At 41.0% G+C, this 52,500-nt stretch carries 52 protein-coding genes, 2 tRNA genes, 2 rRNA genes and 1 pseudogene (2 of these 57 running past the window's edge); 2 read left to right on the top strand and 55 right to left on the bottom strand.

All coding sequences use genetic code 11. From position 1 onward, the window contains the following. From lysS to metG, 45 genes and pseudogenes are all read right to left on the bottom strand, one after another. Window positions 1–122, bottom strand: partial view of a lysine--tRNA ligase gene (gene lysS, locus NSS60_RS00450; RefSeq protein ID WP_004888614.1) — the 5' portion only. 1,363 nt of this gene lie to the left of the window's left edge; only the first 122 of its 1,485 coding nucleotides appear in the window; the start codon lies at window positions 120–122; its stop codon lies off the left edge, out of view. 66 nt (window positions 123–188) lie between these two features. Next, window positions 189–1,190, bottom strand: a complete 1,002-nt coding sequence (gene dusB / locus NSS60_RS00445; RefSeq protein WP_004888612.1) for a tRNA dihydrouridine synthase DusB — start codon at window positions 1,188–1,190, stop codon at window positions 189–191. Beyond that, entirely contained in the window at window positions 1,190–1,720 is a 531-nt protein-coding gene (folK, locus tag NSS60_RS00440; RefSeq protein ID WP_064214529.1) for a 2-amino-4-hydroxy-6-hydroxymethyldihydropteridine diphosphokinase, read from the bottom strand. Before folK ends, dusB begins: the two co-directional genes overlap by 1 nt. Before the next feature lie 2 nt (window positions 1,721–1,722). Continuing rightward, complete coding sequence (gene folB, locus NSS60_RS00435) at window positions 1,723–2,085, bottom strand: dihydroneopterin aldolase (protein ID WP_004888607.1); 363 nt, start codon at window positions 2,083–2,085, stop codon at window positions 1,723–1,725. Next, window positions 2,075–2,908, bottom strand: coding sequence for a dihydropteroate synthase (folP, locus tag NSS60_RS00430; protein WP_064214528.1), 834 nt, complete (start codon window positions 2,906–2,908; stop codon window positions 2,075–2,077). The genes folB and folP overlap by 11 nt, the downstream gene beginning before the upstream one ends. Continuing rightward, window positions 2,908–3,777 carry an aminodeoxychorismate lyase gene (gene pabC / locus NSS60_RS00425; RefSeq protein ID WP_004888601.1) on the bottom strand — a complete coding sequence of 290 codons (870 nt, stop codon included), beginning with the start codon at window positions 3,775–3,777 and terminating at the stop codon, window positions 2,908–2,910. The genes folP and pabC overlap by 1 nt, the downstream gene beginning before the upstream one ends. A gap of 6 nt (window positions 3,778–3,783) precedes the next feature. Then, entirely contained in the window at window positions 3,784–4,359 is a 576-nt protein-coding gene (gene pabA / locus NSS60_RS00420; RefSeq protein WP_064214527.1) for an aminodeoxychorismate/anthranilate synthase component II, read from the bottom strand. Window positions 4,360–4,364: 5 nt separating this feature from the next. After that, complete coding sequence (trpE, locus tag NSS60_RS00415) at window positions 4,365–5,765, bottom strand: anthranilate synthase component I (protein WP_339174200.1); 1,401 nt, start codon at window positions 5,763–5,765, stop codon at window positions 4,365–4,367. A gap of 120 nt (window positions 5,766–5,885) precedes the next feature. Then, on the bottom strand, window positions 5,886–6,812 hold the full coding sequence (gene cysK / locus NSS60_RS00410) for a cysteine synthase A (RefSeq protein ID WP_339172207.1): 927 nt from the start codon (window positions 6,810–6,812) through the stop codon (window positions 5,886–5,888). Between the two features lie 69 nt (window positions 6,813–6,881). After that, entirely contained in the window at window positions 6,882–7,772 is an 891-nt protein-coding gene (gene hslO, locus NSS60_RS00405; protein ID WP_004888596.1) for an Hsp33 family molecular chaperone HslO, read from the bottom strand. A gap of 60 nt (window positions 7,773–7,832) precedes the next feature. After that, window positions 7,833–9,113, bottom strand: a complete 1,281-nt coding sequence (gene iscB, locus NSS60_RS00400) for an RNA-guided endonuclease IscB (RefSeq protein WP_088223581.1) — start codon at window positions 9,111–9,113, stop codon at window positions 7,833–7,835. A gap of 221 nt (window positions 9,114–9,334) precedes the next feature. Further along, the gene (locus NSS60_RS00395; protein ID WP_064213883.1) at window positions 9,335–10,120 is read right to left on the bottom strand and encodes a type III pantothenate kinase; all 786 of its coding nucleotides are present in this window, start codon (window positions 10,118–10,120) and stop codon (window positions 9,335–9,337) included. 99 nt (window positions 10,121–10,219) lie between these two features. After that, window positions 10,220–12,103, bottom strand: a complete 1,884-nt coding sequence (gene ftsH, locus NSS60_RS00390) for an ATP-dependent zinc metalloprotease FtsH (protein WP_064213884.1) — start codon at window positions 12,101–12,103, stop codon at window positions 10,220–10,222. A gap of 86 nt (window positions 12,104–12,189) precedes the next feature. Further along, window positions 12,190–12,735, bottom strand: a complete 546-nt coding sequence (gene hpt / locus NSS60_RS00385) for a hypoxanthine phosphoribosyltransferase (RefSeq protein WP_064213885.1) — start codon at window positions 12,733–12,735, stop codon at window positions 12,190–12,192. Window positions 12,736–12,756: 21 nt separating this feature from the next. Continuing rightward, window positions 12,757–14,139, bottom strand: coding sequence for a tRNA lysidine(34) synthetase TilS (gene tilS / locus NSS60_RS00380; RefSeq protein WP_340720587.1), 1,383 nt, complete (start codon window positions 14,137–14,139; stop codon window positions 12,757–12,759). Between the two features lie 81 nt (window positions 14,140–14,220). Then, on the bottom strand, window positions 14,221–15,174 hold the full coding sequence (locus tag NSS60_RS00375; RefSeq protein WP_064220683.1) for a serine/threonine protein kinase: 954 nt from the start codon (window positions 15,172–15,174) through the stop codon (window positions 14,221–14,223). Next, window positions 15,137–15,892: pseudogene (locus NSS60_RS00370) on the bottom strand (VWA domain-containing protein); the annotation flags it as partial. The gene NSS60_RS00375 and the pseudogene NSS60_RS00370, both read right to left, overlap by 38 nt. A gap of 54 nt (window positions 15,893–15,946) precedes the next feature. Next, window positions 15,947–18,412 (bottom strand): stage II sporulation protein E, encoded by a 2,466-nt coding sequence (spoIIE, locus tag NSS60_RS00365; protein ID WP_004888574.1) that lies wholly within the window; start codon window positions 18,410–18,412, stop codon window positions 15,947–15,949. A 179-nt stretch (window positions 18,413–18,591) separates the two neighbouring features. Next, window positions 18,592–18,663 (bottom strand) — tRNA-Glu (locus NSS60_RS00360). Between the two features lie 11 nt (window positions 18,664–18,674). Continuing rightward, a tRNA-Met gene (locus NSS60_RS00355) sits at window positions 18,675–18,751 on the bottom strand. Window positions 18,752–18,885: 134 nt separating this feature from the next. Further along, complete coding sequence (locus tag NSS60_RS00350) at window positions 18,886–19,278, bottom strand: S1 domain-containing RNA-binding protein (RefSeq protein WP_004888572.1); 393 nt, start codon at window positions 19,276–19,278, stop codon at window positions 18,886–18,888. 94 nt (window positions 19,279–19,372) lie between these two features. Then, on the bottom strand, window positions 19,373–19,744 hold the full coding sequence (locus NSS60_RS00345) for an FtsB family cell division protein (RefSeq protein WP_004888569.1): 372 nt from the start codon (window positions 19,742–19,744) through the stop codon (window positions 19,373–19,375). Window positions 19,745–19,766: 22 nt separating this feature from the next. Then, window positions 19,767–20,375, bottom strand: coding sequence for a spore cortex biosynthesis protein YabQ (gene yabQ / locus NSS60_RS00340; RefSeq protein ID WP_064213886.1), 609 nt, complete (start codon window positions 20,373–20,375; stop codon window positions 19,767–19,769). Next, window positions 20,372–20,665, bottom strand: a complete 294-nt coding sequence (gene yabP / locus NSS60_RS00335; RefSeq protein ID WP_004888559.1) for a sporulation protein YabP — start codon at window positions 20,663–20,665, stop codon at window positions 20,372–20,374. The genes yabQ and yabP overlap by 4 nt, the downstream gene beginning before the upstream one ends. A gap of 65 nt (window positions 20,666–20,730) precedes the next feature. Next, window positions 20,731–20,988, bottom strand: a complete 258-nt coding sequence (locus NSS60_RS00330; RefSeq protein ID WP_004888556.1) for an RNA-binding S4 domain-containing protein — start codon at window positions 20,986–20,988, stop codon at window positions 20,731–20,733. 1 nt (window position 20,989) lies between these two features. Next, complete coding sequence (gene mazG, locus NSS60_RS00325; RefSeq protein ID WP_004888553.1) at window positions 20,990–22,441, bottom strand: nucleoside triphosphate pyrophosphohydrolase; 1,452 nt, start codon at window positions 22,439–22,441, stop codon at window positions 20,990–20,992. 2 nt (window positions 22,442–22,443) lie between these two features. Then, on the bottom strand, window positions 22,444–24,000 hold the full coding sequence (locus NSS60_RS00320) for a putative polysaccharide biosynthesis protein (RefSeq protein WP_004888551.1): 1,557 nt from the start codon (window positions 23,998–24,000) through the stop codon (window positions 22,444–22,446). Between the two features lie 56 nt (window positions 24,001–24,056). After that, a complete protein-coding gene (gene spoVT, locus NSS60_RS00315; RefSeq protein WP_004888548.1) occupies window positions 24,057–24,593 on the bottom strand; it encodes a stage V sporulation protein T in 537 nt (178 codons plus the stop codon). A gap of 194 nt (window positions 24,594–24,787) precedes the next feature. Beyond that, window positions 24,788–28,300, bottom strand: a complete 3,513-nt coding sequence (gene mfd, locus NSS60_RS00310) for a transcription-repair coupling factor (RefSeq protein WP_004888546.1) — start codon at window positions 28,298–28,300, stop codon at window positions 24,788–24,790. A 57-nt stretch (window positions 28,301–28,357) separates the two neighbouring features. Next, on the bottom strand, window positions 28,358–28,588 hold the full coding sequence (locus NSS60_RS00305) for an anti-sigma-F factor Fin family protein (protein WP_004888543.1): 231 nt from the start codon (window positions 28,586–28,588) through the stop codon (window positions 28,358–28,360). Window positions 28,589–28,654: 66 nt separating this feature from the next. Next, complete coding sequence (gene pth, locus NSS60_RS00300) at window positions 28,655–29,218, bottom strand: aminoacyl-tRNA hydrolase (protein WP_004888541.1); 564 nt, start codon at window positions 29,216–29,218, stop codon at window positions 28,655–28,657. Window positions 29,219–29,265: 47 nt separating this feature from the next. Beyond that, on the bottom strand, window positions 29,266–29,901 hold the full coding sequence (locus NSS60_RS00295) for a 50S ribosomal protein L25/general stress protein Ctc (protein WP_004888537.1): 636 nt from the start codon (window positions 29,899–29,901) through the stop codon (window positions 29,266–29,268). 56 nt (window positions 29,902–29,957) lie between these two features. After that, a complete protein-coding gene (locus NSS60_RS00290) occupies window positions 29,958–30,908 on the bottom strand; it encodes a ribose-phosphate diphosphokinase (RefSeq protein WP_004888535.1) in 951 nt (316 codons plus the stop codon). A gap of 17 nt (window positions 30,909–30,925) precedes the next feature. Continuing rightward, on the bottom strand, window positions 30,926–32,302 hold the full coding sequence (gene glmU / locus NSS60_RS00285; RefSeq protein ID WP_004888534.1) for a bifunctional UDP-N-acetylglucosamine diphosphorylase/glucosamine-1-phosphate N-acetyltransferase GlmU: 1,377 nt from the start codon (window positions 32,300–32,302) through the stop codon (window positions 30,926–30,928). 187 nt (window positions 32,303–32,489) lie between these two features. Continuing rightward, window positions 32,490–32,780, bottom strand: coding sequence for a septation regulator SpoVG (gene spoVG / locus NSS60_RS00280; RefSeq protein WP_003398210.1), 291 nt, complete (start codon window positions 32,778–32,780; stop codon window positions 32,490–32,492). Window positions 32,781–32,869: 89 nt separating this feature from the next. After that, complete coding sequence (locus tag NSS60_RS00275; RefSeq protein ID WP_004888532.1) at window positions 32,870–33,250, bottom strand: RidA family protein; 381 nt, start codon at window positions 33,248–33,250, stop codon at window positions 32,870–32,872. Between the two features lie 33 nt (window positions 33,251–33,283). Then, window positions 33,284–34,108: a pur operon repressor gene (gene purR / locus NSS60_RS00270; RefSeq protein ID WP_004888529.1), complete on the bottom strand. Its 825-nt coding sequence runs from the start codon at window positions 34,106–34,108 to the stop codon at window positions 33,284–33,286. Window positions 34,109–34,123: 15 nt separating this feature from the next. Then, complete coding sequence (ispE, locus tag NSS60_RS00265; protein ID WP_004888528.1) at window positions 34,124–34,990, bottom strand: 4-(cytidine 5'-diphospho)-2-C-methyl-D-erythritol kinase; 867 nt, start codon at window positions 34,988–34,990, stop codon at window positions 34,124–34,126. A 127-nt stretch (window positions 34,991–35,117) separates the two neighbouring features. Continuing rightward, window positions 35,118–35,387 carry a biofilm formation stimulator Veg gene (gene veg / locus NSS60_RS00260; protein WP_004888526.1) on the bottom strand — a complete coding sequence of 90 codons (270 nt, stop codon included), beginning with the start codon at window positions 35,385–35,387 and terminating at the stop codon, window positions 35,118–35,120. A gap of 199 nt (window positions 35,388–35,586) precedes the next feature. Continuing rightward, a complete protein-coding gene (yabG, locus tag NSS60_RS00255; RefSeq protein ID WP_051035123.1) occupies window positions 35,587–36,501 on the bottom strand; it encodes a sporulation peptidase YabG in 915 nt (304 codons plus the stop codon). Between the two features lie 38 nt (window positions 36,502–36,539). Further along, window positions 36,540–37,427, bottom strand: a complete 888-nt coding sequence (gene rsmA / locus NSS60_RS00250) for a 16S rRNA (adenine(1518)-N(6)/adenine(1519)-N(6))-dimethyltransferase RsmA (RefSeq protein ID WP_004888522.1) — start codon at window positions 37,425–37,427, stop codon at window positions 36,540–36,542. Then, window positions 37,420–37,992 carry a ribonuclease M5 gene (gene rnmV / locus NSS60_RS00245; RefSeq protein ID WP_004888520.1) on the bottom strand — a complete coding sequence of 191 codons (573 nt, stop codon included), beginning with the start codon at window positions 37,990–37,992 and terminating at the stop codon, window positions 37,420–37,422. The genes rsmA and rnmV overlap by 8 nt, the downstream gene beginning before the upstream one ends. A 60-nt stretch (window positions 37,993–38,052) precedes the next feature. Further along, the gene (locus tag NSS60_RS00240; RefSeq protein ID WP_004888519.1) at window positions 38,053–39,246 is read right to left on the bottom strand and encodes a G5 and 3D domain-containing protein; all 1,194 of its coding nucleotides are present in this window, start codon (window positions 39,244–39,246) and stop codon (window positions 38,053–38,055) included. Window positions 39,247–39,450: 204 nt separating this feature from the next. Beyond that, on the bottom strand, window positions 39,451–40,218 hold the full coding sequence (locus NSS60_RS00235; protein WP_004888517.1) for a TatD family hydrolase: 768 nt from the start codon (window positions 40,216–40,218) through the stop codon (window positions 39,451–39,453). A gap of 116 nt (window positions 40,219–40,334) precedes the next feature. Beyond that, window positions 40,335–42,284 (bottom strand): methionine--tRNA ligase, encoded by a 1,950-nt coding sequence (gene metG, locus NSS60_RS00230; protein ID WP_004888515.1) that lies wholly within the window; start codon window positions 42,282–42,284, stop codon window positions 40,335–40,337. Between the two features lie 495 nt (window positions 42,285–42,779). On the opposite strand from metG, the gene NSS60_RS00225 reads away from it, so the two are divergent. Continuing rightward, window positions 42,780–43,064 carry an AbrB/MazE/SpoVT family DNA-binding domain-containing protein gene (locus NSS60_RS00225; protein WP_004888514.1) on the top strand — a complete coding sequence of 95 codons (285 nt, stop codon included), beginning with the start codon at window positions 42,780–42,782 and terminating at the stop codon, window positions 43,062–43,064. 36 nt (window positions 43,065–43,100) lie between these two features. On the opposite strand, the gene rsmI is transcribed toward NSS60_RS00225, so the two are convergent. The 7 genes from rsmI to NSS60_RS00190 are packed head-to-tail and all read right to left on the bottom strand — an operon-like array spanning window position 43,101 to window position 49,010. Then, on the bottom strand, window positions 43,101–43,967 hold the full coding sequence (gene rsmI, locus NSS60_RS00220) for a 16S rRNA (cytidine(1402)-2'-O)-methyltransferase (RefSeq protein ID WP_004888513.1): 867 nt from the start codon (window positions 43,965–43,967) through the stop codon (window positions 43,101–43,103). Window positions 43,968–43,973: 6 nt separating this feature from the next. Beyond that, the gene (locus NSS60_RS00215; protein ID WP_340720586.1) at window positions 43,974–44,708 is read right to left on the bottom strand and encodes a tRNA1(Val) (adenine(37)-N6)-methyltransferase; all 735 of its coding nucleotides are present in this window, start codon (window positions 44,706–44,708) and stop codon (window positions 43,974–43,976) included. A 54-nt stretch (window positions 44,709–44,762) separates the two neighbouring features. Then, the gene (gene yabA / locus NSS60_RS00210) at window positions 44,763–45,110 is read right to left on the bottom strand and encodes a DNA replication initiation control protein YabA (RefSeq protein ID WP_064220570.1); all 348 of its coding nucleotides are present in this window, start codon (window positions 45,108–45,110) and stop codon (window positions 44,763–44,765) included. Between the two features lie 15 nt (window positions 45,111–45,125). Beyond that, the gene (locus NSS60_RS00205; RefSeq protein ID WP_064220571.1) at window positions 45,126–45,953 is read right to left on the bottom strand and encodes a PSP1 domain-containing protein; all 828 of its coding nucleotides are present in this window, start codon (window positions 45,951–45,953) and stop codon (window positions 45,126–45,128) included. Further along, window positions 45,946–46,944 (bottom strand): DNA polymerase III subunit delta', encoded by a 999-nt coding sequence (gene holB, locus NSS60_RS00200; RefSeq protein ID WP_064220572.1) that lies wholly within the window; start codon window positions 46,942–46,944, stop codon window positions 45,946–45,948. Before holB ends, NSS60_RS00205 begins: the two co-directional genes overlap by 8 nt. Window positions 46,945–46,954: 10 nt before the next feature. Continuing rightward, window positions 46,955–47,584: a dTMP kinase gene (gene tmk, locus NSS60_RS00195; protein WP_004888504.1), complete on the bottom strand. Its 630-nt coding sequence runs from the start codon at window positions 47,582–47,584 to the stop codon at window positions 46,955–46,957. 1 nt (window position 47,585) lies between these two features. After that, the gene (locus tag NSS60_RS00190; protein WP_064220573.1) at window positions 47,586–49,010 is read right to left on the bottom strand and encodes an aminotransferase class I/II-fold pyridoxal phosphate-dependent enzyme; all 1,425 of its coding nucleotides are present in this window, start codon (window positions 49,008–49,010) and stop codon (window positions 47,586–47,588) included. 141 nt (window positions 49,011–49,151) lie between these two features. Between NSS60_RS00190 and NSS60_RS00185 the strand changes: the two genes are divergently transcribed. Then, window positions 49,152–50,030 carry an IS982 family transposase gene (locus NSS60_RS00185; protein ID WP_088223411.1) on the top strand — a complete coding sequence of 293 codons (879 nt, stop codon included), beginning with the start codon at window positions 49,152–49,154 and terminating at the stop codon, window positions 50,028–50,030. A gap of 72 nt (window positions 50,031–50,102) precedes the next feature. Here the strand turns inward: NSS60_RS00185 and NSS60_RS00180 are convergent, their stop codons facing one another. The 3 genes from NSS60_RS00180 to NSS60_RS00170 all read right to left on the bottom strand — a co-directional run. Then, on the bottom strand, window positions 50,103–50,285 hold the full coding sequence (locus tag NSS60_RS00180; protein ID WP_004888500.1) for a sigma factor G inhibitor Gin: 183 nt from the start codon (window positions 50,283–50,285) through the stop codon (window positions 50,103–50,105). A gap of 117 nt (window positions 50,286–50,402) precedes the next feature. Then, a 5S ribosomal RNA gene (gene rrf, locus NSS60_RS00175) occupies window positions 50,403–50,519 on the bottom strand. Window positions 50,520–50,722: 203 nt separating this feature from the next. Further along, window positions 50,723–52,500: ribosomal RNA gene (locus NSS60_RS00170) — 23S ribosomal RNA — on the bottom strand (it continues 1,149 nt past the right edge of the window).

The following is a 52,500-nucleotide window of genomic DNA, read 5'->3' as shown; positions in this document are numbered from 1 at the left end:
AGTTCTTCTGCTTTATGTGTGCGTTCGAACCGTTTTCCAAATGGATCGATCCCTTTTTCACGCAACTTATGTAACTTTTCACGACGAACTAATAGCTGATCATTTAATTCCTCATGCGACATAACGAATTCACTCCAATAACCGTTTATTTTTTAAGAAATACTGCCAGCATGAGCTGACAGTATGTTTTACGATTCTATGACAACATGTTGTTCTTTTGCTTCAACTTCCTCCACAAAACTCATAAGCAACGTCACGAGTTCATCACGCGTCTGACATTCATTTATCGCATTGCGAACTTTGGCATTTCCACGAATACCTTTTAAATACCAAGCGGCATGTTTACGCATCTCTTTTACAGCGATATATTCATTTTTCAAAGCGATTAAACGATCCAAATGTAAAATACACACTTCGATTTTTTCACGTACAGACGGTTCCGGGATAAGTTCACCCGTTTCTAAATAACGAACGGTACGATAAATCATCCATGGATTACCGAGAGCAGCACGCCCAATCATGACGCCATCGACGCCTGTTTGTTCTAACATTCGTTTAGCATCTTGAGGGGTCTGGACATCACCGTTACCGATAACGGGGATACGAACCGCTTCTTTCACTTGCTTAATGACGTTCCAATCCGCTTTTCCTTCATACATTTGTACGCGCGTTCGGCCATGAACAGCAACCGCTTGTCCACCTGCCCGTTCTACCGCCTGAGCGTTTTCGACAGCATAAATATGATTTTCATCCCAACCGATTCGCATTTTTACTGTGACAGGCTTCTCCACCGCATCGACGACGGCGGCTACCATGTCGTAAATTTTATTTGGATCTAACAACCACTTTGCTCCCGCGTCACACTTCGTAATTTTCGGAACAGGGCATCCCATGTTAATATCGATAATATCGGCGTTCGTATGTTGATCTACATATTTAGCGGCTTGTACAAGCGTCTCTTTTTCCCCACCAAAAATTTGCAAACTCAATGGTTTTTCACGCTCGTCAATATAAAGCATGCCCATTGTTTTTGGGTTATTAAATAAAATCGCTTTATCGCTAACCATCTCTGCACAAACAAGTCCTGCACCAAACTCCTTTACAGTTAGACGAAATGCTGAATTACATACCCCTGCCATCGGTGCAAGTACAACAGGGTTATTAATTTGTACATTTCCGATTTTAAACATCAAATCCCCTCCTTTCCCAATAATTGTTCTTCCACTTCTTCGCGGCTTTTCCATATACGAACACCCTTGTCCGATAACTGCTCCACATACGAACGTAAAGGACGTTGAACAGATGGAATAATTAAAGATTCATCTATTTCAAACAACGGGATTAATACAAACGCCCGTTCAAACATACGCGGATGCGGAATAATAAGTTGTTCTGTCTCAATATTTTCATGATTATATAGCAAAATGTCAAGGTCTAACGTCCTTGGCCCCCAACGAACTTCTCGTTTGCGGCCAAACTGTTTTTCAATATCCATCGTTACTGCTAGTAAAGCAAACGGAGATAATGATGTAGCCACTTTGATAACCATATTTAAAAAACAATCTTGATCGACATATCCAACGGGATCTGTTTCATAAACGGAAGATGTCGCTAAAACAGAAATACATTCATGGTCATGTAACGCTTTCACTGCTTGAAGCAAATATGCAAAGCGATCCCCTATGTTTGATCCTAACGCAATATAAGAAATATGTTCCATTTCTAACGTCCTCTCGTAATTTCAACCGCCACATAAGCATAATGACCTTTAATTGGTGGATTAGGCTTTGTCACCTTCACTGTACACGATGACGCTGTTTCATACGCGGATAAAATTTGCTCAGCAATCTGCTCTGCTACCGCTTCAATAAGTCTAAAAGGCTTGCCTTCAACGATGCTTTGACATATGTCGTATATATGCGCGTAATTAATCGTTTCGCTCAAATCATCAGTAATGCCAGCTCTTTGTAAGTTCGTTTCGATTGTGACGTCAACATAAAAACGTTGGCCGAGTTTATTCTCCTCCGGAAACACCCCATGATAACCGTAAAATTCCATTTGACTAATGTAAATTTTATCCCGCATTTTCTTCACCTTTTCCAAGCATCGCATCCATCATTTTAGCCATTCGAGCAATCGGTAAAACATCGTGCACACGAACAATGTGCACTCCTTTTGCAATGCCGAGGCAAACTGTTGCTCCTGTCCCTTCTACTCGTTCATGAACGGGTAAATCAAGCACATGTCCGATAAATGATTTTCGCGATGTTCCTAACAAGATCGGATACCCGAGAACCGAAAATTCATCCAACCGACGCATCACTTCCAAGTTATGCTCTACTGTTTTAGCAAACCCGATCCCTGGATCGATAATAATTTGTTCGTCTTTCACACCAGCTTGTTTGACTATATCAATACTTTCTTTTAAATCGTTCATCATGTCCAAAATGAGATCTTTATAATGGCGATCGTAACGATTATGCATTAATACAATAGGTACACCATAGTAAGCGGCTACTTGAGCCATATTGGAATCTGCCTTTGCTCCCCAAACGTCGTTAATCACTGTCGCGCCCGCTTCAATGGCTTGTTTAGCTACTTCTGCTTTATACGTATCAATCGAAATGGGTACATTCACCGCTTTAGCAACCGCTTCTACAATCGGGATGACGCGACGCAATTCTTCTTCAAGTGATACTTTTTCGGCTCCAGGGCGAGTGGATTCTCCCCCAATATCAATGATATGTGCTCCTTCAGCGACAAGTTGCTTCGCACGCTCAACAGCCTGCTCTACATGATTATATTTTCCGCCATCAGAAAAGGAGTCAGGAGTGGCATTTAAAATGCCCATAATAATCGTATTCTTTCGCAAGTCTAACTTATATGTTCCACAATATATAACATCCATCAATGAACGTACCCGTCCTTTCTTTCATACCTTGTCCATAAATGTGTAGTAAAAAAGGCGTACGCACGTTGGAGACGGCTCGTCATTTCCCCACATTTCCCGGGATATATATCACCATCCAATCGACAAACCGGCACGATTTCTTGAATGGAGTTTGTTAAAAATATTTCATCTGCTTCTTTCAGTTGTTGTAGCGAGTAAAATCCTTCTCTCACACGAACACCCCACGAGCGCAACAAATCGATCACAAACAATCGCGTTATACCGTTTAAAATACCGGTTTCTACTGAAGGAGTATACACGATGCCATCTTTCACCCAAAAAACGTTAGAAACAATTCCCTCTGCGACAAATCCGTCTTGTGTAAGGAAAATACCTTCCACGTGTGCATCTTTGCCGATTTCCCACTTACCTAAAATATTGTTCAAATAATGGTGTGACTTCAAACGGATATACCCTTCTGGTGTATTTCTTCTTATTCGTAACGTTTGGCAAACTTTTTCCTCTGCAAACGTCGGAACAGGTTTCATGTACATAATAACCGTTGGCGCTGTGTATTTATCCACTTGTAACCCCACATCACCAACACCAGCCGATATATTTAAACGCACATATGCATCGCGATAACCGTTTGCCTCCAACAGTCGGGAGAGAATATGCATCACTTCGTCCCGCGTTATAAAAAACGAGATGTTTAACATATTTAACCCATCGTGAAGGCGCGTTAAGTGATCATCAAGCAAAAAAGGATGTCCATCATATACGCGAAACGTTTCAAATAAACCGAGTCCATACATAAACCCGTGGTCAAACGCGGAAATGCGTGCCTCTTCCTTTTTTACGATTTGCCCATTGATATAAATAAACATGCAACATCACTTTCGTTTGTATAATGTAATAAAATTTTTAAGCATGTCTAAACCATATTCCGTCATGATCGACTCAGGATGAAATTGAACCCCCTCAATCGGCAGCGTTTTATGGCGAATGGCCATAATTTCTCCTTCATCTGTCCACGCAGAGATATCAAAACAATCGGGCAATGTTTCCCTTTTTACAATTAATGAATGATAACGCGTGGCTGTAAAGGGGTTGGGAATTTGAGTAAAAATCGTCTTGCCATCATGAAAAATCGACGATGTTTTGCCATGCATTAAACGTTCGGCCTGAACAACTTCTCCACCAAACACTTGGGCAATCGACTGATGGCCAAGACATACACCAAAAATCGGGATTTTCCCTGCGAAATATTCAATGGCTGCCATGCTAATACCCGCTTCATTCGGACTGCAAGGACCAGGTGAAATCATCAAAAAGTGGGGGTGAAGTTGTTCAATTTGAGCAATCGTTATCTCATCGTTTCGTTTAACAATTAATTCTTCCCCTAATTGCCCTAAATATTGAACGAGGTTATACGTAAATGAATCATAGTTATCAATCATTAAAATCATTTGGCTCACCTCATGCTTAATTGTACATACTCTTCTTCACTCAACTCTTTTGCTTTCCATAACGCAAATGCTTTCTTTAAACATTCTTTATACTCATGTTCCGGTTGTGAATCAATGACAATCCCTGCTCCTGCTTGCACATACGCAAGACCATCTTTTGCAATCATTGTCCGAATTGCAATGTTCAACTCCATATCACCATCAAATCCAATCCACCCGATTGAACCAGTGTAGATGCCACGTCGAACAGGCTCTAGCTCTTCAATTATTTCCATCGTTCGTACTTTTGGTGCCCCTGTGATTGTTCCACCTGGAAAAACGGCTGATATAACATCAAATGCATCTTTTCCTTCCGCGAGCTGCCCAGAAACATGGGAGACAAGATGCATGACATGAGAATATTTTTCAATGACCATAAACTCATCCACTTTTACCGTTCCATATGCACATACACGTCCAAGGTCATTCCGCTCTAGATCGACGAGCATTAAATGTTCGGCACGTTCTTTTTCATTTGCTAATAATGATTGGGCAATTTGATCATCTTCTTGAATCGTTTTGCCACGTGAGCGTGTTCCTGCGATCGGACGCGTACTTACATACTTTCCTTTCTTTTTCACAAGTAGCTCCGGAGAACCGCTTACGATTTGAAATTCAGGGAAATGCATATACGCCATATACGGTGATGGATTTAATGTGCGCAATTTTTCATAAATCGTAAACGGATGTGTAAGTAACCGTTTCGATTGTCGTACAGACAAGTTCACTTGAAAGACATCGCCTTGCGCAATATACGTGCGCACCTTTTTGACAGCTTCCATAAACTGTTCTTCACTCATTGACACCGCTTCTTCTTTTTCGTAGTTCGGAATAAACGGGCGGGAAACGTCGGAAAAATCAGTTGTCCATAGTTGTTCGTATCGCTCGAGACGTTCGTTCGCTTGTTGCTCTTCTCCTTCTACATAATGAGTGATGAAATAAAGAAAAGATGCATGATGATCATATACGAACACATCATCAAATACTAAAAAATATAAATCAGGCATATTTAAGTCATCACATGCAATCGAAGGAAGCTTTTCAATATAGCGAACGCAATCGTAACTGATATAGCCAATTGCTCCACCTTGAAAATCTGGCCCTTCTTCTAATTTTTCTATTTCCCACTGACGGAACCATTTCTTTAGCGATTGCAATATATTCCCTTCAAACGTTTCTGTACGATGCTTCTGCCAAACCGTCAATTTATCATCTTTACCAATAACGACTGCAAATGGTTGTAAACCGATTATGCTATACCGGCCGTCTCGCCCACTTTCAAGCAAAACATGGTGCAACTGTTTTCGCGATAATGCTTTATATTGCGAAAACCAATCACGTTGTGCGTATGTGATCTTTTTGATCATTGTTCGTCGCCTTTGTTTGTTCAAAGATGTCCCCCCTCTTCATCAATCCATACGCTTATTGTACAACGAACATGTAGAAACAATCACGAAAAAAAATTCGGCAAGAATGTCCTTGCCGAATTATTCTTCAAATTGATATAACGGTGTGCTCAAGTAACGTTCACCGTTACTTGGAATAATCGCTAACACTTTCTTTCCTTTTCCTAATTTTTTCGCTACTTGTAACGCGACATGAATGGCTGCACCTGATGAAATACCACCTAAAATCCCTTCTTGACGAGCAGCTAGACGAGCAGCTGCAAACGCTTCTTCTGTCTTTACAGTAACGACTTCATCATAAATGGATGTATTTAAAATATCAGGAACGAAGCCGGCTCCAATTCCTTGAATTTTATGTGGACCTGGTTTTCCGCCGGAAAGCACTGGAGAGTCTGCTGGTTCAACAGCATAAATTTTAATGTTTGGATACGCTTGACGCAACACTTCTCCTGCTCCTGTAATCGTTCCACCTGTTCCAATTCCGGCCACAAATGCATCGAGTTGATCGCCCATTTGCTCAACAATTTCTTTTCCTGTTGTTAAACGATGTACTTCTGGGTTCGCTTCGTTTTTAAATTGTTGCGGCATAAAATAGCCGTGCTCTTGTGCGAGCTGCTCTGCTTTTTGAATCGCACCTCGCATTCCTTCACTTCCTGGCGTCAGCACAAGCTCTGCCCCGTAAGCGCGAAGCAAGTTGCGGCGCTCTAAACTCATCGTATCAGGCATAACAAAAATCGCTTTATATCCTTTCGCAGCAGCAACCATCGCTAAACCAATTCCCGTATTTCCGCTTGTCGGTTCAATGATCGTGTCACCAGGCTGAATTTTCCCTGCTTTCTCGGCTGCTTCAATCATCGCTAGCGCAATACGATCTTTCACGCTGCTTCCTGGGTTCATAAACTCTAGCTTCAAGTATACATCTGCGCTATCGTGATCAACAATGCGGTTTAATTTAACTACCGGTGTTTGACCAATTAACTCTGTAATAGATTGTACTACACGTGCCATTTCATCCACCTCTAATCCCGAGTATTTTTATAGAATTTGTAACCAATTTATCAGTTATTTTCGAAATTGTCAATCATTTTGTTTTGCTAATTTTTTTAATTCCTCAAGATCTTCGGCTGAAAACGTATACGTTTCATTACAAAAATGACAAGATGCTTCCGCTTTTCCTTCTTCATCAATCATTTGCTGAATTTCTTCCACCCCTAAGCTAATAATCGCATCTGCTACCCGCTCACGTGAACAACGACAAACGAATGATACAGGCATCGTTTCAAGAATTTTTACATTTTGTTCTCCGCCGAGTAGCGCATGTAAAATTTGTTCTGGTGTTAAACCACTTTCAATCATTTTTGAAATCGGTGGAATGGTAGTTAAATTTTTTTCAATGTCTGCAATGGTTTGTTCTTCTGTACCCGGCATCAGTTGCAAAATAAAACCACCAGCCGCCAATATCGTATAATCCGGATTGACTAGCACACCAACTCCAACGGATGATGGCGTCTGTTCAGAGGAAACGAAATAGTATGTAAAATCCTCACCAAGCTCCCCAGACACGAGCGGAACTTGTCCTGTAAAATAATCGCGTAATCCTAAGTCTTTCACAACAGTTAATGTTCCATTCGTTCCAACAGCTCTAGCAACATCGAGCTTCCCGTTTGCATTTAGTTCAAAGTGAACATGCGGATTGGATACATAACCACGTACATGCCCTTTGGCATTGCTATCGACAAGAATATGACCAATAGGGCCACCACCTTCAATTTTAATTGTAATTTGACTATCTCCTTTTAACATCGCTCCCATCATCACACCCGCTGTCATCGCACGACCTAGTGCTGCGGATGCTGTTGGCCACGTTTGATGTCTTCGCTGCGCCTCCCGTACTGTTTCTGTTGTGCGCACCGCATACGCTCGCACTTGACCATCGTATGCTAGCGCTTTTACTAAATAATCTGCCATAGTTGTCACGAAACTTACGCAAGGAAGCCCCTGCCTTTAGGCACGGGGAGGAATTGCACCTTACGCAAGTTCCGCCACCCCCTTTCCATAAGCATATCCGTCAAATCGCTGAATGACTTGGACATATCTATAATTTATTCCTTGTGCGATACGTTTACCGTCCTTGCCTTTAATATCGAAACTTCCAGTCTTTCTACATGCGACTTCGCCAAACCAAACGCCTTGATATTTCCCTCTTGGGATAACAGCCTTAACCATGTCCCCTGTTTGGAAGCCAAAGAAGAACTTTTGTCTTGCAAGATAACCTCTTGGGAAGCCATATCTATCTAGGTTTGTACGAGAGCGACTACCACGCCCTTTTGCCTTGATAAATAACACTTCTTTTGTTTTGAAATATAAGTGATTTGTTGTGCTTTCGCCTACACAACAAGCGTCAAAATAATGTGTTTTCGGCAAGTCTAAACGAATACGATTCATTTTTGTTCGTGCACCTGTTCCACACTCGACATCTAATCCTGTCTGCTTTAACACTTCATACACTTTCCATCTTGTCGAGTTGATAGCACTTGTATCCTTTAATGTTTCTTTGACTTGCTTTTGAATGTGCGGATACCCGAATTCTTCTGCTGTCTTACTTCCTTTGCGCTGATTACAGTCATGACAGGCAAGACATAGGTTATCCACTCGGTCTGTTCCACCTCTCGATTTTGGAATGATATGCTCCACTTCAAGTGGAACATTTTCTTTTCCGCAATAACAACACTTCCGCCCAAACTTTTCAAGCAAATACTCCCGTACTTCATATCCTTGTAGCGTGCCTTGTTGATACTCTACACCATTGATTTCAGGATTTCGCATGAGTTGCGTGTCGAATTTGGCATTTTCGTATGATATATACCCAATGGGGCATAACTTCTTTAGGCGGTTAACCCATGTTTGGATATTTTGCACACGACTCTCTAGTGATGACGGCAACCACCCCTCCTTTCGCTTGCGGTTCAGAAAGCGTGGTTTTCTGTATCTTGTTTTTCGATTTCGTCTTGCTCGACGAAAAGCACGCCTTTTATCTATTCTTTCCTTGATGTCTGTGCGATGGTCAAGTTGCCCTAACCATACCACTTCTTGTCCTCGCAAAATCGCTAATCCTGTATGCCTGCTTCCATAGTCGATTTTTAGCCGATATGTTGCTTTAATTTCTGATTCGTCTACTGATTTTTTCAAGATGATGGTAAATGGAAATCGCCTGTAAATCGCTGCCTTCCCTTGTTTCAACAGCTTTCTTGCAACTGCTTCGTGACAAGGAGCAAGCGGACGTTTGTTTGTGTCTAACACAAAAACCATAGGGTTCTCCCCTTTCCTCTGCATAAAGCAGGTCATATTCTCCTCGACCATGTTATAGATGCTTGTTATGTGCAAGACACTAGCGCTACCCACCACGCTTGTTTAACCTTGCACGACAGAGGAACGGGCTGGAGAAGCACCCGAACGTGTCATGACATCTATAACGTAGGCTCTGTTTCAAGCCTTGGTCTGGTCAACATGGGGCTTACAAGCCCATGACTTTAGTCATTGGGTTGTTGACCTTTCTTGTTTCGTTCATATAACAATTGTAATCCTTTTAATGTTAAAAACGGATCAACAATATCAATGATATTCGATTCATGGGCAATTAAAGATGCTAACCCACCTGTTGCAATGACTTTTGGAGGAACGGCACTTTTTTCTTTCATTCGTGACACAATGCCCTCCACTTGTCCGACATATCCGTATAAAATTCCTGCTTGCATCGCACTTACCGTATTTTTTCCAATAATGTCATCCGGACGAGCAATTTCAATACGCGGAAGTTTAGCTGCTCGAGAATAAAGCGCTTCCGTGGAAATTGTAATCCCTGGGGCAATAGCCCCTCCCATATATTGCTTATGCTCATTAATATAGCAGTATGTTGTCGCTGTACCGAAATCGACAATAATAAGCGGTGCGCCGTACAAGTGGATACCTGCCACAGCGTTGACAATCCGGTCCGCTCCGACTTCTTTTGGGTTGTCATACTTAATATTCAATCCCGTTTTAATGCCCGGACCTACAATGAGCGGTTTAATATGAAAATATTTTGTAAACATGCGCTCTAATGCAAACATAATCGGTGGCACAACGGAAGAAATAATAATGCCGTCAATGTCAGAAAAACGCAATCCGACATCTTGTAATAACATTTTTACGATCATTCCGTATTCATCTTCCGTTTTGCTTCGGCTCGTTTCAATGCGCCAATGAAACTTCAACTCGTCTCCGTCATACACACCTAATACAGTATTCGTATTTCCAACGTCTAATACAAAAATCATCACTCATCCCCACTTTTTCACCATTTGTTCCTTCTTCATCATATCACACTCGGTTAAGCGGACGGTAAAAAAAGATGCCTCTTATGAAAAGAGACACCTTTATTCTTCTTTTTTCGTTTGGATATTTACTTTTACTTCCTCTTGTTTATTGTCATTGCGGTTTGGTAACGTACCATGTTCGAACAAATGTTTAATTTGCTCTGCATCAAGTGTTTCCACTTCAAGCAACGTATTGGCAATCAGATCCAACTTGTCGCGGTTTTCCGTTAGTAAGCGTTTCGCTTTTTCGTAACATTCTTTAATAATGCGTTGCATCTCAAGGTCAATTTCATATGCAATTTGGTCGCTATAATTTTGCTCATTATGCAAATCACGACCTAGGAACACTTGAGCATGAGACTGACCAAACTGCATTGGTCCAAGCTTATCGCTCATTCCAAACTCCGTAACCATGCGACGAGCAATGCTTGTTGCGCGCTGGAAGTCATTATGCGCTCCTGTACTTACTTCGCCAAATACGATTTCCTCAGCCACACGTCCGCCAAGAAGCCCTGTAATTTTATCAAGCAGCTCTGGTTTCGTCATAAAATAACGGTCTTCTTTCGGTAACATGACTGCATATCCACCAGCTTGGCCACGTGGCACAATCGTTACTTTGTGGACCATTTCCGCATCCGCAAGCACCATGCCAATGACTGTATGACCTGCTTCGTGATAAGCAACAATTTTTCGCTCTTTTTCAGAAATGACGCGACTTTTCTTAGCAGGACCAGCAATGACACGATCCGTTGCTTCATCAATATCGCTCATATCAATTTTTTTCTTGTTCCGTCGAGCAGCAACAAGGGCAGCCTCATTTAATAAGTTTTCTAAATCAGCACCAGAAAAACCAGGCGTACGCATCGCAATCGTCTTTAAATCAACTGACTCATCGAGCGGTTTGTTGCGTGCATGCACACGAAGAACAGCTTCACGTCCTTTCACATCTGGACGGTCAACCGTAATTTGACGATCGAAACGACCAGGACGTAAAAGGGCAGGGTCTAAAATGTCCGGACGGTTTGTCGCAGCGATAATAATAATTCCTTCATTTCCGCCGAATCCATCCATTTCAACGAGCAATTGGTTTAATGTTTGCTCCCGTTCATCGTGACCTCCACCTAAACCAGCACCACGTTGACGTCCCACTGCATCAATTTCATCAATAAAAATAATACAAGGGGCGTTTTTCTTCGCAGTTTCAAACAAATCACGTACACGCGAAGCACCAACACCGACAAACATTTCAACGAAATCTGAACCACTAATAGAGAAAAACGGTACACCAGCTTCTCCAGCAACCGCTCTCGCTAATAACGTTTTTCCTGTTCCAGGTGGTCCGACGAGAAGAACACCTTTCGGAATGCGAGCTCCGAGTTCCACAAACTTACGAGGATCTTTTAAAAACTCGACAATTTCAACAAGTTCTTGCTTTTCTTCATCCGCACCGGCAACGTCTTTAAAACGAACACGCTTCTTATCTTCATTATACAGTTTCGCACGGCTTTTGCCGAAATTCATCACTCGGCTGCCGCCACCTTGTGCTTGATTTAATAAAAAGAAGAACAAAATAAAAATGATGATAAACGGAATAATGGACGTGAAAAACGTCACCCATCCGCTCGTTTCATCCGCAGGCAACACTTCTACTTTCGCCTGTTGTGCGGCTTCGTCAATGCGCTGAAGAATTTGCGGACTGTTCGCTACGTACGTCGTAAAAAATTGTCCTTCAGCATACGTTTTTAATTGTCCGCGAATTTCATAAACGCCTCGCTCTGGCTTCAACGAGACGTACTTTACATCACCGTTTTCTAGATGGGTAATGAACGCATCGTACGTCATCCGCTCTGCACGTTGATTGCCGCCATTTAAAAAGCTCACAACACCAATGACGACAAGAAAAATGAGTAAGTAAAAAATTGTATTACGGAAAATGCGGTTCATCTCCTACCTCCTCCCACACTTAAAACACGCTATAGTCAATAGTATCATAGAAAAACGTTCCAAAACAAACGATGTGCATGAAAAAATTATTTACTGTATACTTCTGGTTTTAACACACCGATGTACGGAAGGTTTCGGTATTTCTCACAATAGTCTAACCCATAACCGACAACGAATTCATCTGGAACGATGAAACCGACATAATCAGCTTCAATATTTGCTTTTCGACCAGACGGTTTATCAAGCAAAGTCACGATTTTAATCGATTCTGCTTTGCGATAACGGAATAAATCTGCTAAATAACTTAACGTTAACCCGCTATCAATAATATCTTCAATGATGAGAACATCACGACCTTCAATCGATGTGTTTAAGTCTTTTAAAATTTTCACCTCACCCGATGACACCGTTGCATGACCGTAACTTGATACGTCCATAAAATCGATTTCTAAATATGTATCGATATGCTTAATCAAGTCTGCCATAAACGGCATCGCGCCTTTTAGTACACCAACCAAAAGCGGAAAGCGTCCTTCATATTCTTTCGTCAATAATGCTCCTAGTTCTTTTACTTTTTGTTGAATTTGTTCTTCTGTAATTAAAATTTTTTCCATATCTTGATGCATGCCCATATTCTTTCCTCCTACTATCATTCATTGCTTTTTATAGTGTAATACAATATAGCGATTTTTTGTAATATTTGTTGCTGTGTAAACAGATTTCTTTACACCAGGAATCCATATGATGTTCCCGCTCGCATCTTCGACAACTGGCCACTGCGCTCGTTCGTTCGCTGGAATTTTTTCATCAATAAAAATACGAGATATTTTTTTCGCATGTTTCATTCCTTTGACTTTCATGCGATCTCCACACTTTCTTGTTCGCACACGAAGAGGCAACATTAATTGATCAGCCTCAATGACTATATGATCATCGTCTTCAATGAAAGGATAGCGATCAACAAACTGACTGATAAGTTGACATCCGTTTGGTAATACGATCGTATCGGGAACATGGAAAAGAAACTCATATTCGCTCGTCTGTCTCTGCTGAAACGTAAATATACACACCTCATATTGACGAATAACTTTTAATCCGTTCGGAAAATGAAGCATACCTGAAGGATGTGGCCGTTTTAAAAACAGCAACGCTTGGTTTATATGTATAGAAGACAATGACGATGGGACGTTCCCATAAAGATAGTTTAATATTAGTTGAATCCCTCGTCTTTGTAAAGGTTTTGGCATGCGTATGAACGGAGGAATATCGACATGAATCCCTTCTTCTTGTTGATGAACAACGCGTTTCAACTCCTCTTTTGTCAGTTGCTCTAAAAATGCTTCATCTTCGCTCATCATCTCACTAAACTGTTGAATATGCTCATGAACGCGAATATTTTCCCGCTTGAAAAAAGGCAAGACGAAATGACGGAAACGGTTGCGCGTGTAATCATCCTTTTCGTTGCTCGGATCGTGCCGAGCATGCAATCCATTTTGTCGACAATACTGTTCAATTTGCCTTCGATCGATGCATAAAAACGGTCGAACGATATAGCCACTGCCAAATGGGCGCTTTACGGGTATCCCTGCGTACCCTCTTGTCGTACTTCCGCGTACTAATCGCATAAGCACCGTTTCAATTTGGTCATCGCCGTGGTGAGCTAAAGCGACACAATGTGCGTGATGTTTGTACATAACTTGCTCAAAAAAGGTGTATCGACAATCACGGGCTGCTTCTTGCACACCCTTTCCTGTTCGTTCCATATATGCAGGAACGTCTAATTGTGTCGCCTCACATATAATACTATGTTGTTCGCAAAAATGTTTCACAAAATGCATATCTTCTTCTGATTGTTTTCCCCGCAACATATGATCGACATGTGCAGCAACAAGTTGAATATCGTAACGCTCTCTTTCACTCCATAAGAAATGAAGCAACGCTAATGAGTCCGGACCGCCTGACACGCCAACAACAACAGTTGTACCACGCTCAAGCAATTGATGCTTTTCGATAAACTCATGCACAACTTCTAGCATATTCTCCCTCTCGGTTAGTAGTGTCGTTTTTTACAATCGTATCATATTTTATTGCCCGTACTCAAAACGAATGCGGAAAAATTAAAGAATTTGAACATACAAATAAACAACATACATAAATAAAAGGCACACAAACAAAAGCATCGTCTCTAATACATGAAATTTTTTCTTCCTTTTTACACGCACCGTTCTCTCTTCGCGCTTTTCTTTCTTTGCAGACGGTCGTTGCATACATTGTAGCAAATCTTTCCTCATTTCATGAGCGCTAGTGTACTTTCCATCCAGTGCACACCATAATATTTCCGCATATTTTTTCAAATAGGGGTGAGAGGAGATCATAAGACGTAGCTGCTCTCGGCCATTTTCCTTTCTTTCAAATCGTTTTGGATAGCACATATTAATCATAATCATCGCCACCGCAAATAAATCATACGACGGCTCGGCTTTTCTTGTTCCCATACCCCAATAGCCACGATCAAAAAACTCTGTAAACTCTTTAATGGCTCGTCCGCGAATGGTTGTGCCACCCACATCAATTAATCGCACTTTCGGGACCGTCCCGGAAACAATTAAATTGTCTGGTTTTAAATCACCGAATACCCACCCTTTTTCGTGCAACTTATGCAAATCGCCTAACAACTGCAATATAATGACGATGATCCAATCTTTCCCCCGTTTTTGAATAAAAGTTAACAAATCATCCCCTTCAATATATTCCATTACATAAAATGAATAAATTCTTTTTTCTTGCGGATGAAACCAATCGTCTACGTCTAATAAACAAGGTCCGAGGGCAACTCCCTGGACCTCTGAAAATCGTTTCAACACATTTACTTCTGACATCATCGCTGTTGATTGATTGCTTATTTTTAGCGCCACAAACGTCCGTCCTTCTCTAGCCAAATAAACAACCCCATTTGCTCCTTTACCGAGTTGCTTTATCATTTCATAACGACGTTTATGCCACTTCCCTTGTATAACTGTTCCCGTTGGAATGTTACATAGATTGTTCGATGTATACATCGTCATCACCATCATGCGTAAACAAACTTTTTAATGAGCGTCTTTTTTGGAATTGTTGTAGCGCCTCGCGAATAGCTGGACCGGTCGGTGTAATTCCCCCGGATGTTAGTTTTGGAAACACACTTGAAATGGACTCCATTTTCGGCGTCCAATCTAGAATACGATCTACCTCTCCTTTTTTCCCGGGAAATACAAAAACAGAAAACTCATTATTTCCCAAACGAGCATTCAAACTGATCGATAAGTCTAATAACGCTTCTTTTACCGTTTGCAACTTTGTCTTCATACTTCCACTTGTGTCTACTAATATTAAAACTTGCAAGTTAACAGTTTCCCCTAACTCCTCAACAACTTCCATCACTTCTCCCCTTTTTTCTGGCGGAAGCTGTTCAATGGAAGCCTGGGATCCTAAAATTTGTTTTAACTCCCGATTAATGACGCCTTGCAACGTCTGTGTCATTGCTTTTCTTGTGACCATTTGTACCGTTTGTGATAACTGTTTAGCGTATACGACTTGACTAATTCCTCCACCTGATTGTGCGATTCCTTCAATTTCCCGTAATCCTTGCTCATCAATGATGTCTTGATCAAGAACACCGATTACATTAACCGTAATCCCTTGTTCTTTCGCTAATGCCGCCATAGCAATTGGATCTTCACCATGATTAGAACAACCGTCTGTGATTAATAAAATTTGACGCAACGTTCCTTTTCGCATACGTTCATCCCCTCCGAAAAAAGTAGTATACTCCCATCATCGACGTTCAGAGGGGATTTTATACCTTTATTTCATATATTGATATGCCGGAATGACTGCCCATTTCGGTGTATTATGTTTAATTCTCGCCACAACAATCGTCATATCATCTTCGATTTCTCCACCGTTGACACGAATGACTTCTTCTAAAAGCAATTCAGATACTTCTTGCGGATCATTCGTTTTTAATTCTTTAATTTTTCGTTTTAGCCATACATCATGATTTTCGATATGCGAAACCCCATCAAAAATGCCGTCACTCATCATAATGAGTAAATCTCCTGCCTTTAATTGCTCTTCAATCATTTCAAACTCTACCCCAGTAATAATTCCTATCGGCAAATTGCTCGATTCGATTTTCATCACGTTATTTCCACGTTTAATAAAGCTTGGAGATGAGCCAACTTTTAAAAATTTTGTTGTTGCATTTTGCAAATCAACAATGGCTAAATCGAGCGTTGAAAAAATTTCTTCTGTCGTTCGCAACGCCAAAATAGAGTTGATCGATTTAATCGCAATTCGTTCCTCAATTCCCGATTGTAAAATTTTTTGTAATAGTTTGAGCGTTTCTTTACTTTCATAATGCGCTCGTTCCCCATTCCCCATCCCGTCACTAATAGCTAACGCATATTTTCCACCACCAATTTCCATCATCGCATAGCTGTCACCTGAAATAAATCCGCCCCCCTTCGCAACGTACGCAACGCCTGTATCAATAACAAACGCTTTTGAAGAACTGAAAGCAACCCGACAGTCCCCGTTCGGATAGACAGAGCACTCTTCTTTTTTTACAATAATCGTCTCACCTAAAATATCAGACAGCATTGGTGCAATCAGTTTTTCACATTCCCCCCTTCCGTCGCAATATGGAACAACCATCTCAATATCAACACTTCCTTTGTCTAAACTATAAATTTCAACATCGTTCACATCGACACCGAACTGTTGAAGGGCGTGCAAAATTTGTTCTTCTTGCACATAATAATTTTCACGCTCTTTTTGAATTTCTTTCGCAAAATCTTCCATCACTTGTGATACACCTAATAACTGTTCTGCCACAAGTCTTCTACTTTCTTTCATTTGTTGCTTTAATTTTTTATTCGCTTTATAAAACGACACATCTTTCTCGATAATTTGAACAACTTTATTTGCTTTCACACAATGTTTATCCCATTCTCGCAACAATTTTGCATTCGTTATTTGATCATTTTCGCTTGCCTCTTGCATAATTTTTTTCATGTAGTCATATGTTTTATCGAAGTGGTTAATCCAACATTGATCTTTCTTAAAACACGTTTGGCACGTTTTAGCAGCTACATCACTTAAAAAGTAATCAATTTCACGTTCTTCCTCCTCTTCGTGCGTAAGTACACCATAGGAAGAGAAACTTTTTGATAACGCTTGAAACACATGAGAAAATTGTTCCACTCGCTGAGCGGTAACATCGCGGATTTTTCGCACATATTGTTGTTGCTCATTCGTATGTTCAACCGTCCCTGGCACATATTTCGCCATTTTACTCGTCAACGCTTGTGGGGTTATAAGAAAAAGTAAAACGGCTAATAGCGACTCCACGATATTCGGGACAATATCTGCGATCCCTTGACTATAAAGGGCAATTAACAATGTCGCGACAACAAGACCAAGAGAAACGCCTATTTTTTTCCCTTCCTTCAAAAGCCCTCCAAGCAACCCAGAAAAAGCTAGTAAGCTCATTTGATATAAATTCGAGACGCTCGCTAAGCTTAAAATAAGTCCTGTAACAACGCCGACTGTTGAACCAACGGTCGCACCAGCTACAAAAGCAAACAACAACAATACATAGCGCGATGCAACATGTTCTAACGAAAGATCATAAATTGACCAACCAACCATTCCCGTCAGCATAGAAGAAATAAGAATGACGAAAGAAATGACTTCTTCTGGTTTTAACGTTTGCTTATATTTTTGATGATCAAACAATGGCACGCTTTGTAAAAAAATGAGCGTTAAAATTGAGCCAAGTCCCGCTTCAATAAGCATCGTCATTCCCTCGTATATCGTCCATTCATGCCCCCACGTATAAATCATGCCTGTTTTCGCGAAAATGGAGGCAAAAAACACGACAACGGGCAATCTTTTCGGCAGAGCATCAATCCAGAAAAATAGACGATAAAAGATGAGAAACATCACGATCGAAGCAACGATAAATATAGAAGTGTAAAAAGAGACGGTCAACGATCCTGCAAATAAAGCAATAAATACAAAACCTAACTTATCGCGTCGAAGTAAATAAATTGCTGCAAAAAAAGGCAAAGCAAACGGTGTCATCTTTGTTAAAATGAAAGCTCGTCCAAGCAAAAAACCGATAACTAGAAATAAAAACCCTTGTTGAAATAATAAATGACTGAATCGAACTGTAAACCGCTGAAGCCATTGTGACGCCGTCGTTTTCGTCCCACTTAAAGGTACTTCCGCCATTTGATTGATTAACTTCCGTTCCACTCGCTCCATGTTCATCCTCTCCCCTTTTCCATATATCAGTCTATTACTTCGTATTATACAGACTGAATTATCAAAATTTTGTCAAAAAAAGAAGATGAATCACATAAATTTTTCGACGGAATATCACAAAAAACGGCTTATATAAACAAAAAGACACCAATTTCGTGGCGAAATTGGTGTCTTTTTGATGACCCGTACGGGATTCGAACCCGTGTTACCGCCGTGAAAGGGCGGTGTCTTAACCACTTGACCAACGGGCCATTATGCAATTTGGTAGCGGCGGAGGGAATCGAACCCCCGACCTCACGGGTATGAACCGTACGCTCTAGCCAGCTGAGCTACGCCGCCATGCAACGACATTTGTAATTCTACTATGTTCCTCCGATAAAGTCAATAGTTTTTTCATAAAATCCAAACGAAAAAGCATCCACTTACGAAATGGATGCTTATATAAACTGCCTCATGTCCCATTCGGCAGCAAGTTAACCACGTCGAGCACCACGACCTCCTCGTTTTGATTCGGTATGGCGTTTAAGGGATGCTAAGCGATCTTCACTTTCTTTTAAGAAACGGCTAATTTTCTGCTCAAAGCTTTCTTTTGAAGCGCGATCGTTTCCTTTGTTGCGCGGACGTGAAGCTTGTTCCTTTGCCTTTTTGATCGATAAGCCAATTTTCCCATCCTTCTCAACATTAATAACACGAACTTCGACAACATCGCCTACTTTGAGATGTTCATTAATGTCCTTTACATAGCTGTCAGCTACTTCACTAATGTGCACTAAGCCTGTCGCGCCTTCTGGTAACTCAACAAACGCTCCGAATTTTGTAATGCCCGTTACTTTTCCATGTAACTTGCTGCCTACTTCAATTGACATAAAAAAAGTGCTCCTCCTTAAAATCTGAAAAATCGTTTCTTTCATTATACATAATGAAAAAAACAAGTGTCAATAAGCCTTCTGCCTATCTTACTTACTCATCCGGAGTGATAAAAATAATTTCTCCCTCTTTCGACAAAAAATATTGCTTTCGAGCCAATTCGGCAATATATTGATCATCGTTTAATTTTTTGATTTCCTCTTTCAATCTTTGTTCGTCTTGTTGCAACGTGCGTAACTTTTCTTCTAGCTGTTCTTTCGTTTTTAATTGCTCATCAATCGCAGAAGATTGTGCCGTCATCGTATATAAAAATAGCGAAGAAGCGGCTAACGCCATCGTTGCCACAATGCTAAAACGAATCACCTTCTTTTTACGACGTCGCGCCTTCTTATGTTCTTGTTTTTCTTGTTGAATGACATACGATGTTTGTATTTTTTTCACTTTACTTCTCTGTGGGGCGCCCATGTTTTTCACCGCTCCTTCTTCACTACCCTTTTTTTCTAAACATATTCGCTATTTTTGCAAGAAACCCTTTTCCGATATGAAAAATACGACCAACCGTTGCTTGAAAACGAAGTGGGGTTTGGCGCCAAATGAAACGCCCAATCCATATAAATGGCTGAAACAAAAAACGTATACACATATGGATTACTTTATATAAAATTTTACCAATGGATAAAACAAAATGGCAAGTAGTGATGAATAAAAAAACAAAAAAACGGTAAAGAAGTCGGAGCGGAAGTATGACAGCATAATGAAACATTCGGATGATTAGACGATATAACATTACAAAAGCACGAATAATTTTTTGTAACAAACGAACGTACATACGTTGAAATAAAGCTTGATAGGCAGCATATCCGCATAATATGGCCAAAAAAATATACAAACGAACTTGCCCATTGTTAATAACCAATAATGTGTAAAAGACATATAGTGCTTGCGTGATCCAAAAAAGAATGTCTGCAACCCATACGATAAGTCGATGACGCTTGGAACGATTGAATATGTGTGCATATGTGTCAAAAGATGACCCAATGATCATTCCGATTCCGATCATCGCAAGCAAAGTCGTAAATTGCACGTGCAAACTCATTTAAACAACTTGCTAAAGAACCCTTTAGCCTTCTCCGTGTGATGCTCGTCTAAATAAATGATTTCGAAAATTTTACCTTTAATCGAGACAATCCCTTTATCTACATCTAAGTTTTTCATTTGTAAATTTTGTCCTTTCACAGACAAAAACCCCATAACCGTTTCCAGTAAAAATTCTTCATTATCAAAACTTTCTACTTGTTTTACACCGGTAATTTCTAACGTGCGCCGACTGCGCATAACAATGTCATGTTCTTGAATAGGACCTTTATTTCCAATGTTTTGTGTCATCAACGTTCCCCCTCACAACGATCGTTTGTACAAGTGTATGAGGGAGGAAAATAGTTTAGAACAAGCTACTCCACTCGCTCTTCTTTTACAATTTCATATAACGCACTCGCATCTTCTTTTTTCGCATGTTCTTGTAATTCGACCACTTTCACTGTCACATGTTTTTGGCCAAATTGAATCATAATTTCATCACCTATTTTTACGGTTGAACTCGCTTTCGCCTGCTGACCGTTAATAAATACACGCCCCTGCTCCGCTACTTCTTTCGCTAAAGTTCTTCTTTTAATGAGCCGTGAAACTTTTAAAAACTTATCGAGTCGCATATTATAACCCCTCCCTTTTCGCTTCTTCCCATATTTCATCTAATTGCTCTAAAGAATACGCACGCCAAGCTTTCCCTTGTTGTTTTACTTTTTGTTCAATGTATTGAAAACGATGGTAAAATTTTTCGTTCGCCATGGCTAACGCCTCTTCAGGATTGACTTTATAATATCGGCATACGTTAATAAGCGCAAATAGTAAATCTCCAAACTCTTCTTTTAGTTTTTGTTCATCCATACGATCAGCTTCTTGCTGTACCTCATTCATTTCTTCTTCAACTTTACGCCACATCGGCTCTACGTCCGACCAGTCAAATCCAACTTTTGCTGCTCTTTTTTGATATTCATATGCGCGCAGCGTACTCGGTAACGCTTTGGCAACATCGTCAAGTAATGAATGAAGTTCGGTTTCTTTTTCCGCCTGCTTGATTGCTTCCCAGTTGCGTACAACCTGTTCCGCATGCTCAACATGAACGTCCCCGAATACATGAGGATGGCGCCGAATCATTTTTTCTGTAATGGCTCGAATGACATCGTCAATCGAAAACATTCCTTCGTCTTCGCCAATTTGGGCATGAAGCATAACTTGTAATAATACATCGCCAAGCTCTTCAATTATATTTTCATCATCTTGCCGATCAATCGCATCAAGAAGCTCATACGTTTCTTCAAGCAAATACTTTTTCAATGACTGGTGCGTCTGTTTCCGATCCCAAGGGCAACCGTTAGGCCCACGCAACGTCGCAATCACACGTCGTAAAGTAGTAAAATCATGATATAACAGCTCATCATTTTCTACTTTTGGTACGTAAACGCTCGTTAAATTGCTCACCGTTATGACCCGATCTAGCTCATATAGCGGGACTTTTTCGATTCGTTGTTGTTTACTTCCTGCTGCATAAACGATAAAAATAGGATAATCATATGGTAATTTTTCCAACAAAGCTAGTTTCACATCGGATGCAATGAACGAGTCATATACTTGACAAAAAATAATATGATTCCGCAACTGAATTTCGTCCGGTTGAAATGAGGTAGCATCAATCAATTGAAAACCTTCGATTGGATCGAGCTCAACGGCAGTAAATAACGCATCAAGAAAACTTTGTCCCCCTTCTACACGAACAGAAATGTGATCTTTTTTTTCGAGCAATAGCTTTACTGTACGCTCAGCGACAAGTGGATGGCCCGGAACAGCGTATACGACATCCCCTTTTTTCACTTCTTCACATAAATGTTCAACAATATGTTCGTATACTTGTTCAAATTGATCATATTTTTCGTATATGTCGTCAAACGATTGAATGTGTATCCCTTCTGCTTCCAACTGTGAGACAACAGGATGATCTTTCGTTCGTAAAAAGAGGCGATTCGCCTGTTTTAACGTACGGTACACACCGAAAGACAACTGATCGATGTCTCCTGCCCCAAGACCGACAATTGTAATTGTACCCATGACTATCCAGCCTTTCTTTGCTTTATTTTTATTAAATAACGTCCAAACGGAAAAGCTAACAAGTCTTTTTCCGCCAAAACCTCTTTTTTAACGATCATTATAATATAAACAAACGCCCCAATAAAAACACCAATGATCGCTTGAAGCGATGAAAACAGACGTCCATGATGAATTGGTAACTCGTTTATCAATATGATATATCCAACTAAAATGATCGCCATCATCGCTGCGGCTTTTATCGTTTGAATGATTATAGAGAGCGAAAGCAAAGGACGAGACATTCGTTTTTGCACATAAAAAAAGGCGATGACGCACATGACGGCATAGGCAATGAGTGTCGCTACAGCTGCCCCTACTGTATGCCATAAAGGAACGAGCAACACATTCAACCCCCATTTTGATATCATGCCGACACAAACGATGAAAAATGGACGAAATACATTCCCAAGCCCTTGCAAAATGGCGATGAACGTTAATGTTAAAGAAGTAAAAAGAATAGAAACGGCTAAAATCGTCAACTCCATCGCACCAACATGGTCTTTAAACAACATGATATTCGCTTGTTTTAATATGCAAACTAAACCAACGACTGCCCCCATTCCAATGATAAACGCTACGCGAACAGCTGTATATATTTCGTTGCGTTCTGTTTGTTCATGCGATAACATCGGCACAAGCGCTAATGAAAAAGAAGTAGCTACTACTGTCCCAAGCTGAATAAACGGTTGACCACGGTCATAAATTCCCTTTGCTGTTTTAGCTAGTTCATGCAATCCTGCTTGTTGTAACAAAGGGAGAAGGGTAAATGAATCAACAAGCTGTATTAAAACAAGGAGCATGTTAGCTAAACAAATCGTTACGCCATGAACAGCTAAAAATAAAAGCACTTTTCTTTTTTCTTTTGTTGGAATCCATGGCTCGGTATGAACATTCGTCCGCTTTCGCAACATATATACGACGAGTACTGCAACAGCAGCAAAACTTCCCATAAGTGAACCAATCATCGCACCAGCTCCTGCCTCATAAACGGTAAATCCGCGATGAAGCAAAAAAGAAGAAAGAAATAAAATCGCTCCGACACGTACAAGTTGTTCAACTACTTGCGAAACAGCGGTCGGATTCATCTCTCCTCCCCCTTGAAAATATCCGCGAGAAACAGAAGTAAACGGAAGAAGCAAAAAAGCAAACGAAACGGCGCGAATCAACAGAGCTAGTTGATGATCTCCCATGAGCGCCGCGAGTGACGAAGCGCCAAAATAAAGAACGGAAAACATGACGATACTAAGGCATGATAAAAAATAAAAAGAAAGCCGAACAACAGCAAACTTATATGTTGATTGTTTATTTTCGGCAATAAGTTTTGAGATCGCAATCGGATAGCCATACGTTGACAAAGCGAGAAAAATACCGTAAAAAGGATAAACTTGTTGATAAATATAAAATCCGACATCGCCTACAATATTTTGATACGGAATACGGTAAAAAGCGCTTAATATTTTTGTAAATAAGGCGGCGACCGTCAACACAAACGCACCACGCAACCAGTCTTTTTTTTCCATACACTTCACCTTTTTTACTATTACATACATCAAAAAAAGGTAGCGAGATGCTACCTTTATTGTTCCATTTGTCGAGCAAGGAAGCTCGCCGCAGTTTCTGCTGCTTTATGTTCTACTTCGCCAAGCGTTTTATCTTTCGAGAAAATAATGACTGCCCCGATTGGATCTCCTCCAGCAATAATCGGTGCAATCACGTATGATTGCATATGTTCTTCATGACCTTGCGCAAATGATACGCTTGTTTCTTCTGTGTACAAAACGGACTGGCGATCTTCCATCACTTTTTCAACAAGTTCGCTTACGCTCTTGTTTAAATACTCCTTTTTCGATCCGCCTGCTACTGCAATAAATACATCGCGATCACAAATGAGCACTGGTTGTTCTAAACTGTCGAAAAGAGCTTCAGCGTACTCTTTTGCAAAGTCACCTAATTCACTAATTGGTGAATACTTTTTTAAAATGACCTCACCATCGCGGTCAACAAATATTTCAAGTGGGTCTCCTTCGCGAATACGAAGTGTTCTGCGAATTTCTTTTGGAATTACTACTCGTCCTAAATCATCGATTCGTCGAACAATACCTGTTGCTTTCATCTATCGATGCCTCGCTTTCATCTAGTGATTAAAAATGGCACTGGTGAAACAGTTGAATAATTCACCATTGTTGTGATTAGTATCCGTCACAAACAAAGTTATATACACAAAGGAGGGGGATTTTTTTTAAAAAGTGAAAATCCCCCATCTTCATCGTTGCCATTTACTTATAAACAATAAACATGAACAACCAATTATTTTTTAGCATATTTTAACCCTTTTAGCAACTCATAAATGATCATTAACCACTGTTGCGGCTTCATTCCTTTTACATGAACGACAATTTTAAAGCGATCCCCATCCATGCCGAAACCAACATCCCTGCCATACGGTTCACCGAGCTTAAACAATTTGCTAACATCAATTTGCTTTGTCGTTTCTTGTGAGAATAAAATGGTGACTTCTTGCTTCGTTTGCTTAATGGATTTAACGAGATGCTGTTTTGCATATATTTTCATTTCGGCAATTTGGAATAAGTACGCTACTTCATCTGGATACTCGCCGAAACGATCTAACATTTCTTCTCGCAATTGTTCGAGCTCCTCTAACGAATCGAGCGCTCGGAATCGTTTATACATCTCAATTTTTTGCTGTTCATTTGAAATGTAGTGCTCTGGAATATACGCATCCACTTCTAAATCAATTTCCACTTCAAACGGTTTTTCTTGTTTTGTTCCTCGTTTTTCTTCAATCGCTTCTTTCAACATTTGAGAATAAAGCTCAAAGCCGACGGAATCAATAAAACCGTGTTGTTGTGCTCCTAATAAGTTGCCAGCCCCCCGGATAGATAAATCACGCATCGCAATTTTGAAGCCAGATCCAAGCTCGGTAAACTCTTTAATGGCTTGTAATCGTTTTTCTGCTATTTCATTTAGCACCTTATCTTTTCGGTACGTAAAATACGCATACGCAATGCGATTGGAGCGTCCTACGCGCCCGCGCAACTGATATAATTGTGAAAGACCCATCTTATCCGCATCATAAACGATTAACGTATTCACATTTGGAATGTCAACACCTGTTTCGATGATCGTCGTACTCACTAGTACATCATATTGACCTTCTAGAAACGCAAGCATGACCGCTTCAAGTTCATGTTCGGACATTCTTCCGTGTGCATATGCCACACGAGCATCAGGTACGAGCGCCGAAATTTCTTCTGCCTTTCGATCAATATCTTCAACGCGATTATAAAGAAAAAACACTTGTCCCCCGCGCGCCATTTCGCGTTCAATCGCCTCTCGCACAATGATCGGGCTGTATTCCATCACATACGTTTGTACAGGGAAACGATTTTCCGGAGGTGTTTCGATGACGGACAAATCGCGGACACCGATAAGCGACATATGTAACGTGCGCGGGATCGGTGTAGCGGTTAACGTTAATACATCGATATTTGTTTTTAGTTGTTTAATTTTTTCTTTATGAGCAACACCGAACCGTTGCTCCTCGTCAATAATTAATAAACCTAGATCTTTAAACGATACGTCTTTTGATAAAAGCCGATGTGTTCCAATAACCATATCAATCGTACCATCTTTTAAGCCTTGGATTGTTTCGGTTTGTTGCTTTTTCGTGCGAAAACGACTCAATAAACCGACGTTAATCGGATACCCTTGGAAACGTTCACGAACTGTTTCGTAATGTTGTTGCGCTAAAATCGTCGTCGGTACGAGAAAGGCAACTTGTTTTCCGTCCATGATCGCTTTAAAAGCGGCCCGCAACGCTACTTCTGTCTTTCCGTAACCAACATCCCCACATAGCAATCGATCCATCGGCCGTTCGCTTTCCATATCGCGTTTAATTTCACGAATGGAACGAAGCTGATCTTCCGTCTCTTGATATGGGAACGCCGCTTCAAATTCCCTTTGCATCTCGTTATCCGGTGAAAAAGCGTACCCTTTGCTCGCTTCGCGCTCTGCATATAATTTCATCAAGTCCTCAGCAATATCTTGAACAGAAGACTCTACTTTCTTCTTTACTTTCTTCCACTCTGTTCCACCTAATTTATAAATTTTCGGCTCTTTTCCTTCTGAACCGACATATTTTTGGACGAGATCCATTTGATCAACAGGAACGTATAACGTATCATTCCCTTGATATTGAATATGAATGTAATCTTTATGAACACCGTTAATTTCTAACGTTTCGATCCCTAAATATTTTCCGATTCCATGGTTGACGTGGACGACATAGTCGCCGACTTTTAAATCTGTATAACTTTTAATCCGTTCCGCGTTCGACAATTTTTGGCGTCGCACAGGACGTTTCATTCGCTTTTTAAATAGCTCTTCTTCTGTAATGACGGCGAGTTTTTGCATCGGCAATTCAAAACCTGCAACTAACCCAGACGGGACAATTTGACATTTCCCATGCAATAATGCATCATCTCTCCCGATTTGGACAGCATCAATCTCATAATCTTCTAACGTCTGTTTCAGTTTTTTCGCTCGCTCTTCATTTCCTGCTAACAAAACGACAGCATAATTCCTCTTTTTCCACCGCTCAACTTCTCCCTTTAACAACTGCATTTGACTATAAAACACTTGCATTTGCTTACAAGATACATTAACAATGTTTTGAGGATGCGTGTATGGAATATGACGTAAAAATAAAGACAAGTAAATCGTTGATCTCGTCCGTTTTTGCAATACTTCTGGAAACGAATAAGAAACCGGGACACTTTGCACAATCTTTCCTTCTTCTAACAAGTTTGTGTACCATTCTGCTTCTTCCTGTTCCAGTTTTTCTGCTACTTCTTGAATACGACTCATTTCATCGATGATGACGACACCGTGCTCTGGAATGTAATCTAGCAAACTTGCAGCAGAAGGATAGAAAAGCGAGAAATATTTGTACATTTCTTCGATTGATTTTCCGTTTTTTAACTGCTCCAATTCAAATGATACATGTTCATATAAACGATTTTTCGTTTTTTCATCATGAATATGTTGCAACGTATCATGAAGTTGTGCTTCTAGCCGTTGAATCGCTTCGTTTATATGTTGTTGTTCAACGATCAATTCCGTTGCCGGTCCAATTAACACCTCATCTATCTCAGCCACCGAACGTTGATCATCGACTGAAAACGTCCGAATTGACTCGATCTCCACGTCGAATAGCTCAATACGATAAGGAAGCTCAGCTGTAAGCGGATAAATATCAATAATACCTCCTCGGACGCTAAATTCCCCCGGAGTTGAAACAACAGACACACGTTCATATCCCATCGCAATAAATTGCTTCAAACAATGTTCCACATCCATTTGCTCACCGACGCGAAAACGAAGTTGATAACGTTGCCATACATCTTTCGGTGGCAATAGTCGTCGAAGTGCAGCAATGGGAGCGATAACAATTCCTTTTTTCCGCCCACACCAATAGTTTAACACTTCTAATCGTTGTGCTCGCAATTCCGGACTAGCTACAGCTAATTCAGCTGCAATTAATTCATTGACAGGATAAAGAAACACTTCTTCCTCATCAATTAATTGAATGAGATCATCATATATTTTTTGCGCTTGAAATAAATTGTGCGTCACAATGCATAAAGGTCGCTCAGTATCCTCATATAAAGAAGAAATGAAAACAGAACGGGCAGAACCAGACAAACCGGTCACAAGCTGTTCCTTTAAACCATTGCGAACCCCTTCTGCAACCGATTGCATGTCCGCGTGATGAATAAAATATTGTCGTAATCCGCGCAAAAAAACCCCTCCTCTCCAAACATAAATACAAAAACGCTTTGGGTAACCCAAAGCCAATCATTGAATAAATTTTTCATATTGGTGAAGATCAGGATTTCGATCCAACGCCTCCTGGCAATCTTCGCAAATCGCCTTGACGCAAATTTCCCCTGTCGGAAGATATTGAATCATATCTAACCTTTCTTCTTCTGTTAATCGATGAAACCCTAATTGCTCACTCTCTAACTCAAGTGCATCGATCGTCCCGATTTTTACGCCACAATGGCGGCAATAGTAATGCAATGCCATATGCGTCCCTCCCAAATGGTTGTTTTAATCGAATACATTTTGAACCATTTAGTCGGGAATTATTCATTACTTATTAAATTCGTTCATCACTTGAGCAAACGGAACGTGTAACGATCGCTCGCATGCATCTGCTGCCTTTTTAATCGCTTGTTCGATTTGTATTTTCTCTTCCGCTGTCCATCGCCCTAATACGTAGTCACTCACTCTCATTCCGTTTTTCGGCCGATCAATGCCGATGCGAATGCGTTTAAATTGCTCTGTTTTCAAATGATGAATAAGCGATTTCATTCCGTTATGACCGCCAGCGCTTCCCTTTGGACGCAAGCGAACCGTTCCGGTTGACAAATCTAGGTCGTCGTAAATGACAATGAGATCGTCGACATCAATATTATAATAGTCCATCAACGGTCGAACGCATTCACCCGATAAGTTCATATATGTAAGCGGTTTGCATAATATGACTTTTTCACCTGAAATGACGCCACTTGCAAATATACCTTGGAACTTCGTTTGATTGAACGTAAATCCCCAGCGACGAGCAAGCTCATCGATCACCATAAACCCTACATTATGCCTCGTTTGTTCATATTCTTTTCCAGGATTCCCTAAACCAACAAACAGCTTTACCATTTCCCTGCTCCTTCTCTCTATACCGCAAAAGACGTAACCAATAATGGCTACGTCCGTCGCGGTGTTGTTTCGCGTCCTTCTTCCGATTCCGGTCTCCCCGGTTCTTGTTCTTCACCGCTATGAATTTCTTCTTCTTGTTTTGGTGGCAAAATCGAAGCGATCACTTCTGTTGGATCGTGATTGATTTCATAAGCACCGTTTGTTTGAATATGTGAAACTGTAATAACATCGCCTACTTGCAAATTCGTTATGTCGACATCAATGGATGGAGGGATGTTTGACGGCAGCGCCCGAATGGACAATTGATGCATTGCTTGTTGCAATACACCCCCATCTTTCACGCCAGCTGCTTCACCAACGAGATGAATCGGAACGTGAACATCGATTTCTGTTTTTGCATCAACAGCTAAAAAGTCAATATGAATAATATCATGGCGAATCGGGTGTTTTTGCATATCGCGAGCGATGATACGAATATGATTGTCGTTCATCTTTGCGTCTAAAAGACCTGTACCACCTGTAGCCCGCAACTGCTTTAAAAACTCAGCCGCATCAACAAAAACTGATTGGCTATTCATCGTTTTCCCGTACAACACAGCCGGGATGTGACCTTGTTTCCGCATTTGTTTGACGTAAGAACGTCGATGATCTGTACGCAATTGAAGTTGTAACAATGAAATCACCTTCCTATTTTAGCATCGCTCATAGCTTCCCCTAAAATAGGAAGGTCTAAACGTCATTAGTCAAACAACGCGCTAATCGACTGCTCTTCATGTACGCGAATAATTGCTTCACCAATCAGAGGAGCAACAGATAACTCGACAATTTTATTCGTTTTCTTTTCTTCAGGAATCGCAATTGTATTCGTGACAACAAGCTCTTTAATTTTCGAATTTTGAATTCGTTCAATCGCTGGACCTGATAAAACTGGGTGCGTACAACATGCATACACTTCTTTTGCCCCATACTCAGCTAACGCATTTGCTGCTAAAGTGATTGTTCCAGCTGTATCAATAATATCATCCACTAAAATCGTCGTTTTTCCTTGTACATTACCAATAATGTTCATCACTTCTGCTACATTTGGTTTCGGACGACGCTTGTCAATGATCGCAATTGGCGCTTTTAAACGATCTGCCATTTTCCGTGCACGCGTCACGCCACCATGATCTGGAGAAACGATGACAATATCATCAAGTTGCTTTTCCTTAAAGTAATCCGCTAAAATCGGAACTCCCATTAAATGATCGATTGGAATATCGAAAAATCCTTGAATTTGCGGTGCGTGTAAATCAAGCGTAATCACGCGAGTAGCACCAGCTGTCTCTAATAAATTAGCAACCAATTTCGCAGTAATCGGTTCACGAGAACGCGCTTTGCGATCTTGACGAGCATATCCGTAGTATGGCATAACGATATTAATTGTTTTTGCAGACGCTCGCTTTAATGCGTCAATCATAATAAGTAACTCCATTAAATGCTCATTCACGGGCGCGCTCGTTGATTGAATAACATAAACATCGCATCCACGAATACTTTCTTCAATGTTAATTTGAATTTCCCCATCACTAAAACGAGAAACGGAACACTTTCCTAATTCAACACCAATCACTTTTGCGATTTCTTGGGCTAAGATTGGATTAGAGTTTAACGAAAATAACTTTAAATTAGAATTTAAATACTGAGACATGGGTCAATGAACCTCCATTAGGATTTTTTCTTCGCTTGTAGACGTTCAACATAATTTTCTTTATTTGTTTGTCGAGCACGAGCGATAGCTAAAGCTTCACTAGGTACATCATCGGTAATCGTGGAACCAGCCGCTACATACGCTCCACTTCCGACCGTAACAGGAGCAATTAAGTTCGAATTACAACCAATAAACGCACCATCTTCAATTTTTGTCACGTATTTATTGGCACCGTCATAATTTACTGTAATGGTTCCGCAACCAATATTGACATGTGCGCCTACTTCAGCGTCCCCAATATAACTTAAGTGCGATGCTTTACTGCCGTCTCCAAACGTCGCTTTTTTGATTTCGACGAAGTTTCCGATTCTCACATCATCACCAATTTTACATAGCGGACGAATATGCGCAAATGGACCAATGGTTACGTCTGATCCTATTTCACTATCATGTACAACCGAATGACGAATCGATGTGTCGTTGCCAATACGGCTATTTTTCACTTCACTATTCGGTCCGATGATACAGTTTTCACCGATCACCGTATGTCCCTCAATCCATGTCCCGGGATAGATGACGGTATCCTGTCCAATGTGCACATCTGGTCCTATATACGTATGCTCAGGATCGATGATTGTCACACCATTTGCCATATGTTTACGATGAATGCGTGCACGCATAATTTTTTCTGCTTGTGCAAGCGCAATGCGGTCATTTACACCTAACGTTTCTTCAAACACCGGTGTTTCATATGCTGAAATGATTTCGCCTTGTTTTTTCAAAATCTCGATGACATCTGGTAAATAATATTCACCTTGTGCATTGTCGTTTGACACTTTCGTAAGCGCTTCAAATAATGCACGATTATCGAAACAATACGTCCCTGTATTAATTTCTCGAATGTTCCGTTCTTCTTCGGTTGCGTCTTTATGTTCTACAATTTTTTCGACATGTCCATCTTTATTTCGGACAATGCGACCGTATCCTGTTGGATCTTCTGCAAGGGCGGTTAAAATCGTTGCTTTCGCTTTTGTTTGTAAATGATGTTGTAAAAGCGCTTCCATCGTTTCTGAGGTGATCAATGGCGTATCTCCACAAACAACGAGAGTCACACCATCTTTATCAGCTAAATGAGGTGCTGCTTGCAAAACAGCATGTGCCGTCCCAAGCTGTTGTTCTTGAATGACGTACTCACTTTGACTGCCGAGTTGTTCTTTTACTCGTTCTGCTCCAAAACCAACAACTGTAATTAGTCGATCTACATGTAACATAGAAATTGCATCCACTACATGTTGTACCATCGGCTTTCCACAGACAGGGTGCAACACTTTATACAGCTTTGAACGCATGCGCGTCCCCTGTCCAGCCGCTAAAATGATCGCATATCGTCTCATCGTAAGGCCTCCATACCTCTCTTTATCCATATTGAATATATATCAATTATGTATGTATTTCAAGGAAACATTGTCATCTACCAAAAAAATTCATCATTTTCATCATATATTCTTTACGAATAGGATAAACATCATTTTCCATATAAAAAGGACCCTTTTTAAGCGAAAGGGTCCTCTTTCTTATTTATTACGAAGCGCCTGCTTCTTCAAGCTCTTTTTCCAACTCACCAGCACGGTGATATTCAGCTAAAACAGCTTCTTGGATTTTCCCGCGGGTTGTTGAGTTAATTGGATGAGCGATGTCACGGAATTCCCCGTCAGGAGTACGCTTGCTTGGCATAGCGACAAACAAGCCGTTATTGCCTTCAATGACACGAATATCATGAACAACAAATTCATGATCCAACGTGATCGAGGCAATCGCTCTCATACGTCCTTCGGTATTCACGCGGCGTAATCTCACGTCAGTTACTTCCATTCTGTTCACCACCTTTTCCCTATATAAGAACTTAATCGAATTTATTCCACGTCGTTTTTTATTTTCCTGCTAACTTTAGAAAATTTTTTTTACGATTGTTTAACAAGGGCAACGACTTCAATTTCAATTAACGCATCTTTTGGCAAACGAGCCACTTCAACAGCGGAACGCGCTGGTTTATGATCGCGGAAATATTGACCATATACTTCATTCATCGCCGCAAAATCGTTCATGTCTTTTAAAAACACCGTTGTTTTTACAACAGTTTCTAAAGACGCTCCTGCTGCTTCAAGCACCGCTTGCAAATTTTTGAATACTTGATGCGTTTGTGCTTGAATATCCCCTTGCACCATTTCTCCTTCAGGAGTTAAAGCAATTTGTCCAGAACTGTAAAACATGTTGTTCACAATAATGCCTTGAGAGTACGGTCCAATCGCTTGTGGAGCTTGATTTGTGTGTACAACTTTCATGTCTATTCCCCCTGTATGTAAAAATCATTTTACTTATTTGACAAAATGAAAGTAATTTCCTTCTTCTACTGTAATTTGTTTTTCTTTTACATTGACAGATGTTAGTTTAACGAGTGAAACATATTCATCAACGAGTCGTTCTTCTGCTTCTTCCGACTCGACAAGCACACCAATCCCAACAACGTTTGCGCGGAATTCTGCGAGCAAACTAATCATGCCGTTGATTGTTCCGCCCGCTTTCATAAAATCATCGATAATTAAGACATTCGCTCCTTCTGTTAAACTTCGCTTCGATAGCACCATCGTTTGAATACGTTTTGAAGAGCCTGATACGTAATTGATGCTGACCATCGAACCTTCTGTCACTTTGCTGTCGCGGCGAATAATGACGACAGGTACATTTAAAAAGCTTGCAACAGCGTAGGCTAAAGGAATTCCTTTTGTTGCAACTGTCACAACAAAATCAATATGTTCATGGGCAAACGCAGAAGCATATAAGCGACCAATTTGGTTGACGATACGTGTATCGCCAAGCAAATCTGTCATATACAAATAGCCCCCTGGCAATAGCCGATCGGGATCCGCCAAGCTTGTACATAGTTGCTGAATAAATTGTTTCGCTTCCGTTTCTGACATTTTCGGTACGTATTGCACCCCACCGGCCGCCCCAGGAAGCGTACGCAACAAACCGATTCCTTGCTGTTCAAACGTTTGCTTAATAATAGCCAAATCTTCGCTAATCGACGATTTCGCTGATCCGTATCGTTCCGCAAAAAAAGTAAGCGGAACAAGCTGGTGTGGATGATAAAGCAAATAGTGTGTCATATCGACAAGCCGACTACTTCGCCTTAATTTCATACAATAACTCCTCCTTTATTGTTCATGTCTTTCTCCAATTAATCGAACAGCATATACGTGTTCGCAAAAACCTCGCAAACCATTATATACACGTTGTAACCGCGAATCATGTTGAACAAGACCAAACACGGTCGGTCCGCTTCCGCTCATTAATGAGACATCTGCACCAAAACGTCTCATTTGTTCCTTAATTTGCGCGACTTCAGGATACATGTTTAGCGTGACACTTTCTAATACGTTTCCAGCGAGCGCACAAATTTTCTCATAATCTTTTTCTCTAATCGCAGCAACCATTCCGTCTACGTCTGGATGATCGACGGATTGCAAGTTTAAATTCCGATATACATCCGCAGTTGACACACCGATCGTTGGCTTCGCTAAAATGACCCAACTTGGTGGAGGAGCAGGAATATGCTCAATTTTCTCTCCCCGTCCCGTTGCGATCGCTGTTCCTCCATATACGCAAAACGGAACGTCCGAGCCAATCTCCGCCCCAATTTCGGCAAGTTCGTCTAAACTCAACCCTAACCCCCACAGCTTATTTAATCCTCGCAACGTTGCAGCGGCATCGCTGCTTCCACCTGCAAGACCCGCCGCAACGGGAATATACTTCGTAATAGAAATCGCTACCCCTCGACGAACACCCACTTTCTCCTTCAACAATTTAGCAGCTTGATATGCTAAATTGCGTTCATCATCCGGCACGAAGCGATTGTGCGAAATAATTTGGATCGTATCGCTATACAAATCCATTAACTCGACACGATCAGCTAAATCAATCGTCGTCATCACCATTTTTACTTCATGGTAGCCGTCTGGGCGCTTATGTAATACGTCGAGTGATAAATTAATTTTCGCTGGTGCTTTCACTAACAACCTCAAACTGTTCACCTACTTTTCCGACTTCAAACTCCTATCGACATTTTACCACAAAAAATAGTGAACAAATACGAACCTTTTCAATGGCCACAAAAAAAGAGACCACCGATATTGGTCGCCTCCTTAGCCGTCATGAATGTGAGCTGCTCATCGCTACTTGTTCGTCATCTAAAAATGTAAGTTGTACTGTTTCCGTCAACACGTCTGCATAACTATATGATACACGTTCAAAAGCGTTTTCTTCTTGATCAAGTTCAACGACAAATACGGACGGATATGTTTGCGCTAACACGCCGCAACGCTCGATTGTCTTTCGACGCCCACCGTTCGCTTTTAACGTCAATCTTTTACCGAGATTCGAATCCAACACTTTTTTAATTTCCGACAATGTTTTTCCCATCGTATCCACCTCACTATTACATAGTATAACAAATGAAAAAAGATAAGTCAAAAAACAAGAATTATATCAACAAAAAATATTAAATGTCAATACTTTTGTTTTTATTATGAACAAATAAAGAAAAAACTATGTACAAAAAGTGTTAAAAAACAAAACTTGTCTTTTTACCACTACGGCAAAAAGACAAGAGATTTTTTGTTTATGTTTGCTCATCCATCGTCCGAAAAGGCATCCCTGTCCGCAAAACACCGCGCGTCTCAACACCACCGAGCCCCTTTTCCCCTGTCAATGTATTTCTTAATACGTCCCATACGTTAATGCGGTCCATAAAAGGAGTGAAACTAACGCGTGAGACAATATATACAGGATCGAGAGCATGAATATTGACGCGTGCAGGAGAGCTTGCGAAGTTCGCACCTGCTCGAATAAGCGATTCAAAATGAGATTGACACGCCCCAGCAAAAATGACAAGTTGATCGAGATTCGGAATTTTTTTGCGTGCCTGCTTCACTGTTTGGACAAAATATTTCGAATGACGATACGCCCTTAAATCATCTACCGATCCTTTCGATTTCGAATATGCATCATGTCCCGTTACAACTAAAATATCTGGACGCACTTGTTCAAGTAGTGGAATAATACGATCGGGCATATCTGTTTCATGACAATGAACACCATATACCGGGACCCCGATTCGTTCATACAGTTGCATGCATTTACGTAAATAAAGCGGGTCGCCATCTATATGAAGCACACGTCCCGGTAATTGGAAAAAATCCATTTTCACTTCATATCCGCCTGTCGCATCATATTCACTTTTTTCCCGTAGCGCCCGATAATCTTGACGCAACAATTTATAGCACTGCTCAATATGCCGCTTTTCTTCTTCTTTTCTTCTCTTTTTTTCCCGCTCGTCAATAACAACTAAATCAGAAAACGGAGCATCGGCTATAAGACGAACATCCTCCCCATATAAAATGGCTTCTTTTTCCCCTTCTTTTTCTTTTATATCAATAACCCGAAACAAAATATCACATTCATACGATTTTCGTGCAACAATATCTCCCACTTGAATCACACACACTCGCCCTTTCGTTTGTTTTGTTTGTAACATATGCGACGAAAGGATAGAACGTGTAAAAAAAAGAGGCATTAAGCCTCTTGATAAAAAATGGGATATAATTGTTCGCTTAATGTAGCGAACTCAGCAATGGCGAGCGTCTCTCCTCTACGTTTCGGATCAATACCAGCATTCGCGAGCGCATTTTCAATCTGTTCTTTTTTCTCCTTGCCGTTTGGCAATTGGTTCAGTAAATTATTTAAAATCGTTTTCCGCCGCTGTCCAAAACTCGCACGAACGACAGCAAAGAAAAAATCTTCATTCGAGACAGAAACGGCAGGTTGCTCTCGTTTCAATAAGCGAATAACGGCAGAATCGACATTTGGCTTTGGCACAAATACCGTTCTCGGCACATGCATCACCGTTTCAGCATGCGTATAATATTGCACAGCAATCGTCAAGGAGCCGTAATCTTTTGTCCCTGGTTTCGCAGCCATACGATCAGCTACCTCTTTTTGTAACATAACGACCATACCGCGAATAGGTAAACGACCAGTCAACAACTTCATAATAATTGGGGTCGTGACGTAATACGGCAAGTTGGCAACAACCATAATATCATCAACATCTGTGAACTGTTCCGCTATCACTTGTTGTACGTCTGCTTTTAATATATCTTCGTGAATGATTGATACATTCGTATATGGGGAAAGCGTATCTGCTAAAATGGGAAGAAGCCGTTGATCAATTTCAAATGCGACCACTTTTTTTGCTCGCCGCGCTAGTTGCTCCGTAAGCGCCCCGATTCCCGGTCCAATTTCAATAACACCTGTTCGTTCAGAAAGTTGGGCGAAATCAACAATGCGGTGTAAAACATTCGGCTCAATTAAAAAATTTTGACCTAAACTTTTTTTGAACGAAAAACCATACTTCTCTAAAATTTCTTTTGTACGGGTCGGTGTAGCAATATCTTTATACATGTTCTTCCTCCTGCATTACTTGCTTCATCGCTTCTATAAATTGTTCTTTTGAAATTTGAAACATTTGTAACCGTTTATGCAGCTGTTTTCCGTTTGTATAACCAATTTTTAATAATTGACCTAACCGCTCACGGCGAGCTCGTGCGAATGGACCACCGATTAATCCGGCATCGACAAGCTGTTGAAATGAAATTTCTTCTTTCGGATCAATCATTTCTTCGTACACACTTAATAGCGCTGTGCGAATCGCTTCAATCGAAGCGTGCTCAACACCGAGACCTTTTCCGTGCTTTCCCCGCGCTTCTTCACGCGTTAAAAAGGCATGTTTGCATCCCGGCACACGTTCAGCAATTGTTTTACGAATTTTTTCACCCGGATAATCCGGATCGGTAAAAATAATGACTCCACGCTGTTGTTGAGCTAAACGAATGCGTTCGATTGTTTCATCATTAATGGCTGCACCGTTCGTTTCAATCGTATCAGCATCTACCGCCCGACGAATCGCTACGGTATCATCGCGCCCTTCAACCACGATAATTTCCTTAATTTTCATAAAATCCTCCATCTCTCATGTGTTCTTCACCCATTATAACGAAAAAAACAGAGGATCGTGAAATCCTCTGTGTTATTTTATAATTTTTATTTTCACACGTTTCGTGCCCCAGCGATATGCAGTTGATTTATCAGGGAAAAATAAATCGATTTTATATCCCTTTACATTTTTCCCTGTGTCGGCCGCAACTGCATATCCGTACCCCTCTACGTATACTTTCGTTCCGAGCGGAATAACGCGTGGATCAACAGCAATTACTTTTGCGTTTGGATTGGCACGCAAATTAATTCCCGTTGCTGTCGTTCCAGAACATCCTGTGCAATATGCTGTATACGCTGTAGCGATCACGTAAAGTTCTTCGGACACTTCCCCACTTCCACGCGAGGCTAATATTTTGGCAACTGGCTTTGTTCCAATCGCAACAATACGATTTTTGCTCGGTTTAATTGTCTCTGTTTTAATTAATTTACGCGATACTTCTTTTCCGTTTTCCAAGATGACTTCGTACTGCTTGGCGACAAGCCCTTTTTCGCCTTCGCTAATTACCTTTTGCTCGCCTTTTTCCAATTGTGCGTCTTTCTTTTTCACAACTGTATAATTTACCGGTTCTTCCACTACATCGGTGACTTTTTCAACTCGAACAATGTTTATTTTTGTGTTTGGTTGAATCATTTCATTCAATTTTGGTTGAACGCGATCCAGCTCCCGCAATGTAATGTGTTGTTTAGCTAAAAAGTCAGCGACCGTAGTCGAAGTAGACCAAACTTGTTGCTGTTTGCCGCCGTCATTTAATGTAATCGGGAATGCTTTGCTTACAACAATTTTCATGTTTTCTTTCACTTTTTCATCGACGTTCGGTAATACTTGATCATGCTCACGGAGCTGAATTTGTTGAACATGTAACACATCCTTCACCGTTTTAGCCGTCGTCCTTAACTTCTTTTCTACCCCATCAACAATGAGTACAATCGGCTTACTCGCTTCCCACTTAACAGTTAAATGATTAACAATTTTTGTTTGCGGTGAGGGAGAAATAAAATCTTCTTCTTTTAGCTTAATGTTTTGTTCTTTTAATAACTCAGCGACTGTGTTGGCATGGGTACGTACTTTTTGCTCTTTTCCGTTTGTATATAACGTAACCGTTTCTTTTGTCCATTCATAGCTAGCATATCCTGTCATTCCTGATAATACTAGAAATCCTCCTGTAGCTAGCGCAATTTTTTTCTTTGATGTTGATTGCAATAATTTTTTTACATACGTAATCAAAATAAAAACGCCTCCTTTTCCGATAGATGACCGTGACGACCCTCCCTCTCTATGAAACTTATTATCTATTATTCAAAATATTCTTTCATAAGGGAAGAAAGACTTGTCGACAAGCTTATTGTATGCTTGTAGGAAAAGTTGTAGAACGATCTCGTTTCATCTTTTCTTTAGACAAGCCTTCCTAGAAATCGACACGTTTCTCTATCACATAATGCCGAATAATCGCTTGGCGTTGTCGGACGTTTTTTGAGCAACTTCTTCAAAAGATAACCCTTTTAATTCAGCGATCGCTTCGGCAACATACTTTACATAGCTTGGTTCGTTTCGTTTTCCGCGAAACGGATGCGGCGTTAAATACGGACAGTCCGTTTCAATAAGTAGCCGATCAAGCGGAATTTCTTTTGCTACTTCTTTCGGTTTTTTTGCATTTTTAAACGTAACAGGACCACCAAACGAAATATAAAAATTCATATCGATGCATTGGTGCGCCACTTCTACACTACCAGTAAAACAATGCATCACGCCACCGACTTCTGCCGCTTGCTCTTCCTGTAAAATATGAACAATATCAGCTGTCGCATCGCGATTATGTATAATAATCGGCAACTTCACTTTTTTAGCTAAACGAATTTGCTTTCGAAATACTTCTTTTTGTACTTCTTTCGGCGACTGATCCCAATAATAATCAAGCCCCATCTCACCGAGCGCCACCACTTTCGGATGCGCTGCTAGCTGCTCAATCATCATAAGATCGTCATCAGTCATATGAATCGCATCAACAGGATGCCATCCGACAGCTGCGTAAATAAAGGAATATTGATCAGCTAACTCCATTGCTCGCTCGATAGTTGGACGATCAAATCCGACAACAACAATATGTGACACACCTTCTGCACGTGCTCGTTCGATAACTTGTTCAACATCTTCGTTAAATTGTGTAGCATTTAAATGTGCATGTGTATCAAATAACATATAACCCCTCTTTTCTTCCGATGTTCAGTTTACCACACAATCTCGTTACATAAATCACAGCCATATAACAATTACGTTACAAAATAGAAACAAAGAGGTGTTTTCGCAACACCTCTTTACTTCACTTTTGCACCATTTGGAAGCGACTCGTCTACTGTCGCCAACGATAATACACCATCTTTTTCTCCTGCTAAAATCATACCCTGTGATAATTCTCCACGCAGTTTGACAGGTTTTAAATTCGTCACACAAATCACTTTTTTCCCAATTAAGTCCTCTGGTTTGTAATATTTCGCAATACCTGATACAACTTGACGTTTTTCATATCCTAAATCAAGTTGCAGTTTAAGTAAGCGATCGGCTTTTGGAATTGGTTCAGCGTGAATCACTTGTGCGACACGCAAATCAACTTTCATAAAATCGTCAATTGTAATTTCTTCACTTGTTTCCTCGTTTTGTTCTTGTTTTTCTTCTGTATTTGCTACTGTCCCCTTCATCTGTGATTGAATGTATTGCACTTCCTCTTGAACGTCTAAACGAGGAAACAGCGGTGCTCCTTTTTCAACCATTCGCTCATGTTGTGAAGCACCAAACGTTTGTAAGCTGTCCCAGCCCATCAGCTTTTCATCTTGAATGCCTAGTTGAGCAAACATCCGTTTTGGCGTTGTGGTCAAAAACGGCTGCAATAAAACAGCTACATAACGAAGCGACTCCGCTAAATGTGACATGACAGAAGCTAACTGTTCACGCGCTGTTTCGTCTTTCGCTAGTACCCATGGTTGTGTTTCATCAATATATTTGTTCGTGCGACTAATGAGTTGCCAAACGGCAGCTAGAGCTTGCGAAAATTGCATTTGCTCCATCGCCTCTTCATATTGTGTCACCGTATCATATGCCATTTGCACAAGCTGTTCATCAAACGATGTGTGCGTTCCGCTATATACAGGAACACGACCAGCAAAATATTTTTCGATCATCGCTACCGTCCGATTTAATAAGTTCCCTAAATCATTCGCTAAATCGTAGTTAATGCGTTCAACAAAACCTTCTGGTGTAAACACACCATCTGAGCCAAACGGCACTTCACGAAGCAAATAGTAACGTAACGCATCCAACCCATATCGGTCAATTAACGTAACGGGATCGACAACATTTCCTTTCGATTTCGACATTTTTCCGTCTTTCATAAGCAACCAGCCATGTGCAAACACTTTTTTCGGAAGCGGAAGATCTAGCGCCATCAACATAATTGGCCAATAAATCGTATGGAAACGAACAATTTCCTTTCCAACAAGATGGACATCGGCCGGCCAATACGTTTTGTATTTTTCGTCATTTTCCGTTCCATATCCTAGCGCAGTAATGTAGTTGGACAACGCATCAATCCATACATAAATGACATGTTTCGGATCTCCAGGAACAGGAATACCCCAGTCGAACGTCGTCCGTGATACGGCTAAGTCTTCTAATCCTGGCTTGATGAAATTGTTGATCATTTCGTTTTTACGCGATTCTGGCTGAATAAATTGCGGATTTTCTTCATAAAACGCCAATAAACGATCAACATATTTGCTCATACGGAAAAAGTACGATTGTTCTTTTACTTTTTCTACAGAACGCCCACAGTCTGGACAATTTCCTTCAACTAGCTGTCGTTCCGTGTAAAACGATTCACAAGGGGTGCAATACCATCCTTCATATTCATCCAAATAAATATCTCCTTGTTCTAAAAGGCGAGCAAAAATTTTTTCAACCACTTGTTTATGACGCTGCTCCGTCGTACGAATAAAATCGTCATAAGAAATATCAAGCTTCTTCCATAATTCTTTAATGCCTGCAACAATTTCGTCGACATACTGTTGTGGAGTAACTCCTTTTTCTTCCGCTTTTCGCTGAATTTTTTGGCCATGTTCATCCGTTCCTGTTAAATACATGACGTCGTAGCCACGCATCCGTTTATATCTCGCCATTGCATCGCCAGCTACCGTCGTATACGCATGACCGATATGTAATTTATCACTCGGATAATAAATAGGTGTAGTAATATAAAACGTCTTTTTCGTCACTTGTACCCCTCCTTGTCGCACGTGTAGTAGAAACGCTCTCGCCCAAAGGACGAGAGCGATTGCATACTTGTATTCTCGATCAATACATCTATTCCTCTTATCTCAAAAAAATATACATAAAAATAGAGAGCGCTGTCAACTATTCGACATCGTCTTGTCGACAACCAATACACATTTGTCGAATTTTGTCGAAAAAATAGCGATATTTTTGTCGAATTCATGCCGAATTTTGTCGAATAATATTTATAATAATGTTTGTATCGTCTTGAAAAGTAGTTAAAAACTGTTATGCATCTATTGTCAAATCGTTTGGATTTTGTCATTTCAACTATCATTTTGTCGAATTTTATATGCAACGACATGTAAATCATACATTTTTTTTTTATTATTGCATATAAAAGGATTGACGCATAATGGAAAAGTTGTTATGATAAATCCATAGAGATTTTGTCGAATATTGACGAAAAAAAGATGAAAGAAGGAGAGGAGAACAGTATGAAATCAACAGGTATTGTTCGTAAAGTAGATGAATTAGGTCGTGTAGTTATTCCAATTGAATTGCGCCGTACATTAGGTATCGCGGAAAAAGATGCGTTAGAAATTTATGTAGACGATGAGCGCATCATTTTGAAAAAATACAAGCCAAATATGACTTGTGTAGTAACTGGGGAAGTATCTGACGACAACTTCAAACTTGCAGACGGAAAAATCATTTTAAGCAAAGAAGGCGCAGAAGTATTATTACAAGAAATTCAAAGCCTTCTTCAACAATCAAAATAAAAAGTTTCTCTAGTTTTTTCTAGAGAAACTTTTTTCTTACTTATGGTACGCGTCGTACACATCCCGTTTCGGCAATTGTCGATCTTTTGCTACTTGTTTAATCGCTTCTTTCGAAGTGTATTGCTTTGCCTCTATGTAATAGTTGACATGTTCCACAATCGTTAAATCATCCCACCATACTGATTGTTCATCTGGCATATGATTCCCTTCCACAAGAAGGCAAAACTCTCCGCGCACTTCATGATGTTCTGCCCAATGCATCACTTCTTCAATCGTTCCACGAATAAACTGTTCGAATTTTTTTGTTAATTCACGTGCTAGAGCCATTTTTCGATTTCCGAATATATGATGCATGATCGTTAACGTTTCTTGGAGACGATGCGGTGCCTCATAAAAAATAAGCGTATCTTTTATATGTTTTAATCGTTCGAGTTCTTTCTTCTTTTCTTTTTTATGTCGTGATAAAAATCCGTAAAAATAAAAATGATTCGTCGGTAGTCCAGAAGCTGTTAACGCCGTAACCGCCGCATTTGCACCAGGAAGAGGGACAACTTTACATTGTGCATGTAGCGCTTCAACAACGAGCTCGTGGCCAGGATCGGAAATCGTTGGCGTCCCTGCATCGCTCACTAAAGCAACATGCTTACCTTCCAGTAGAGAAGCAATAATATGCTCTCCTCGTGCTTGTTTATTATGCTCATGGTAACTCACAAGCGGCGTATGAATGTCGAAATGATTCAGTAACTTTTTCGTTTGGCGTGTATCTTCAGCCGCGATGAAATCGACCGTTCGTAACGTTTCAATCGCACGCAACGTCATATCTTCTAAATTTCCAATTGGTGTTGGAACAATGTACAAAATCCCTTTTCCATCTTCTTCAATAAAACTTTTTTGCTCGTTCATCCCATCTCATTCCCCGTATAAAATATGTTTTAACTCGCCTGTATACTCGCCATTTTGTTCATATACAAAGAGCGGCGGTAATATTTTTAATCCTTTATTTCCGTCTTTCATTCCTTCAATTAAAATGGTATTCGCTTCTTTCCCTTCCTTCGGATAAACAAAACGTAAACGCTTCGGCTCTAAACGGTATTGTCTCATTAATGTCACGATATCTAATAACCGCTCCGGTCGATGAACAAAAGCAGCTTTTCCACCTTGTTTGAGCAATTGACTGCTAACGCGAATGACATCTTCTAACGTACAGTAAATTTCATGACGCGCAATGGCAAAATGTTCATTTTTATTGATTTCTTCTTCGTTTGGCGTTGGAAAATAAGGAGGGTTGCACGTCACAACGTCAAATTTACTATGTCCAAGATAAGCAGGCATATGTTTAATATCCCCATGAATGATTTCAATTTGCTTTTCTAATTCGTTATATTGCACGCTTCGTTTCGCCATATCATAAATCTTCTCTTGAATTTCTACACCAATAATTTTTCCTTTCGTCCGTTTACTTAACAACAGCGGGATCACTCCGTTGCCTGTACATAAATCAACTAAATTTCCTTTTTGAATCGGAACGTATACAAAATTCGCTAACAATACAGCATCTAATGAAAAAGCAAACACGGATGGACTTTGGATAATTCTCATATCTTCTGCTAGTAAGTAGTCCAGTCGTTCATCTCCACGCAACATGTAAACTCCCTCTTTCTACAACAAAATAGCCTTCCAGACCATTTGTCAGAAAGGCTATTTTTTATTTAAAAATGACAAGCAAAACAAACAATCTCCATCGGTCCGTAAACTTCCGTAATGTACGTTGCAAATATGAAATCCCTCTTGATACAAGCGAGCTAAATTATCATACCCTTCGCCTATATCGACTAACTTCGCTTTCGTCTGTTTTTTGCCTTGTTCAATTTTTCGCTCAGACAGCTGCTCGAGCCGTCTACGCAAATGGTCATTTTCAACTTGGAGGCGATGATTTTCTTCGATTAACTCTCCAAGATAACTTTTTAACTCACCGAGCTGCTTGTATAAATGAGCAATTTGCTCCTCGATACTCGTTACAGATTGGAAAATCTCTTTTTTATTCACGCGCCATCCACCCCATCACTCTGTGGCTTGAGTAGGAAGAACTTTTTCTTTTATTAATTCATCAATCGTATACTCAACTACCCGATCTTTTTCCACTAACTCCACTTGTAACACTCGTTCTAAAATGTTCAAACCAACAACTTTCCCTAGTCCAAGAGGCGTTTCGATCATTTCCCCTAAATCCGGCAACTGTTCTTTCGCTGTTTCGTATTCGTCGTTTTCATATTTTAAACAACACATTAATCGACCACATAATCCTGATATTTTTGTCGGATTTAATGATAAATTTTGATCTTTTGCCATTTTTATAGAAACAGGATCAAAGTCACCTAAAAACGTCGAACAACAAAGCATACGTCCACATGGACCGATTCCACCTAACATTTTCGCTTCATCTCGTACGCCGATTTGTCTTAACTCAATTCTAGTGCGGAAAATAGCAGCTAAATCTTTAACAAGCTCGCGAAAATCGACTCGTCCATCAGCAGTAAAATAAAAAACGATTTTATTACGATCAAATGTATACTCCACATCGACGAGCTTCATTTCTAATCTATGCTCTTCTACTTTTTTCAAGCAAATATCGTATGCTTCTTCCGCTGCTTTTTTATTTTCTTCTACAACAAGCTTATCTTTTTGATCAGCTAGGCGAATTACTTTTTTCAACGGCAAAACAATATCTTTTTCGTCGACTTGCTTTTTAGCTACAACAACCTTCCCAAATTCAACACCGCGAACAGTTTCAACAATAACATAATCACCATTTGAAATGGGTAAATCCCCCGGGTCGAAATAATAAATCTTTCCCGCTTTTTTAAAACGAACACCTACAACTTCATACAAACGCAGATCCCTCCCGCAACTGCAATACTAACTGTTCCATTAAAAGCTGCGGATTCATATTCGTATGCAACCGCGCTTTTGCTTGTAAAATTGCTTTCATATGTTGAGCAATTTGCTTTTCAGAATAGAGAAAACGCGACCGCTGGAATTCGCTTATGCAATCATCGTATGCAATTTGTTGTTTTTCACCGAGTATGACATATAGTAAGTCTTTATATAAATATAATAACAAGTCCAATCCTATATTCATTTGCTCTTTATTCGTAAAATGAGTCAGCCAATGTTGCTGAATAACGAGCAATGCTTGGACATATTGCTTGTTTAATGCTTCATATAATTGTATCACTATTTTTCGTGCTTGTGCAAACCAATCATCTTGACTTAATTGATATGCTTCTTCCACATTGTTCGTTACTCTTGCAGCTAATATCGCTAACTCCCGCGCTACACCTTTTTGTTGTAAATAAGCATATATTCGCTCCGTTGACAACGGATGGAATGAAACAACTTGGCAACGCGAAACAATGGTCGGAAGTATGCGATGAAATTGCTCCGTTAACAAAATTGCCACCGTTTTTGCTGATGGTTCCTCTAAAAATTTCAGCAAACTGTTGGCTGCTTGAACAGTCATTTGATCAGCATGTTCAATAATATATAATTTACGACTCGATTCGACAGCTGTTTTTGTAAACTCCTCTTGCAATTGCTCAATTTGTTGCTTTTTAATGGAGTTTCCATCTGGGATAACGAGATGAACATCCGGATGATTACCAGATTCAATTCGTCGACAGTTGACACATATTTCACAAGGCTCATCGTGCACATGTGTCAAACAAAACAGACGCTTCGCAAATAAAAGAGCTGCTTCCTTCTTCCCCGTCCCTTTTTGTCCTTTAAACAAATAGGCATGGGCCACTCTTCCTTTTCTTATGCTATTGGCGATCGTTTTCGCTACATGCGGTTGATTCATTTCAAGTGTTTTCCAAGACATAAAAATCCTCTCACTTTCTTATTAAAGGCTCAATTAGTGCCCATACGTCCTCAAACACTTTTGTTATCGGTTGAGTAGCGTCCACTTTTTTTATCCGATTTGGAAAACGGTCTAATAGCACCATATACCCTTTGCGCACTTGTTCATGAAACGATAATTCCTCTAAATCAAGTCGATTCACTTCCCGCAATCCATTTTCGCGAATGCGCGCTAATCCAAGCGATGGATCAATATCAAAATAAATTGTTAATGTAGGCATCCAATTCTCAATAGCGAATGCATTAATAGCTAATATCTCATCTATCCCTAAACCGCGCGCTACACCTTGATAAGCTAAAGAACTGTCAATAAAGCGATCACAAAGAACGACTTTCCCATCTTTCAACGCAGGAATCACTTTTTCAACTAAATGTTGTCGCCTTGCCGCAGCATAAAGCAAAGCTTCTGTCCGCGCATCCATTCGTTCGTTATTAGGATGCAAAATAACTGCACGAATTTGCTCGGCAATGTCGATTCCACCTGGCTCACGTGTCGCTACAACATCAACATGTTGTTCGCTCAAATAATCCTTTAACATGCGGACGATCGTTGTTTTCCCTGCCCCCTCTGGACCTTCAAATGAAAAAAATAAATAGCTCATCTCATACCTCCTGAAACACTTCGATGTAATCTCCGTCTATATCTGTTTGAAAATAGGCATCCGTTTTCTTCAAATACTGAATGATCTCAATATGTTGCCTTGTCACAATTTCTCCGATAAGTAAAATAGGAATCCCAGGTGGATAAGGGACAACCATTTGAGCACAAACACATCCGATTGCATCGTGAAGCAAAATTTTTTTTGTTTGGCGACCTTTCGTCCATTCATAACTTACTGCTTGACAATGTTTCGGTAACTGAATTTGTACCCGTTCATTTTGCGGCTCACGACGAATGGATTGCAACGCGCGTTTTATACGCTCCGTAACGTCTGGGAGTTGTTTCATTTTCGCAAGCGGATAGACAAGTAATACGTTATACGGATCAGCCATCTCCGTGAATATCCCATTCATTTCTAATAACTGTTGTAACTCATATCCTGAATGTGCGCTACGTGTTTGCAACGTAATTTTTAATAAGTCTGTTCGGATAAGCGGATGTCGTGATTCCACAACATGAATCGCCTCAATTGTTCGCAATTCTTGTTTAAATAATTGAATTTGGGCAATTATTTCATCAATCGTTTCACGCGTTTGTCGTGCTACATAAGCGCGTGCCAAATCAAGTGAAGCCATGATCGGATAAGACGGGCTACTTGTTTGGAAAACTTGCAAAAAGTATTTTAACGCACGTTCATCGACCAGTTCGCTATTAAAATGTAGAAAAGACCCCATAGTCATAGCTGGGAGCGTTTTATGGGCTGATTGTACAACAACGTCCGCCCCACACTCAACCGCCGATTTTGGAAAAGGTTCTCCGAGCACAAAATGAGCACCATGTGCCTCATCAACTAAAACAGGGATTCGATAAGAATGTGCCAAATGAATGATTGGTGTTAAATCAATAGCCATGCCGTAATAGTTTGGATTTGTTAAAATAAGTGCAGCCGCATCTGGATGCTTGCGCAACATATGAGAAATTGTTTCAAAAGACACGAAAGACATGACTTGAACATCTTCATCAAATTCTGGAGAGATAAAAATCGGTGTTGCCCCAACAAGATGTAGCGCATGTAAAATGGATTTATGACAATTACGTTGCACAATCACTTTTTTATTTTGTACACATGCTGCCGCAATCATTGCCAAGTTGCCAGCGGTAGAACCGTTCACTAAAAAATATGTACGTTTTGCACCATACAACTTTGCAGCTAATTGTTGTGCTTGTTCAATCGCCCCGGTTGGATGATGTAAGTCGTCTAGATGGGAAAGCTCTGTTACATCTAAATGTAACAATGATAAAAAGGAAGAAAGAGCCTCCTCGTAAAAAACAGCTCCGTATTTATGTCCTGGCACATGAAAAGAGATTGGTTTTTTAGAGGCATGTTCACATAAAAGCGTATATAGAGGTGTCTTCGTCTGATCCATCTTTCTTCGCATCCTCACAAGTTTAATTTATATATCTATACCCGTGGTGCTAGATAAACTCGAGTAAGCATAAAAATAGCCCTTGCTTGTGGATGTCCTGTAGAATGGAAGTGCCAACCAACATTCGAAAGGAGAATTCCCATGCAAGAGCACTTTCATTTTACTACAGATCAAGCAAAGATTCAAAAACAATATGCAGCCATTTTTTTCTTTGTTTCTGCTCAACTGCCATCGATTCAAATGTATTTGCAACGTCGCAATCGTCATTTGGTGAAACAAGAAGATGCGGTAATCATTGCTATTCATCTTTTAGGGAAGCTGCTTGGCTTCTCTTCCGAACGTGCATGGCATCGCTTTGTGACTGGGAACTTGTTTACGGATGGACATTTTCTCGAACGTTCTCGCTACAATCGTCGTTGTCGAGCGCTACGCTTTGCGATCAAATGGATTCGCCATGAGCTAGCCAAACGTGGGCAGCACCACGCCTATGCAGTCGTAGATAGTATGCCACTCGAGTTGTGCCATGCCGCAAGAATGTACCGTGTCAAACGATTCCAAGGGATCGCGGACATCGGGCTTTGTGCGTCGAAACAGCAGTGGTACTATGGGTTTAAGCTTCATCTTCAAGTGACCGACCAAGGACTGCCCATGGGATACGTGGTAACGGAGGCGTCCTGTCACGATCGAACCGCAGCGGAAACCGTCATGACCCAAATTCCTCATCCTTTTAATTTGGGTGATAAAGGATTTATCAGTAGCGAATTGCAAAAAAAGTTGTATGAAGCGTACCAAATCGCTTTTTGGACTCCATCTCGCAAAAATCAGAAACACCGCCCATCTGAATCATGGGAGAAATGGCTCAAACAAAAACGGAAAGTCATTGAAACGGTGTTCTCTGTCCTCGTTGACCAGTATCGTATCACAGACATTCGTGCGAATTCGATTGCGGGATTTGAAGTAGCACTAGATGGCATATTGTTGGTGTATTCACTTGTAACACTTGGGCTAGTTGAGCGCTAGCGCTCAACTAGCACCACGGGTATATCTATATATTAAAATAAAACAGGCCCTAATCATAGTAGGGGCCTTTCGTTATGAATATATTTTATTCTCTCTAATTTTTCTTAGACGATCGACATAAAATTTGTATTTCTCCTCATTTGTTTCTGTTTGAACGAGATCGTTGTGACAATCCATACATATGAAATGATGAAAAACATGCATTCCTTTTTTATTTTGCTCATCACATATAATACAAGCTTTTTGATAAGACATTTATTCTCCACCTCCCGCTAACAGTTTTCCCAGTTTCATATAACAATATACTCAGAAAAAAGCATTTGGTGCGGGAGTAAAAAAAGACCAAGACAAATTTTGTCTTGGTCTTTTCTTGCCCGGCAACGTCCTACTCTCGCAGGCGGTGTCCCGCCAACTACCATCGGCGCTGGAGAGCTTAACTTCCGTGTTCGGGATGGGAACGGGTGTGACCTCTCCGCCATCGTCACCGAGCAATATATTGAAGGATAATTCCTTCAAAACTAGATAACAGAACAGTCTCCTGAGCTTTTCTTACTGTCTAGCTTCGAACTAACATCCTCCTACGCCTTCGCTTTTTCCGTTCGACGTGCAAGCACGTCTTCGTCAAAAGCTCTCGGCTCCGTCGGACGTTTCCTTGGCTTCGCCAAGGACCGTTCTACGCTTTTCTTGTGTGCTTAGTTAAGTCCTCGATCGATTAGTATCCGTCAGCTGCACGTGTCGCCACGCTTCCACCTCGGACCTATCTACCTTGTCATCTTCAAGGGATCTTACTCGCTTGACGCGATGGGAAATCTCATCTTGAGGGGGGCTTCACGCTTAGATGCTTTCAGCGCTTATCCCTTCCGCACATAGCTACCCAGCTGTGCCCCTGGCGGGACAACTGGTACACCAGCGGTGCGTCCATCCCGGTCCTCTCGTACTAAGGACAGCTCCTCTCAAATTTCCTACGCCCGCGACGGATAGGGACCGAACTGTCTCACGACGTTCTGAACCCAGCTCGCGTACCGCTTTAATGGGCGAACAGCCCAACCCTTGGGACCGACTACAGCCCCAGGATGCGATGAGCCGACATCGAGGTGCCAAACCTCCCCGTCGATGTGGACTCTTGGGGGAGATAAGCCTGTTATCCCCGGGGTAGCTTTTATCCGTTGAGCGATGGCCCTTCCATTCGGAACCACCGGATCACTAAGCCCGACTTTCGTCCCTGCTCGACTTGTAGGTCTCGCAGTCAAGCTCCCTTCTGCCTTTACACTCTTCGAATGATTTCCAACCATTCTGAGGGAACCTTTGGGCGCCTCCGTTACGCTTTGGGAGGCGACCGCCCCAGTCAAACTGCCCACCTGACACTGTCTCCCACCCCGATCAGGGGTGCGGGTTAGAATCTCAGTACGACAAGGGTGGTATCCCAACGGCGACTCCACCTAGACTGGCGTCCAGGCTTCTCAGTCTCCCACCTATGCTGTACATGTCGCACCAACATTCAATATCAGGCTGCAGTAAAGCTCCACGGGGTCTTTCCGTCCTGTCGCGGGTAACCTGCATCTTCACAGGTACTATGATTTCACCGGGTCTCTCGTTGAGACAGTGCCCAAGTCGTTACACCTTTCGTGCGGGTCGGAACTTACCCGACAAGGAATTTCGCTACCTTAGGACCGTTATAGTTACGGCCGCCGTTTACTGGGGCTTCGGTTCGCACCTTCGCTTGCGCTAAGCGCTCCCCTTAACCTTCCAGCACCGGGCAGGTGTCAGCCCCTATACTTCGCCTTACGGCTTCGCAGAGACCTGTGTTTTTGATAAACAGTCGCTTGGGCCTTTTCACTGCGGCTCCCCTGGGCTATTCACCCGAGGGAGCACCCCTTCTCCCGAAGTTACGGGGTCATTTTGCCGAGTTCCTTAACGAGAGTTCTCCCGCGCACCTTAGGATTCTCTCCTCGCCTACCTGTGTCGGTTTGCGGTACGGGCACCTCTCACCTCGCTAGAGGCTTTTCTTGGCAGTGTGGAATCAGGCACTTCGGTACTTTATTTCCCTCGCCATCACAGCTCAGCCTACTCAAGCGGATTTGCCTACTTGAGGCACCTAACTGCTTGGACGCGCACAACCAGTCGCGCGCTGACCCTATCCTCCTGCGTCCCCCCCATTGCTCAAACGGTGAGGAGGTGGTACAGGAATATCAACCTGTTGTCCATCGCCTACGCCTTTCGGCCTCGGCTTAGGTCCCGACTAACCCTGAGCGGACGAGCCTTCCTCAGGAAACCTTAGGCTTTCGGTGCAGAGGATTCTCACCTCTGTTTTCGCTACTCACACCGGCATTCTCACTTCTAAGCGCTCCACTAGTCCTTCCGGTCTAGCTTCGACGCCCTTAGAACGCTCCCCTACCGACGACGTAAATCGTCCCACAGCTTCGGTGGTACGTTTAGCCCCGGTACATTTTCGGCGCAGAGTCACTCGACC

The organism is Anoxybacillus sp. FSL W8-0382 (assembly GCF_038003845.1).
Classification (GTDB): domain Bacteria; phylum Bacillota; class Bacilli; order Bacillales; family Anoxybacillaceae; genus Anoxybacillus; species Anoxybacillus flavithermus_G.
The sequence above is the reverse complement of the archived record's forward strand: the minus strand, read 5'-3'. Positions and strand labels throughout refer to the sequence as shown.

Excerpts from the sequence above, each read along its gene's own strand:
- dusB (WP_004888612.1), bottom strand. The coding sequence starts at position 1,190 with ATGTTTAAAATCGGAAATGTACAAATTAATAACCCTGTTGTACTTGCA.
- folK (WP_064214529.1), bottom strand. The coding sequence starts at position 1,720 with ATGGAACATATTTCTTATATTGCGTTAGGATCAAACATAGGGGATCGC.
- folB (WP_004888607.1), bottom strand. The coding sequence starts at position 2,085 with ATGCGGGATAAAATTTACATTAGTCAAATGGAATTTTACGGTTATCAT.
- folP (WP_064214528.1), bottom strand. The coding sequence starts at position 2,908 with ATGGATGTTATATATTGTGGAACATATAAGTTAGACTTGCGAAAGAAT.
- pabC (WP_004888601.1), bottom strand. The coding sequence starts at position 3,777 with ATGTTTATTTATATCAATGGGCAAATCGTAAAAAAGGAAGAGGCACGC.
- pabA (WP_064214527.1), bottom strand. The coding sequence starts at position 4,359 with ATGATTTTAATGATTGATAACTATGATTCATTTACGTATAACCTCGTT.
- trpE (WP_339174200.1), bottom strand. The coding sequence starts at position 5,765 with ATGATCAAAAAGATCACATACGCACAACGTGATTGGTTTTCGCAATAT.
- cysK (WP_339172207.1), bottom strand. The coding sequence starts at position 6,812 with ATGGCACGTGTAGTACAATCTATTACAGAGTTAATTGGTCAAACACCG.
- hslO (WP_004888596.1), bottom strand. The coding sequence starts at position 7,772 with ATGGCAGATTATTTAGTAAAAGCGCTAGCATACGATGGTCAAGTGCGA.
- iscB (WP_088223581.1), bottom strand. The coding sequence starts at position 9,113 with ATGGTTTTTGTGTTAGACACAAACAAACGTCCGCTTGCTCCTTGTCAC.
- NSS60_RS00395 (WP_064213883.1), bottom strand. The coding sequence starts at position 10,120 with ATGATTTTTGTATTAGACGTTGGAAATACGAATACTGTATTAGGTGTG.
- ftsH (WP_064213884.1), bottom strand. The coding sequence starts at position 12,103 with ATGAACCGCATTTTCCGTAATACAATTTTTTACTTACTCATTTTTCTT.
- hpt (WP_064213885.1), bottom strand. The coding sequence starts at position 12,735 with ATGGGCATGCATCAAGATATGGAAAAAATTTTAATTACAGAAGAACAA.
- tilS (WP_340720587.1), bottom strand. The coding sequence starts at position 14,139 with ATGCTAGAAGTTGTGCATGAGTTTATCGAAAAGCATCAATTGCTTGAG.
- NSS60_RS00375 (WP_064220683.1), bottom strand. The coding sequence starts at position 15,174 with ATGGTGATGACGATGTATACATCGAACAATCTATGTAACATTCCAACG.
- spoIIE (WP_004888574.1), bottom strand. The coding sequence starts at position 18,412 with ATGGAGCGAGTGGAACGGAAGTTAATCAATCAAATGGCGGAAGTACCT.
- NSS60_RS00350 (WP_004888572.1), bottom strand. The coding sequence starts at position 19,278 with ATGTCAATTGAAGTAGGCAGCAAGTTACATGGAAAAGTAACGGGCATT.
- NSS60_RS00345 (WP_004888569.1), bottom strand. The coding sequence starts at position 19,744 with ATGGGCGCCCCACAGAGAAGTAAAGTGAAAAAAATACAAACATCGTAT.
- yabQ (WP_064213886.1), bottom strand. The coding sequence starts at position 20,375 with ATGAGTTTGCACGTGCAATTTACGACTTTGCTTGCGATGATCGGAATC.
- yabP (WP_004888559.1), bottom strand. The coding sequence starts at position 20,665 with ATGACACAAAACATTGGAAATAAAGGTCCTATTCAAGAACATGACATT.
- NSS60_RS00330 (WP_004888556.1), bottom strand. The coding sequence starts at position 20,988 with ATGCGACTCGATAAGTTTTTAAAAGTTTCACGGCTCATTAAAAGAAGA.
- mazG (WP_004888553.1), bottom strand. The coding sequence starts at position 22,441 with ATGGGTACAATTACAATTGTCGGTCTTGGGGCAGGAGACATCGATCAG.
- NSS60_RS00320 (WP_004888551.1), bottom strand. The coding sequence starts at position 24,000 with ATGGAAAAAAAAGACTGGTTGCGTGGTGCGTTTGTGTTGACGGTCGCC.
- spoVT (WP_004888548.1), bottom strand. The coding sequence starts at position 24,593 with ATGAAAGCAACAGGTATTGTTCGACGAATCGATGATTTAGGACGAGTA.
- NSS60_RS00305 (WP_004888543.1), bottom strand. The coding sequence starts at position 28,588 with ATGGCATTGCATTACTATTGCCGCCATTGTGGCGTAAAAATCGGGACG.
- pth (WP_004888541.1), bottom strand. The coding sequence starts at position 29,218 with ATGGTAAAGCTGTTTGTTGGTTTAGGGAATCCTGGAAAAGAATATGAA.
- NSS60_RS00290 (WP_004888535.1), bottom strand. The coding sequence starts at position 30,908 with ATGTCTCAGTATTTAAATTCTAATTTAAAGTTATTTTCGTTAAACTCT.
- glmU (WP_004888534.1), bottom strand. The coding sequence starts at position 32,302 with ATGAGACGATATGCGATCATTTTAGCGGCTGGACAGGGGACGCGCATG.
- spoVG (WP_003398210.1), bottom strand. The coding sequence starts at position 32,780 with ATGGAAGTAACTGACGTGAGATTACGCCGCGTGAATACCGAAGGACGT.
- NSS60_RS00275 (WP_004888532.1), bottom strand. The coding sequence starts at position 33,250 with ATGAAAGTTGTACACACAAATCAAGCTCCACAAGCGATTGGACCGTAC.
- purR (WP_004888529.1), bottom strand. The coding sequence starts at position 34,108 with ATGAAATTAAGGCGAAGTAGTCGGCTTGTCGATATGACACACTATTTG.
- veg (WP_004888526.1), bottom strand. The coding sequence starts at position 35,387 with ATGGGAAAAACATTGTCGGAAATTAAAAAAGTGTTGGATTCGAATCTC.
- yabG (WP_051035123.1), bottom strand. The coding sequence starts at position 36,501 with ATGTTACAAACAAAACAAACGAAAGGGCGAGTGTGTGTGATTCAAGTG.
- rsmA (WP_004888522.1), bottom strand. The coding sequence starts at position 37,427 with ATGTATAAAGATATTGCTACACCGACCCGTACAAAAGAAATTTTAGAG.
- rnmV (WP_004888520.1), bottom strand. The coding sequence starts at position 37,992 with ATGGAGGATTTTATGAAAATTAAGGAAATTATCGTGGTTGAAGGGCGC.
- NSS60_RS00235 (WP_004888517.1), bottom strand. The coding sequence starts at position 40,218 with ATGTTATTTGATACACATGCACATTTAAATGCTACACAATTTAACGAA.
- NSS60_RS00225 (WP_004888514.1), top strand. The coding sequence starts at position 42,780 with ATGAAATCAACAGGTATTGTTCGTAAAGTAGATGAATTAGGTCGTGTA.
- rsmI (WP_004888513.1), bottom strand. The coding sequence starts at position 43,967 with ATGAACGAGCAAAAAAGTTTTATTGAAGAAGATGGAAAAGGGATTTTG.
- NSS60_RS00215 (WP_340720586.1), bottom strand. The coding sequence starts at position 44,708 with ATGTTGCGTGGAGATGAACGACTGGACTACTTACTAGCAGAAGATATG.
- holB (WP_064220572.1), bottom strand. The coding sequence starts at position 46,944 with ATGTCTTGGAAAACACTTGAAATGAATCAACCGCATGTAGCGAAAACG.
- tmk (WP_004888504.1), bottom strand. The coding sequence starts at position 47,584 with ATGAGCTATTTATTTTTTTCATTTGAAGGTCCAGAGGGGGCAGGGAAA.
- NSS60_RS00190 (WP_064220573.1), bottom strand. The coding sequence starts at position 49,010 with ATGGATCAGACGAAGACACCTCTATATACGCTTTTATGTGAACATGCC.
- NSS60_RS00185 (WP_088223411.1), top strand. The coding sequence starts at position 49,152 with ATGCAAGAGCACTTTCATTTTACTACAGATCAAGCAAAGATTCAAAAA.
- NSS60_RS00180 (WP_004888500.1), bottom strand. The coding sequence starts at position 50,285 with ATGTCTTATCAAAAAGCTTGTATTATATGTGATGAGCAAAATAAAAAA.